Raw genomic sequence first — 40,623 nt, 5'->3', positions numbered from 1 at the left:
TCAGGCCGTTTATCAGGGGGTCGGTCGCAATCTTTCCGCATCAGCGGCGGCGACTCGAATAACTGTACACGCGACACAGCCCCCACACAAATCCACCCCCACCACCGGCCCTACACCCCAAAAACCCCGCCACCACACGGAAAACAAGCCCCCAAGCCGACCTCCTCCGGGCGAACCGGCGAAATCCGGCCTTGTGCGGTGCATCACTCACCCCTGCCCGCGAAGCAGCTACCGCTCTCAGCACCGCTGTTGCCCGGCGTCGGACCCTAAATGCAAAAAGGGCCGGCGCCACTAGGCGCCGGCCCTTTTCAAGCCACTGGCTTCAGGGGTACTGAATTACCAGGAAGACTTCGTGATGCCCGGGAGCTCACCGCGGTGAGCCATGTCGCGGAAGCGAACACGGGAGATGCCGAACTTCTGGAAGGTACCGCGCGGGCGGCCATCGATGATGTCGCGGTTACGCAGACGTACCGGTGAGGCGTTGCGGGGCAGCTTCTGCAGGCCGAGGCGAGCGGCTTCGCGAACTTCGTCGGTCGAGTTGGGGTCAACCAGAGCCTTCTTCAGTTCGAGGCGCTTTGCAGCGTAACGCTCGACGATGACTTTACGCTGTTCGTTCTTAGCGATCATTGACTTCTTAGCCATGTGTTTAGCGCTCCTCTCGGAATTCGACGTGCTTGCGGATGCGGGGGTCGTACTTCTTCAGAACCATACGGTCCGGGTCGTTACGACGGTTCTTGCGCGTCACGTAGGTGTAACCCGTGCCCGCGGTCGACTTGAGCTTGATGATCGGACGTACGTCCTTGTCCTTAGCCATTAGAGCTTCACTCCTCGTGCCAGGATGGCGGCTACGACGACGTCGATGCCACGCACGTCGATGGTCTTGATGCCACGTGCAGAGACCTGCAGGGTGACATTACGGCGCAGGGACGGAACCCAGTAGCGCTTCTTCTGGATGTTCGGGTCGAACCGACGCTTGTTGCGTCGGTGCGAGTGCGAAATGCTGTGTCCAAAGCCCGGCTCGGCTCCGGTCACCTGGCAGTGTGCTGCCATGACGACTCTCCTCAAAATAAATGAAACGGTTGCGGAGTTCCCGCGTAACCGTGCGACAGGCGGCGTCCGCGTCCAGCGCCCGCACGTAGTTCCGCGGTGTTCAGGCAGACGGGGAAAACCGGCTACATTCAACACTGCGGCGAAGTTTGCGGGCCACGGCGACCGGGCGGCGGAACCTTTCGGAAAGCCGCTGCGAAGTGCCGGGATGCTGGGCGAATACAGGAGTGCACGCAACTTGAGCCCCTAACTACCGGCCATCAGGACTGTCGACATTGCAGACAGATCCCGCCAACCGGAGCAATTGCACACGCTCCGCGCCACCTAGCGCCTACCAAGTCTACGAGCTTGACGAATTAAAGGCCAATCCGGTATTCGGAGGTGTATAAGGGCCTCCTGCCGATCGGGCCGAAAGTCACATCGGCACCCCAGCGCATTCACAGCCAATTGATAGGCCACGGGCGGACCGTGGAACCATGAATTCCTCACCCCAGCAGGCCGTGCCGGCCGCGACGATCCGGACTCCCGTAGAGCGGTTCCGTGGCCGGGCCCGGAGCCGCTTGCTGCGTGAAGATCTGCTGACTGTAGCCGCCTGCGCTTCGGTGGCCCTTGCCGTGGCGCTGTGGCTGGCCGACGGCGGCGCCGGCGGTTTCTCGACCCTCGCCGGCTCCTTCACGGCATTGGGTATCGTCGCTGGCCTCGTCGGGATGGATCTTGTGCTCCTGATGCTGCTGTTGGTGGCACGTATTCCGTTGATCGACGGCGCTGTCGGGCATGACCGCGCCCTCGAATTTCACCGGCGGCTCGGCAAACCGTCGCTTTACCTGCTGCTCGCGCACGGAATCCTGATCGCGATCGGGTATGGGCTGGCCGAAGGGCTCGATCCGGTCAGTGAGCTCGTGGCACTCTGGGTCCTGGTTCCGGACATGTGGCTCGCCATCGTATCCATCGTGTTGTTTACAGCCGTGGTGGTCACCTCTGTCGTGACGGTCCGGCGCCGGCTCCCGTACGAGTTCTGGTACGTCGTCCATCTGCTGACCTATGCGGCGGTGCTGACCGCGATCCCGCATCAGTTCAGCGTCGGCGGTCTCTTCGCCGAGGGCACCTGGCAGCGCTGGTACTGGCTGGCCATCTGCGTGATCACCGGCGCCGCCCTGGCCCACTACCGCTTATTGGAGCCGCTGGTGGCCAGTGTCCGGCACCAGCTAAGGGTGAGCCGCGTCGTCATGGAGGCTCCCGGCGTCGTCAGTGTTGAACTGACCGGCCGCCACGTCGACGAATTGGCCGGGAACGGCGGCCGGTTTTTCATCTGGAGGTTCCTGGCCCCGCGCATGTGGTGGCATCCGCACCCGTTCAGCCTCTCCGCAGAGCCCGTGCTGTTCGACTCCGCGGGCCGGGGCCGACTGCGGATTACCGTGCGCAATCTCGGCCGGGGGTCGGCACAGCTTGCGGGGCTGAAACCCGGGACCCGGGTGGCCGTCGAGGGGCCCTACGGGCTCTTCAGCACAGCGGCCCGCAGCCGGAACCGCGTCGTGCTGATTGGCGCTGGCATCGGAATCACCCCGATCCGCGCCCTGCTGGAGGGCACGCCCTTCGACCCGGGCAACGCAACGGTGATGCTCCGCGGCCACAGTGAGCCAGAACTCTACCTGGGTGACGAAATCCTGGAACTTTGCCGCCGCCGCGGCGCCACTCTCTTCCACCTCACAGGCCCCCGGTCCGCCGGCGAACAGAGCTGGCTTCCTGAGTCGGCGGTTGATTCGGGGCACCGGCTGGCCAGCTACGACCCGGACATCGCCGACGCCGACGTGTATATCTGCGGTCCCGATGCCTGGGCGCGCAGCGCGATCAGGGCGGCCCGCGCAGCCGGTGTCCGCGACGAACAACTCCACTACGAAAGGTTCGACTGGTGAGAATACGGGCAGCGGTTTCTGCAGCATTGGCATCCGCCGGGATTCTTCTGGCTGGCTGGCAGTCAGGAGCGCACGTCGCGGACACGGGAAGCGCGGCGGCGGCCGCGTCAACCGCCACGTCGTCCGGCGCGAGCGGGATCAGCGGAGGCGCCCCGGGAAGTAGCGGAGGCAGTCCCGGGGCGGCGACGACGGCCACCGGAACCTTTGCCGGCAGTGCGGTGCAGACCCGCTTCGGCACCGTTCAGGTGCAGATCACCGTGAACGCGGGGGCAATCACGGATGTCACCGCGCTGCAGTTGACCGACGACGACCGCAAATCCGTGCAAATCAGCAACCGGGCGGCGCCCCTGCTCCGTGACGAGGTGATCAAGGCACAGTCCGCCCAGGTGCAGACGATCAGCGGCGCCACCGTCACCAGCGACGCCTATCTAAGTTCACTTCAGGGAGCCCTCGATGCAGCCAACCTTTAAGCCCTTGCCCGCCGCACATCCGGCGCAAAGCGCCACCAACCCGAACGGTCCCGCCCTGAAAAGCAGGACCTTCCATTGCATGGGAACCGTGATCAGCCTCGCCCTGCCGGCCGGCGCTGCGCCGCAGGACACCGGACGCGTGCTGGACGGTGCCGCGGCCGCCGTCGAACGCGTGTTTGCCGGCCTGGACGAGATGTTCAGCCTTTACCGTCCTGATTCCGAAGCGAGCCGGCTCGCCCGGGGGGAGGTCACGCTCCGGGACGCCTCGGCGGCATTCCGCGCCCGTTTTGCGGACGCCACGGGGTGGCGGCTGCTGACGGACGGTTTCTTCACCCCCGAACGGCCCGACGGCGTGCTGGACCTCTCGGGAATCATCAAGGGCTACGCGATCGACCAGGCGGCTACGGCCCTGCAGGCGGCCGGCGTCGAGGACTGGTGCCTGAACGCCGGCGGCGATGTGCTGGTGAGCGGCTCGCCGGCACCGGGGACCGGGTCCCCGTGGCTGGCGGGCGTCGTGGATCCGCTGGATCGCGCGGCGCTCCTCTCGGGCTTCCCCCTGGGCGCCGCGGGCCGCTTCGCCGCGCTGGCGACGTCCGGAACGGCTGAACGCGGAGACCACATTTGGCGGGCCGGAGTGGGCCGTACGGAATTCCGCCGCTCCGAATTCCGCCAGGCGTCGGTGGCGGCCGCGGACATTGTCACGGCGGACGTGCTGGCAACGGCCATCGTCGCCGGCGGACGGCCGATGCTGAACTGGGCCACGGACAGCTGGGACGTCGAGGTGCTTGCCGTCCTCGGCAGCGGGGAGCTGCTCGCGACGCCGGGGTTCCGTGCTTAGAGGTGCGTGAGCCGGGGGTAGCGCGGTGCCAGACCGTCGCCTGAGGACTTCCCCGTGACCCGGCGGACCACCCACGGTCCGGCGAATTCCCGGACCCAGCGGGCGTTGGCGCGGAGTGCCTCGGCCCGGCTGAGTTCCGGAACCGGGGTCATGGGCGGAACGTCGATCGAGTGGTCGTGCTCCAGGACGGTGAGGACGCGCTTGGCCATGTTCGCGTGGCCGGCGGCGGACATGTGCATCCGGTCGGTGGCCCACATGCCCCAGTCGTAGTACTCGCTGAAACGCCAGTAGTCCACCAAGAGGGCGCCGTGATCGCCGGCGATGCCGCGGACCAGTTCGTTGTAGATGGCGGTCCGGCCGCGCGTCGTGCCAAAGATCTTCGAGCCACGGGAATCAAAGCCGGTGAACATCACAATGGTCGCGCCGGTGGCTTTGAGCTTGCGGATGCCGGCGTCATAGTCCACCAGGAGGTCGTCGATATCCACCTTGGGCCGGAGGATATCGTTGGCCCCGGCGTAGATGCTCACCAGGGTGGGGTTGAGGGCGACGGCGGCATCGACCTGTTCGGCCATGATCTGGCGGACCTTCCGGCCGCGGATGGCGAGGTTCGCATACCCGAAGCCCGGATCGGCGGCGCCGAGCTGCTCGGCCACCCGGTCCGCCCAGCCCCGGACACCATTGGGGCGGGTGGGGTCGTCGTCGCCGACGCCTTCCGTAAAGGAATCGCCAAGGGCTACATAGCGGGACGTGAAATCCATAGTCCCAGTCTGCCAGCCGTTGCCCCAAGCAAACAAAGTGGGGCGCAAACAACGTGTGAAGCCGGCGGCCGCTACTCGCGGATCCGGACCGCCGACTCGCGCAGGTACTGCTCCACCCGGGTGTAGGCGTCCCGGGTCAGGGCCTTCCAGAGGGCGATGGCCAGGCGCGGGTCGGCGCTTTCCAGCTCGGAAATGGCCTCCGCGCTGAGCACCATGAGTTCCACCGGCCCCATGGCCCGGACCGTGGTCTCCTGCCTGCTGCCGCTTCCCAGCGCCAGTTCGCCGAACGTCATGCCGGCGCTGAGGGTATTGAGCTGGACCCGTTCTGCGCTGGGTCCCGGGGAGGTGCTGCTGACCTTGCCGGAGGTGATGAAGTAGACCCCGCCGAACCGCAGCCCGACACGGCGGATGACGTCGCCGTCGTCGAACGATTTTGGGGTCATGAGGGCTTCCAGCGCCGCGGCATCCGCTTCGTCCAGCGGCGCCAGGGCCGGCGACGCGGTGACCGGCACGTGGTCCGGCAGCAACAGCCGGTTCCCGTAGCGTTCCAGCAGGCGGTTCTCGCAATATTCGACGGCGGCGTTCCGGCTCGCGAAGGACGCCACCGGCTGCTGCGCGGACTTCCCGAGGGCCTCCGACACGGACCCATGGGCCTCGATGAGCACGAGCTCCCGGCCGGCGCCGGCGAGTCCGTCCCGTGACGCTTCCAGCATGCGCAGGGCCACCTCGCTGACCTGGTCGGTGCGGCGCAGGTCCAGGACCACCAGCTCGACGTCGTCCTCAAGGCTGCTGAGTTCCCGGACCATGGACTCGGTTCCGGCGAAGAGGAGGTCGCCGTTGAGCTCGATCACGCGGGCGCGGTGGCCGTGCGAGCGGAGCACGTCGGCGGCCTCGTCATTGCGGCGGATGCCCGAGGGCGTCTCGGTGACGTCGTAAGCGGCAAGGATTGCGGACCGGCCGGTCCGGGCAGCGCGGACGAAGTGCAGTTCCATGTCCCGGGAGAGGCGCTGGGCGGTGGCGAGGCCGCGGACGCTGCTGCCGTGCTCATCCAGCGGCGGTGAATAGACCGCGAGGCCCACCTGGCCGGGCAGCACGGCGATGATCCCGCCGGCCACCCCGCTCTTTCCCGGCATGCCCACGCTGCTGATCCACGCTCCGGCGTCGTCGTACATGCCGGAGGTCATCATGACGGACAGGACGCGTTCCACCGGGCCGATGCCCAGCACCTGTTTGCCGCTGAGCGGATTCCGGCCGCCGTTGGCGAGGGTCGCGGCCATGATGGAAAGGTCGAAGCAGTTCACCAGGACGGAGCACTGGCGGAAATAGTCCTCCAGGACCGGCGTCGGGTCATCCTCAATGATGTTGAACGAGCGCAGCAGGTACGCGAGCGCCGTGTTGCGGTGACCGTGCTTGAGCTCGGATTCGAAGACCTTCTCGCTGACCGAGAGCTGACGGCCGGCGAAGGCGGAGTATGTGCTGAGGATCCGTTTGAAACCGGACTGCCCGCCGGACCCGGTGATCAGCGAGGTGGCTGTGAGGGCGCCGGCGTTGATCATCGCATTGGCGGGCCGGCCCGTTCCTTCGGCCAGGGAGATCTCGTTGAAGGAGTCCCCCGACGGTTCCACATCCACTTTGGCGTCCACGGCCTCGCTGCCGAGGTCCTCGAGGGCCAGCCCATAGGTGAAGGGCTTGGAGATGGACTGGATGGTGAATTCCTCGCGGGTGTCCCCGATCTCGTACACCGTGCCGTCCACGGTGGCGAGGGCGATGCCGAAGTTGTTGGGGTCCACATTGGCCATGGCCGGGATGGTGTTGTACGGCGAACCGTCCTTGAGCTGGGCGATTTCGGCGTGGACCCGGCGCAGGTAGCTGTAGATCGGCGATTCCATAAGGCCAACACTAAGCGACGCCGTCGCGGGGCGGTCGGTGCGGCGGACCCTAGACCGGCTTGCCGTCCCGCAGGATCCAGTGGTCCTTGTCCAGGCGGCCCACGATCTTCTCGCCGATCCGGGCGAGGTCGGCAACGTCCTCCTCGCTCAGGGCGTCGAGGAACAGCGAGCGGACAGCCTCAACGTGGGCGGGGGCGAGCTCCACGATGGTTTCCATCCCGGCGTCGGTGAGGTGCGCCGTCGTCACCCTGGCGTCCCCCGGGTGCGGGCGGCGCTCCACCCAGCCGCGGGTCTGCAGTTTGGTGACCACGTGCGAGAGCCGGGACAGGGAGGCGCTGGTGCGCGCGGCCAGTTCGCTCATCGGCAGGAAACGGCCGTCTGCCTCGGAGAGCATCGCCAGGACGTTGTAGTCGAAGAGGGAGAGCTTGCGCGCGTGGTGCAGTTGGGTGTCCAATGCCGCCGGCAGGAGGGTGTTGATGCTCACCTGGGCCAGCCAGGCCCGGCGTTCGTCGGCGTTCAGCCAGCGCGGTTCAGTCATGGATACAGTCTAGGAGCATTGAAGCTTGACGGTTCAACTTCACGGGAATCCGTGACAGGGGAATTGCCCGCCGCGGTGGTGCGCGCAGGCGCTAGGCTGGCCCTATGTATGTAGTCTCCCTGACCTACAAGGTCCCCGAAGAGATCGTTGACTTCCATCTCCCGGCCCACGTCACGTGGCTGCAGGACGCCTTCGACCAGGGGATCTTCTTGGTCGCGGGGCGGAAAATCCCGCGCACCGGGGCGCTCCTGCTCTCCACCGCTGACCGCGATGCCCTGGATGCTTCCCTGGCTAAGGATCCGTTCTATGTCAACGGCGTGGCCGAGTTCGACGTCGAGGAGTTCCACGCGAGCCGGGTGGCCCCGGGCTACGAGAACCTGCTGGACAGCTGAGCTGCCTGCAGGCCTGTTTGGCCGTTCAGCCTGCAGGGACCTTGGCGGCCAGCTTCTTCAGTCCGGCCTTCGGCGGGACCCTCACCGGTTCCGGCCATCGCGGGCTGAGTTCGTCTCCCAGCGTGACGCCGCGAAGCTTGCGCCCGAAGAGCGGCAGGACCCAGTCGTGGACCCAGCGGCGCTGCCGGCGTTCCCAGTCCCGGAGTCCGCTCTTCGACGGCGGCTCCCACTCCTTCGGCTTGATCCTGTGCGGAACCCCCAGCTGGTCCAGGACCTGGCCCGCGAGATACTTATGCCCCGCCTTGGACATGTGCAGACGGTCCGAATCCCACATCCGCGGATCGTAGAACGCGTCGAAACACCAGTAGTCCACCAGCACAGCCTCGTACCTCGCGGCTACCTCGCGCACCCGCTGGTTGTAATAGGCGTTCCGCCTCTTGAGCGGTTCCAGCAGCGCCGAGACCCTGACGTCGAAACCGGTGAAGAGCACCACCGTGGCTCCGGTGGCGGCCAGCCGGGCCACGAGGAACTCGTAGTCCTTCATCAGGGCGTGGATATCGGCCCCGATATCCAGGATGTCGTTCCCGCCCGCGTACAGGGTGACCAAGGTTGGCTCCATGGCCAGCGCGGGTTCCAGCTGTTCGGCGATGATGTGCCGCAGCCTCTTGCTCCGGATGGCGAGATTGGCGTACTCCCACCCCGGGTCCGCCTTGGCCAGTTGCTCCGCCACCCGGTCCGCCCAGCCGCGCACCCCGTTCGGCAGCCGGGCACTGTAGTCCCCCACCCCCTCGGTGAAGGAATCCCCCAGGGCCACATAGAGGCGCCGGCCATGAGCGCCCGGGGCAAGAAGGTTCTCAGCCATGCCGCCCACGCTAGCCAGCCCGGACGACGTCGGGGTTAACAAGCGGGGCACGCCAGGTGAGCAGAAGACAGGCCCCACCGGCGAGGGGCGCCGGTGAAGGTGCGGCCGGCGGACGAAAGGTGAGAAGACCACAAGGCCGCTGCCGGTGCTTTGCAAAGGAGCGCATCGCCGACTAAGGCCGCCCGCGGCCGCGGGAGGAAGGAAGGCCGCGAGGGGCCCGAACTGAGCTTGCGAAGTTTGGGAAGCGGCCGACCGCTAAGCGACGGCAAAGCAGCGGTTGCGGCCGAAAGCCCGGCAGGAACTGCGGGAGCGTTGGAACAATAGGAGCAACAACTGCGGGAGGGTCGCTTACAACTCGGCCTTCCCCTGCCGCCAGTACCCCATAAACGCCACCTGCTTCCGGTCGATCCCCACGTCCCGCACAAGGTACCGGCGCATCTCCTTGACGACCCCAGCTTCACCGGCGATCCAGGCGTAGAACGGCATGGCCCCTGCAGGCTTGTCCGGATTCCTGCTGGCGCTGATCGCCGCGGCATCCATCCGGGCGGGGGTCTCCCACAGGATGTCGCGGTCCACGTTGACGTCCTCGGGTTCGGGCCCGGCGGCCGGCTCGGGGGCTGAGCGGAGCCCCACCCAGCCGGGGAGCGTGACGGCGGCGCGGACCGCTTCCTGCAACAGTTCGCCGTGCGGACGCGACCGGCCGATCGCCGCGCCGCGCGCCAGCCAGGTGATCTCGACGTCGGCGGCTGTTGTGATGCCTTGGAAGTCGCCGGCTTCCGGGACCTCCAGGATGGCGTGGCCGCTGACGTACGGCGGCAGGCTCTCGAGAATGGCGCTGATGGCAGGAACGGCCGTCTCATCTCCGGCCAGCAGGACCCGCTGGGCCAGCCCCGGACGCCACTCGATCCCGGAGTAGGTTCCGGCCGTGACGCAGTGCGCGGCCCGGTTGTTGGGTCCGATCAGGGTCAGGGTGTCCCCCGGCTTGGCGTTGAGGGCCCAGTTGGCTGCCGGCCCGCCGTGGCCGGCGTCGTCAAAGTGCAAAACGAAGTCGACGTCGAGTTCCGGGTAGACGGCATCAAGGCGTTCCTGGCGCACGGTGTAGGTGCGCATGGAGCCCCGGGTCTGCGGATCCATGGCCAGCCATTCGCGGTACCAGCCGGTCTCCTCCATCCGGAACTCCGGCAACGGCAGCGCGGTGCCGTCCGGGGCCAGCGAGGGGATCATGAGTTTGATGCGCAGGTCCAAGGTGCTGCCGTGGACGCCGAAGTTCCGCAGCGAATAGCCGCCCAGCGTGACGCGCCGGAAGTTGGGGCCGAGCTGCTGGACCGCCGTGACCTGGACGTCGAACGCCAGGGTCATGGGTTCGGTGGCGAGCGGGGTCCGGAGAGCCGCCGGGGCGCGTTCCGTGGTGGGTTCTTTGGCAGTCATGGGACCAGCTCCAGGGTTGTGGCGTGCGTGGATTGGGAGTGGTGGCGGCCCAGCGGGATGATCAGGGGTGCGCCGGACACCGGGTCGGGGAGCACCCGGGACTCCAGACCGAACACGTCGCGGACCAGTTCCTCGGTGACCACGGTCCGGGAGGTTCCCTCCGCCACGATCTGTCCGTCTTTCATGGCGATGATGTGGTCCGCGTACCTCGCGGCGAGGTTGAGGTCGTGCAGCACGATTGCCACGGTGGTGCCGCGCTGCCGGTTGAGGTCCGTGATGAGGTCCAGGACCTCCACCTGATGGGTGAGGTCCAGGTACGTGGTGGGCTCATCCAGCAGCAGCACACCGGTTTCCTGGGCCAGGGCCATCGCGATCCACACCCGCTGCCGCTGCCCGCCGGAGAGTTCGTCGACGTTCCGCCCGGCGAGTTCCAGCGTGTCGGTGGCAGCCATGGCCTGCTGTACGGCACGCTCGTCCTCCCTCGAGCCGCCTGCCGGCCGGGACCGGAAGAATCCTTGGTGCGGGTAGCGGCCGCGGCACACGAGATCCCGGACGGTGATGCCATCCGGCGCCGTGGGATGCTGCGGAAGCAGGCCCAAGGTGCGGGCCACCTCGCGGGCCGGACGGCTGTGGATGTCCCGGCCGTCCAGGGTGACGGTGCCGGCCGCGGGCTTGAGCAGCCGGGCCAGGCCCCGGAGCAGGGTGGATTTGCCGCAGGCGTTGGCGCCGACAATCATGGTCACCTTGCCCTCGGGGATATCCGCGCTGAGGTCCTCGATCACCACCCGCTGATCGTATTTCAGCGTCAGGCCGGAGGTCTGAAGGGTTGCCATCTCAGGCGTCCTTTCGATTGGAAGTGACGAGCAGCCAGAGCAGGAACGGGGCACCAAGAGCACCCGTGATGACACCGACCGGAAGCACCGTTCCGTCCAGCACGAGCGGTGCGATGTTGGCCGCGACGTAGTCGGCGGCCAGGACGATCAGCACGCCGGTCAGGGCCGACGCCGGCAGGCTGGCCTTGCCCACGACGCGGCGCGCGATCGGCCCGGCGAGGAAGGCGACGAACGCCACAGGCCCGGCTGCCGCCGTCGCGGCTGCGGCGAGGCCGACGGCGGTGATCACGATCGCCAGCCGGGCCGCACCCACCCTGACGCCGAGGCCCGCGGCGGTGTCGTCGCCGAGTTCGAGGATGCGCAGCGGTCCGGCGAGCAGCGCGACGGCGGGAATCAGCACCAGCAGTGCGAGGCCGAGAACCCCGACCCGGTCCCAGTTCGCGGAGTTGAGCGAACCGTTGAGCCACACCAGGACGTCGGCGGCGGTGCGGATATCCGTTCTGGTCAGCAGGAAGCTGACCACGGCATGGAGAGCCGCGGCGATGCCCACGCCGGCCAGGATCAGCCGGCTGCCGGCGGCATCGCCCCGGTGTCCGCCGGAACCGAGCGATCCACTGCGGGAGATGGCGTAGATGAGGGTGGCCACGCCCAGCGCGCCCGCGAAGGCGGCGCCCGAAACCGCGGCCCCAGTGGCGCCGAACACGACGATCGCCGTCACCGCCGCCGCGCTGGCCCCGTAGCTGATGCCGATCACGTCCGGGCTGGCGAGGGGATTGCGGAGCATGGTCTGAAACAGCGCCCCGGACAGCCCGAACGCGGCGCCGATCAGGGTTCCCACGACGGCGCGCGGCAGCTTGTGCTCCATCACAATGAAGCTGGCGCCGGGGATCTTCTCCCCGCCGGTGAGGTGTGCGCCCAGGATCCGGAAGAAGTCGGGGATGGTGACGGTGTAGCTGCCCAGGAGCACGCACGCGGCGAAGAGCGCCACGACCGCCAGGGCCAGCGCGCCCGTCCGCCGGTGTTGCACTATCAGTTTTGGTCGCTCAGCCGCCGTTTTGGCGACGGTAAGTGAGAGGTCAACGGGGGTTTTGGTTTCGGCGAGTGTCATAGCCCGGCCCCCTTGCCGCGCCGGACCAGCCAGACGAACACCGGGGCACCGATGAGCGCGGTCATGATCCCGGCCGGGACTTCACCCGGAAGCAGGATGACGCGGCCGGCCACGTCGGCGGCCAGCAGCAGGGCCGGCGCGAGGACCAGCGAGAAGGGCAGGATCCAGCGGTAGTCGGGGCCCGTGAGGAAGCGGACGGCGTGCGGGATGATGAGGCCCACGAAGCCGATCGGGCCGGCGAGGGCCGTGGCTGATCCGCAGAGCAGGACGATGCCCAGGGCGGTAACGCCGCGGACCAGCCCCACCCGCTGGCCCAGCCCGCGCGCGATGTCGTCGCCAAGGGCGAGGTTATTGAGGACCCGGCCCGCGGCGAGCACAATCGCGGCTCCCAGCAGGAGGAACGGCAGGGCCGGGAGGATCACGGACCAGTCGCGGCCGGCGATCCCGCCGACCTGCCAGAACCGGAACCGTTCCAGGGTGTCCCGGCTGGACACCAGGATGACATTCATGAGCGAAAAGAGCCCCGCACTCAGGGCCGCGCCCGCGAGGGCGAGTTTCACCGGCGTCGCACCGTCCCGGCCGAGCGACGCGACCAGATAGACCAGCACGGCAGCGGCCGCGGCCCCGAGGAACGCGAACCAGATGTAGCCGCCCAGCGAGGCCACGCCGAAGACGTAGATCCCGGTGACCACTGCCAGCGCGGCGCCGGCGTTGATGCCGATAATGCCCGGGTCCGCGAGGGGATTGCGGGCAACGCCCTGCATGGCCGCGCCGGCCAGCCCCAGGGCGCCGCCGGCAAGCAAGCCCAGGACGGTGCGCGGGATGCGGGCGTGGACCACGGCGTGGTCACCGTTGGCGGGATCGAAGTGCGTCAGCGCCTGCCAGACGGTTTCCAGGGCAAGGCCCCGGGCGCCGATGGCGAGCGACGCCGCGGTCACGAGCGCAAGCACGACGACGGCGGCCAGCAGCCAGACTGCACGGGGCCCCCGGGCGGGGAAGATCCCAGCGATGTGGGTCTCCGGTGCAGGTCTGGCGGCTGCGGGGGCCGCCGTCGTCGTAAGTGGGCTCATGGAGGAGTGGCTACTTTGCTACTTTGTCCGCTGCACCGGCGAGCTGCGGCAGGAAGGTGTCCAGGGACCAGGGCAGGCTCAGCGGCGAGGACGCAGAGATGGACAACGTGAGGGTGTTGTCCGAGTCCGCCACGAGCGCGCCGGTCTTGACGGCCGGGATCTGGGCCATCAGCGGGTCGGCCTGGACGGCCTTGGCGGCGGCGGCGTCGGCGACCCAGGTCACGAAGATATCCGATTCCAGTTCGTTGGCCTTCTCGGCGGACCAGGGGATGTAGAACTCCTTGGATCCCTTGGAGTTTTCGTCCACGACGGAGGCCTGCTTCATGCCGATAGAGCTGAGGAACCGGGGGCGGTTGTCGTTGGCGGTGTAAAGGCCGATTTTCTCGGTGGCCGCGGGGTCCAGGTTGCCGTAGATGAAGGTCTTGCCGGCCAGCTGCGGGTATTTGGAGGCCTTGTCCTGGATGGTGGCCTCGGTGTCGGCGACCAGTTTGGCGGCTTCGGTTTCCTTGCCGAGGGCCTTGCCGATGATGGTGGTGGAGTCCTGCCAGGACGTTCCGTAGGCCACCTCGGGGTGGGCCACCACGGGGGCGATTTCGCTGAGCTTCTTGTAGTCCTCCGCCGTGAGGCCGGAGTAGGCGCCCAGGATGACGTCCGGATTGAGCTTGGCGATTTCGGTGAAGTTGACACCGTCGGCCTCGGAGAACTGTGCCGGGGCCTTGTCGGAACCGAAGCCGGCTCCGAGCTTCTCCAGCGCGGCGTCCTTCCACGGGGTTGATCCCTTGTCGTTGCCGCCCCATTCGTTCTTCGGGACACCGACCGGAACCACACCGAGGGCAATCGCCACGTCGTCATTGACCCAGGAAACGGTGACGACCCGCTGCGGCTGTTCCTTGATGGTTGTCTCGCCAAACGCGTGCTTGAGGGTCACCGGGAACGCGGAGCTGGCCGCCTGGCTGGGGGACTCTGCCGCGGTGGAGCTGGCCGGGCCGGTAGAGCAGGCGGTCAGCGCGAGGGCGGCAGCGGCCAGGACCGCGGTCGCCTGCCCGGTGGCGCGGAGGAAGCGGCGTCGGGGCAGAGCGCGGCTCGGGGTCGGGAGAGGCATGGGATTCCTTAGGTCAATGATGCGAACCTAAGTAAGGCTAGCCTATCCTCTGGGTAATTAAGCAACCCTTTCGTAACGTAATTGCCTCGATGGCTCGCTGCGCGGAGGTGCGGCCCGAAACTGGACACGCGTCACGGAGGTTTGCGAGGATGGGCCGGACCGGTCGAATCGGAACCGGTTCCGTGATTGAGTGATTGGTAGGGGAAGTGAGCATGCACATCGAGATGATGTCTGCTGCCACGGTCAGCGGGGTGGCCGTTCTGGCCTGCAACGCGCCCGCACAGTTGCCAGCCCTCCCCCGGCAGTCGGGCACCGCTGCGGACTAGATCCGCGGGAACACCCTGTCCCACCGGAATCGAAGGCTGGCTGCATCCTGCCCCCTTTACCGCCCTGGCGGCTGCCTCATGCCCGCCGGGCCGGACCCATCCGATTCCGAAAGATTCCGTCATGCAAAAACTCTCAGCGCAGCAGATCCGCTCGTCGTTTATCAATGCGAGCCGCTCCGAAGCCGCCAAACTCAACCTGCCGCCAAAACTGGACGCCCTGGACTGGGACAGACTGGACTTCCTCGGCTGGCGCGACGGGAAAATGCCGCTGCGCGGTTATCTGGTGCTGGCCGGCCCGAACGGTCCCATCGGAATGATGCTCCGGGCCCCCGAAGGCGGCGCCAAGAAGAACCGCGCCGTCCTTTGCGAGCTATGCCGCGACATCTACTCCAAGGACGACGTCCTATTGTGGGTGGCCAAACGTGCCGGGCAGTCCGGCCGCAACGGCAACACGGTGGGCACCCTGATCTGCGCCGACTTCGGGTGCTGCCGCAACGTTCGGGTGGAGCCTCCGGTGAACGAGATCAACCCGGACCCGGCCGCCGTAGTGCGCCGACAGATCGACGACTTGGCAGGCCGGACCGCCCAGTTCCTGGACCGCGTCAAGGGAACGTAGCGCCGCCAACAGCCTCCGGCAACGCGCGGTCAGCGCAGGACGATGTCCACCGGGTTCGCCTCGGAGCGCCAGCTGCCGGCCGAGGCGGGCCCCGGGGCGATCACCGGGGCCGTCAGGACCCCGGAACGGTTGGTGCGTTTGTCCCGCAGGATCTCAGTGACGGAGCCAAGGTGCCGGGACAGGTCGATCACGTTTTCCGGCGCGGCCAGAAGCAACTGGAAGCCGAACTCATGCAGGGCCTTGATCCCGGCGCCGGCGAATTCCTCCGAGGCCAGGACAAAGGCCTCATCCATCATGACCGTGCCGTAGGTGGTGAACCCCTGCTCGGCGATGCCCAGCTGGTAGCTCAGCGCCGCGGCCATGATGAAAGCGGTGAAGCGCTGCCGTTCGCCGCCGGACATCGAGCCGGTGTCCGCATGCATAAAGACCTCGGTCTTCGCTGCGCGGTTCTTACCGCCGCCCTTCGACGCCGCCCTGGAACCGGAGCCCGCGACCTCGCGGTGTTCCTTGCACTGGATGAAGACGTGTCCGCGGACGTCCAGCACATCGGCCCGCCAGCGCCGGTCCTCCGGGGTCTGCGAGCCGAGCCGCTTCACCAGCGTTTCGAGCGACTTGTAGCGGTTGGTCAGCTCGACGTCGTCGTCCGCCCCTGCGCCGGCGGCGCCGGATGCGGCAGTGCCCGCGGCACCGGACGCTGCAGCGACCGCCTTCCCCGGCCGGGTGTGCCGGACTTTCAGCGCGTTCTGGATGGCGTCCTTGAACTGCTTCGCGCTGGCCGGCAGCGTCTGCTTGATGTCGAGTTCCAGGAAGCTGCCTTCATGGAAGTTCACCTCGGACAGGATCCCGTTGAGGGGCAGGATGCGGCTGGTGATGGAGCGGCGCTCCTCATCGAGCAGGTGCAGCAGGGTGCTGAAGGATTCGTGCGTGCGCTGGTTGAAGAACTGCCGGAATTCAGCCTCCTGCGCGGGCAGCCCGTCGCTGACAATGGCGTGGTACCGGGCTTCGAACTCCCCGGCGGCGCCGATCGACGTGCCGTGGTCCGCGGAAATCGACGTCCCCCACTCGCGTACGAAGCCCTCGAAAATGCGGGTGAGTCGCTCCGAAGTGGCCTGCCCGCGTGATTCGGCCGTATGCAGCTCGGCGAGCAGCCGGGTCCGGACCTGGTTGGCGAGGTTGTCCAGCTCATGGATCTCCGTGATGTCGCTGACGCCGCCGACGGCGGCAAGATACGGCGCCAGGGCCGTGACGGTGGCCTCCGACGGCGGCGACTGCGCCAGGCGTGCCTGCGCGGCGTCCAGCAGCGAATCGGCCGTGGACAGCTGGGCGTCGACAGCCTTGTATTCGCTCTGCAGCACGGCCGCGGCCTCGGTGCTGGACTGATGCTTGCGCCGGGCTGTCTCGATGTTGGCGCGCAGCGGCTCGAGGTCCGCCTGCGCGGCAAGGGCGCCCTTGAGGCGCTGCTCGATCCGGGCGAGTTCGTCCGCCGCCACAACGGCCGAAACCTGCTCCCAGGGCCGGTGGTCCTCGGCCACGCGCCGCAGGGCCTCCAGCTGCCGGGTCATCCCCTGGTGCGATTCCTCCCGGCTCTGCGCGAGTTCCGCCGCCTTGGCCAGTTCCTGCTGCAGGTCCTCCACCTGGGCTGCCACGAGCTCAAGCTTGGAGGCGTTGTCGAAGCCGAGGACATAGTCCTGCCTGCCGGTGAAGCGGTCGTCCTTTTCCACCGTGTGGCGGTTCCGCTTGACCACACCGCCCAGGCTCAGACCCTTGTCCAGCCCCGCCAGCTCGTCCGGGTTTTCGACGCACGGGTACGCGAAGTCGAGGGCGATCCGTTCCCGGATCCACTCACCCGCCTGAGCGCTAGGGCCCAGGGTGAGGATGTCCAGCTTGGTAAGCAGATCGCCGTCGGCCGCGTCTTCCACGGCCAGCGCCCCGCCGGAGAGGGGCTTGGAGACATCGACGGCGCGCAGGGCGCCGCGGACGGAGTGGTCGTTGAGGTAGCGGGTGACGGCGGCAAAGTGCTCGCCCGGGACCAGCATGGTCGTAGCGAGGCTGCGCAGCGCGCGCTCCGCGGCCGGGCGCCACTGCTCCTGGCCCTCGGCAAGGTCGATCAGCTCGCCGCCGAACGGCATCTGTTCCTCGGGGACACCGGTGGCCGCCGCGATCGCGCTGCGGTTTTCAATGCTCGACGGCGGCAGCAGGGACTTGCGCGTCTTGAGCGAGACCAGCTCCTGCTGGGCCGCGGCGAGCTCGCGTTTCCTGGTCGCGTGACCGTCGAAGGCTTCGAAACGCAGCTCCTTGAGGGCCTCCGAGTCGTCCTTCAGTTCGGCCGAGCGGGCGGCGGCGTGCTCATGTGCCTGCTCCCAGCCCGCCGCGGTCCACTGAAGTTCCAAGCCGGCGTCGGAGAGCGCCTTGCGGGCCGATTCCTCCACCTGCTGGCGGAGCTTGAGCCCCACCCGGGCGTTTTCGAGCGACTGCTCGATCGCGGAGATCGCGTTGCCGCCCTGGTTGTTGTAGTCCGCCTCCAGCTGGCGCAGCTCCTTGGCCAGGCCGTCCCGGATACCCCGCTCGGCGCCCAGTTCCTTGGCCTTCGCCTGGGCCAGGTCCTTGAACCGGGCCAGCGTTTTCTCGTGCACGGTGACGGCCAGTTGCTGCTTGTACGCCTCGAATTCCTCGCCGGCCAGCTCCCGGAGCCGGTTCGCGTCGAGCAGGGACTGGGCGTAGTCCTTGTTCAGCCCGGGGACCGGTGCCAGCTGGTCGCGCTGCTGCCGGACGTCCTCGAGGCGCTGCCGGATGGACATCAGGTTGCTGAATTCCTCGACGACGTCGTCCGCCGCGGTCAGGGTGGCGGGCGCGTCCAGGACCTGGTCGCGGAAAAAATTGTTGACGCTGCCGCCGAGGCCCTTGCCGGCCTGGATGACCCGCAGCAGCGGCAGGGCCTGGTCCGAATTGATCCCGAGCAGGCGCCGGAAGCGCTCCGCGAAGGCCTTGTGCACGTCGAAGATCTGGGCGTCCGGGAAGACCGCATCCAGCGCCGATTTGGTGAACCGTTTCTCCGCGATGCCCTCAAGTGCCGTGAGGTCCAGCGGCTTGTTGTCGATCAGGTAGTACCGGCCGACGCTGGACTCGGTCCCGTTCTTGGGCAGGTCGAACAGCGCCGAGGCCGTCACCCGGGTTCCTGCGGCGTTGTCGAAGGTCAGGGCGACGGCGGACCACGTGGCGCCGGGTCGCTGGAACGCGCTGGCGGAGCCCTCGCCCACGGCCTTGTCCCCCACTTTGCCGCGCATGTACGTAAACGTGGTGCGCTTGTCCTCCACGGCGCCGCCGGCGCGCTGGGCCGCAGCCTCGTTGGACCGGGGCCGGGCGTCGAAGACCCGTAGCATCGCGTCGAACAGCGTGGACTTGCCGACGCCCGAATTGCCCGTGAGCAGGGTGCCGTTGCGATCCACGTGCATGGTGTGGGCACCGTGGAAAGTGCCCCAGTTGACTACCTGCACGAGGGCGAGGCGCATCTGGCCGGGGTTGGTGAGCTCGCCCATGGGCAGCATGGAGGCGATGCTCACTTGGTCTCCTCGGTCTCTTCAGTCGTGGTTGCGTCCGACGACGACGGCGATGCCGCCCCCGCCCCTGCGCCGCGCAGCTGATCTTCGATCAGCTCAGCGCGCGGCTCCGACAGGCCCGATGCCACTCCCTGGGCGGCATCGCCGTCGTCGTCTTCGTTTGCCAGGTCACTTTGGGCGGCATCGGCGTCACCGCCGTCGTCGTCGCTTTCTGCCTCGTCCGCGTCGGTGTTCGCCTCGTTGTCGCCGTCAAGCTCCAATAGTGGCTCGGTGCCGGACTGGTCTGTGGAGGCTGCGACCAGGGCGTCGATCTGGGCGGGGATGTCGCCGATGTTTTCGAAGGGGAGGGCCAGGGGGAGGGCGTTGGAGATCGTGTAGACCTCGTCCAGGCCGGTGGCGAGGAGGAGTTGGCGGGCCAGGAGCTTGGTGATGGCGCGGTTGACGACGTCGGAATCGCGGAGGGCGTCCTGCTGGCCGGAGGGCTGGTAGTGGGCCACCAGTTCGGCGATTTCCTCGCGTGTGATGGTCGGATCTGTCTGGGCCGTGACGTGGCGGTCCAGGAGCAGGCGCAGGCGCAGCAGCACGATGGTTTCGACCCGGCTGAGGGCGCGCTGCTGGCGCAGGATGCTGGAGCGGGTGCCGCCGCCGATGGCTTCGGGGTCCACGGGGCGCAGCACTGCCACTTTGCGGTCGTGGTCCAACTGCAGGGTCAGGAACAGTTCGGAGAGGCGGCTGCGCAGGATCAGCTGGTTGTCCAGCAGGGTGGTCCACAGCTTTTCGTCCCGGCCGCCGTCGATGTACGGGCCCTTCAGGAGTTTCACGAGAGCCTGGCGGACCTTCATCGGGAGGACGCCGGTGTCCCCCGGGAACAGTGCGGCGCCGTCGACGAACGTGTCGCGCGGGGTGAGCGTGAAGGGGTCAGCGTGGACGTGGCGGGCGGACTCGGCCGCCGGTGCCGCAGCGCCGGCCGCCTCGGCGGTGGCTTCCACGGTGTCGTGGGAAAGTTCAGTCATCTTCAGTCCTTCTTGAGCGTGACGACCGGCAGGTACGCGGTGCGCGTGGAGCCGTCGATCTGTTCGAAGTCGAGAGTGTCCCAGGCCTCGCGGTCGAAGCCGGCCCCCTCGTGCAGGGCGTGGGAGAGCAGGCCGCGGATCGAGTTGATGTGGCGTTCCCCGGCCGGGAGCCGGTCCCAGGCCTCGGCCAGGGTGGAGGCGCCGGCGAACGCGGCTCGGATGGCCTCCGGCCGGGCCTTGCCGGTGCGCGGCGAGCGCACCCGGTCCGAGTCGCTGAAAGCGATCGGGTCGGCCAGCTTGGGCGGGGCCGCGAACTCGTCCGGGTCAAAGAGCTTGACCATGGCCAAGGACTCGAAGCCGGCGTTGAACAGCACCGGGCCGCGGACCAGTCCGGGGCGTTCGCGTTCGTACGGCAGGGACCGGATGGCCTGTTCGGCTTCCCGGAGGACCTTGCGGAGCCGGACGGACTGGCGGAAGTCGTCGCTCTGGACGTAGGTGTTCAGGCTTTCGCTGAGCTTGCCGTAGATCCGCTGGATCTGGCTGTGCTGGTTGCGCAGTTCCGCCACAAGGTTCTTCAGCGTCTCGCGTTCCTCGTGGCTGAGGTCATCCGCGAACTGCCGGCTCAGCACTTCGCCGATCGCCGACCGGAAGCGCAGCTGCTGCTGCGGATCCTCCAGGAAGGCCGTGAAGGAACGGAAGGTCCTGCCCTCGGGGCTCTGCCGGAGCCGCTTGTCCGCCTCCAGCACCTGCGCCATCGTGGCGCCCTTGCTCAGGGACTCCTCGATGATCTGGTTGCGGAGCTCCCCCACGAGCTCCTCGATCCGGTCGCGCATCTTCTTGTAGTCGGCGGGCAGGCTGGCGGCGAGGTCCAGGATGTTCCCGGCTGCCTCAACGGCTTCCTCGTCGTCGAGCAGGCCGTCAAAGTCACCGGAGCTGATGTCCTCGATCAGCTGGCGCCGTTCGCCGATTTCCTCTTCGAGGGACTCCAGCCGGGCACTTTGGTCCGGGTTCGTCTCATTGGCGAGCTTCTCAACGTCGCCCAGCAGCGTGCCCAGCCGCGAGCCGTTGAGGGTGGAGCGTTCGCTGGAGAGGCTGTCCAGGAAGGCGAGGACGCGGGCCGCGGCTTCGGTGACTTCGTACACGATCTGGCCGGACTGGTTCCGGCGGGTCAGGAAGTTCTTCCGGGTCCACTCGTCGCCGAACGTCTTTCCGTTCGCGGAGCCGCCCAGCCCCGGGTCCTGGCGGCGGAGCTGCTCTAGGAAGGCGTCGACGTCGGCGTGGAACTGTTCCAGCGGCAACTGCGGCCGGGTGCGGGTGAAGGAAGCCTGCAGCACGGCGATCACCCACGGCGCCGAGCGCGTCAGTGCCCAGGCGGGTCCCTTGGTGAGGAGTTCGAGGTCCCGCAGCCGGGCGCTGATGGCGTCGGCGGAGGACAGGGCGGAGCGGGACACGCACTCTCCTTCAGCTGCCGTGGGATATGGACCGGGCAGCGGATGAGGAAAAACTGCCAGCTACAAGGTTAACGCAGGCCCCGGATTCCTTTCATCGGGTGGACGGCCGTGTGTGCAGCCGAGCTGCAGCCGCAGCCAGCACGCTGACCGCAGCCGGTGAGGTTCCCGCGACCCCGCTGTGACCTACGGCCCGGTAGCATTTCGATCCCGCATCAAGAACCGCGGCACGGGCTCGCGACTCTGGCTAGCCCACTTCCCCCGCCCTACGCTCGGGCTACTGACTCAGCCGAAGCAATGGTGCAGGGGGAAGAATGCAGTTCGACCTAAGCGCAGTGGAAACGGCAACGCTGGTGTTCATTGGAACACTCGTGTTTGCCCTGCTACTCACACTCTTTATGATGACGGCATCGTTCGCGGCCCTGGTGCTGGTGGGCATCGGCCGGCTCGCCTGGATCATCGCGGCAAACATCCTTCTGGGGCTTGTCCACGGCATCAACCACGCCTGGGACCGGCTGGTCCACCATGCGTCCACGGTGGAGCTGCCGGGCGACTTCGCCGGCGAGTTCGGGGATATGGCGGCCGAAATTATGGGCCAACCGGCCCCTAGTACCGGCACCTACCCGCGGGTAGTATTGCGGGACAGCTGAAGGGTCCTCCACCCACGGCGGATCCAGGGCTCGAGCCGGTAACCCCGGTTAGAGGAGATGCCCGATGAGCTCCGCCGTTGAAAATCCTGCCACTGACAATCCGGCCGACACCGAAGTCCCGGTTCCGCCCCAGACGCTGGGCCACGATGCCACCGCAGCGGACGCGCGGGCCGTCAGCGAAGCGGCCCGCGAGACCAGCTGGGACCGGCCCAGTTTCGCCAAGGGACTGTACCTCGGCAGTTTCGACCTCAGCCTGATCCACCCCTGGCCGGAGGCTCCGGCGGACGACGTCGAACGCGGGGAAGCGTTCATGGCCCGCCTGACCGACTACTGCCGCACCATGTCCGGACGCACCATTGAGCGGGACGCCCGCATCCCGGATGAATACCTCAAGGGACTTGCCGCACTGGGGGTGTTCGGCATGAAGATCCCCCGCGACTACGGCGGGCTGGGCCTCTCCCTCGTCTACTACGGGCGGGCGCTGGCCCTGCTGGGTTCCGTCCACCCCAGCCTCGGCGCGCTGCTCTCCGCACACCAGTCCATCGGCGTCCCCGAACCTGTCAAAGTCTTCGGCACCCCGGCGCAGAAGCAGGAATACCTGCCGCGTTGCGCTGCGGGGGCTATCACCGCGTTCCTGCTGACCGAACCCGACGTCGGTAGCGACCCCGCCCGGATGGGAGCGACCGCCGTCCCTTCCGACGACGGGGAGTCCTACGTCATTGACGGCGTGAAGCTCTGGACCACCAACGGGGTCATCGCCGAACTGGTGGTGATCATGGCGGTGGCCCCCTCCCGCACCGACGCGGACGGCACTGTTCACAAGGGCGGCATCAGCACCTTCGTCGTCGAAATGGACTCCCCCGGCATCACGGTGGAAAACCGCAATGCCTTCATGGGACTGCGGGGCATCGAGAACGGCGTCACCCGGTTCCACCAGGTCAGGGTGCCCGCGGCGAACCGGCTGGGCGCCGAGGGCCAGGGCCTGAAGATCGCCCTCACCACACTCAATACCGGCCGGCTCTCGATTCCCGGGCTCTGCGTCGGCTCCGGGCGGTGGAGCCTGAAGATCGCCCGCGAATGGTCCAACGCCCGCGTCCAGTGGGGCCGGCCGGTGGGCAGGCATGAGGCCGTGGGCAAGAAAGTTGCCTTTATCGCGGCCAGCGCCTTCGCTTTGGACGCGGTATTTGAGCTGTGCGCCGAAATGGCCGACGCCGGGCAGAAGGACGTGCGGATCGAAGCGGCCCTGGCGAAACTGTGGTGCACCGAGATCAGTTGCCGGATTGCGGACGAACTGGTGCAGATCCGCGGCGGCCGCGGCTTCGAAACCGCGGACTCCCTTGAGGCCCGCGGTGAACGTGCCGTGCCGGCCGAGCAGCAGCTCCGAGACCTGCGGATCAACCGGATCTTTGAGGGATCCTCGGAGATCATGAAACTGCTGATCGCCAGGGAGGCCGTGGACGCGCACCTCGCGGCCGCCGGTGACCTCGCCTCCGAGGAAGCCAGCTTGTCCGACAAGGCCAGGGCCGCGGCAGCCGCTTCCGGTTTCTATGCGAAGTGGCTGCCGAAGCTCGTTGCCGGGGCCGGGATGGACCCGCGTTCCTACAGCGACTTCGGCCGGCTGGCCAAGCAGCTGCGCTTTGTTGAGCGGTCCTCGCGGCGGCTGGCCCGGCAAACCTTTTACGGGATGGGCCGGTGGCAGGCGAAGCTGGAGCACAAACAGGCGTTCCTGGGCCGGATTGTGGACATCGGGGCCGAGCTGTTCGCCATGGCCGCCTGCTGCTCCCGGGCCGAAATGCTGCTCCGGACCGAGCCGGAGAAGGGAGCCTCCGCCTACGAACTTGCCGAGGCGTACTGCGAGCAGGCCCGGGTACGCGTGGACGAGTACTTCGACCAACTCTGGCGGAACACAGACGACGGCGACCACGTGCTCGCCCGCAACGTCCTGGCCGGCGACTACGAGTGGCTCGAGGCCGGGGTTCTGGACCAGTCAGAGGGCACCGGGCCCTGGATTGCCGATGCCAGTCCCCGCGCCTCGGTCAAGGAGAACCTCCACCGGAAGTACCGCTGACAAGGGCCGCACCGCCCGGCAGGTGCCGTCAACCGAATAGTAAGCATCCTTGCTACCTTCTGCTGCCCGTGGTTAGGTGGATGTGAGACCCGCACGCCGGTCTCCGCCTTGCGGTGCCCGGCCCAAACAATGGGCCCGGGTCAATCAGTGAAAGTGAGCAGTCCTCATGAGCAGCCCAGCCGGCCCCGAAGATCGCACTCCCCGCCACGCCGGTGACGGGGACGCGGCCGCACACCAGGACGCCCGGATCCACGATGCCCGGCAGGACGCTGCACCGCAGGCCGCACCCGGCACCAACGACACACGCGTGATCCCCACGGGCACCGCCGCCAGCGACGCCGCCACGCGGAGCCAGGACTCGGTCCGCACGGAACCGACCAGCCCGTCACGGAACCGACCCGCAGCCAGCCCGTCACGGAACCGACCCGCAGCCAGCCCGTCACGGAACCGACCCGCAGCCAGCCCGTCACGGCCGTGCGGCACAACGGGACCGGCCACGACAGCGTCGACGGGCGGGACACGGTGGTCGACGAGGTCCCCACCCGGGAAACCGTGGTGGCCCGCGAAAAGGAACAATTCGGCGGCATCAAGATCGGCTCGGCCTTCTTCGGCTGGCTCGCCGCCACGGGTATGGCCGTGCTGCTGACCGCGCTGGTCGCCGCCGCCGGCACCGCCGTCGGGCTCGCCACCAATACCGATGTCAACACGGCCGTGAACTCCGGCGACCAGACCGTGGGAATGGTTGGCATCATCGTGCTGCTGGTCATCCTGTTCGTGTCCTACTACTCCGGCGGTTACGTCGCCGGCCGGATGGCCCGCTTCAACGGCGCCAAGCAGGGCTTTATGGTGTGGGTCTGGGCCCTCATCGCCGCTGTGGTGGTCGCCATTCTCGGCCTGATGGCAGGCCAGCAGTACAACATCCTGGCCCAGCTCAACAGCTTCCCGCGGATCCCGGTCAACGAAGGCGAACTGAACACCACCAGCATCATCGCCGCAGTGGTGGTGGCTGCGGTGGCCCTCGTAGGTGCCGTCCTCGGTGGAACCGCCGGCATGCGCTTCCACCGCAAGGTGGACCGCGCCGGTTTCACCCCGGTGGACACTGTCGAGGAACGCTAGGCCCTTGTTCAGCCGAACCCGGCGGCGGCCTCCGCCTCAAGCCAAGTAATACCAGCGGCGGTCGACCCGCAGGAAGCGGCTCGTTTCGTGGTGGACTCCGCGTTCGCCGTCGTGCCGGAAATGGGCCTTGAACTCCACGGTCCCTTCGGTGTCCAGCGGACCGCCGCGCGTCGTGGCAATGATGTCCAGCCGACGCCACTGCATGTCTGGATCCAGATCCAGGGCAACCGGCCGGGTCTCAGGGTGCCAGGTGCGCAGGAGGTATTCGGCGTCCAGCATCACGAAGGCGCTGTACCGCGAGCGCATCAGCTGCTCTGCCGTCGAAGCCTCCGCTTCGCCCGAGTGGAAGCGGCCGCAACAGTCCCCGTACTGCTCCCCGGACAAGCACGGGCAGTTTCCCCGGAAGCGGGACCGCTCGGGCTGGTCATGGGCCCCGGTACTGGCGGCGGCTGGGGGCGTCACAATTGTCCTTTCGGGGCCGGACCACGCCGGCGTGGCTCCTTCAGACTATAGACGCACGGCCCGGCAGCGCCCGGCAACGGAACCCGTACCAGCTCGGACACGGCCCTGCGAAGAGGCCGGATGCCTGCGCGTCCACGGAAAAAGTCCGTATGGTTAAGGGGTGCTGTTACCCGCCGCTCTTGGCGGGACACGCCGCGGCAAGGCCAGCTAGGAGAGGTGACATGGAAGATCCGACAACCATCGCCCTCAACCTGACCTTCCTCGGGACGCTGGCAGTGGCGCTGGTCATGTTCTTCGGCTTGTTCCTCGCCCTGGTAGCCACGCTGGTGATTGCCGGCCTCGGCCGGCTGGTTGCCGTGACCATCATGGCCGTGGGACGCGGCGTGCTGAAGGTCGCCGGCGGAACAGCCCGGCCCTCCGGGACCGTCCAGGCCGGCGCGGTCAGGGCCACCGGAAGCACCCAGCAGGGCCGGCCGCCAGCGGCCGCGAAACCGGCGAAAGCCGCGAAGACGGCCAAGCCCGTTAAGCCCGCCAAGCCTGCGAAGAAGGAACCCGCACTGTCGCCGGACTGGGTGGCCGCCGTCGCGCAGGCCGATGCCCGCGCCGCCGCACGTGCCAAGGCGGAGGCGGCCCCGGCGGTCAAGGTCTCGGTCCGCGAACTGCCCAGCCCCACGGCCCCGGCACGGGACGTGGAGGCCGTGGCGCCCCTCGTCGAGTCGGCCACTGACAGGAACGGCCAGCTCGGCAATGTCCCGCCGGCCTTCAAGAAAGCCCCGATGCCCGCCGCGAAATCCCTGCTGGACACGGGCTCGTTGGTCTCCCATCCCGGCCGCTTGCCGCTGCCCCGAAAGCCCCAGGGCCAGCCCCAGAACCATCCGCGCAACACGCCGCAGGCTCAGGAGCGCAAAGCCGGCTGAGGCCTTACCCCCGGCAGGCAACTCGGCTACGGTGAAACCCATGGAATTCAGATACCTCGGGAACAGCGGCTTCAAGATCTCGGAAATCACGTTCGGCAACTGGCTCACGCACGGCTCGCAGGTGGAGAACGAGGTCGCCACCCAGTGCGTCCGGGCAGCGCTCGACGCCGGCATCAGCACCTTCGACACCGCGGACGTCTACGCCAACACGGCCGCGGAGACCGTGCTCGGCAAGGCGCTCCGGGACGAGCGGCGGGAGTCGCTGGAAATCTTCACCAAGGTCTTCGGCCCCACCGGTCCCAAGGGCCATAACGATCTTGGCCTCTCCCGCAAGCACATTATGGAGGCCATCAACGGCTCACTGACCCGTCTGCAGACGGACTATGTGGACCTCTACCAGGCCCACCGCTACGACTACGAGACCCCGCTCGAAGAGACGATGCAGGCCTTCGCGGACATCGTGCGGCAGGGCAAGGCCCTCTACATCGGGGTCAGCGAATGGACAGCCGGCCAGATCCGCGACGGCCACGCCCTCGCCAAGGATCTCGGCTTCCAGCTGATCTCCAACCAGCCGCAGTACTCAATGCTGTGGCGGGTCATCGAGGCCGAGGTGATTCCGACGTCCGAAGAGCTGGGCCTCTCCCAGATTGTCTGGTCACCGATTGCCCAGGGTGTGCTCAGCGGCAAGTACCACCCAGGCAAGCCGGCCCCTGAGGGCAGCCGCGCCACGGATTCCAAGGGCGGCTCGAAAATGATCGAGCGCTGGATGTCCAATGAGGTCCTCACCGGTGTCCAGCAGCTCAAACCGATCGCGGAGGAAGCCGGGCTGACCATGGCCCAGCTGAGTATCGCCTGGGTGCTGCAGAACCCGAACGTGGCCTCCGCCATCATGGGCGCATCCCGGCCGGAACAGATCGAGAAGAACGTGGCGGCCGCGGGCGTGAAGCTGGACGCCGGAATCATGGAAAAGATCGACGCCGCGATCGGCTCCCTCGCCGAGCGCGACCCGGCGCAAACCAAGTCGCCCGCCTCGCGGGAGCGGTAGGCCCGTGGCAACCGCGCCGACGCTCGCCGTCACCGGTTCCACCGGGCACCTGGGAGGGCTGGTCGCGCGGCAACTGGCCGGCGCCGGCAGCCCGCAGCGTCTGCTGGTCCGCGATATCGGCCGGGCGCCGGAACTGGCGGACGCCGTCCCCGTGACGGTGGCCTATGCCGATCCGGTGCTCGCGAAAGCCGCCCTCGACGGAGTGGAGACACTCTTGATGGTTTCCGCCGCAGAAACCGAGGACCGGCTGCAGCAGCACTGCACTTTCGTGGACGCGGCGGCCGCGGCCGGCGTGCGGCACATCGTGTACACCTCATTCTTCGGCGCGGCAGCCGATTCCACGTTCACCCTGGGCCGGGACCACTTCGCCACCGAGGAACGGATCAAAGCGTCGGGGATGGACTACACCTTCCTGCGGGACAACTTCTACCTGGACTTCCTGCCACTGCTGGCAGGCGAGGACGGGGTGATCCGTGGACCCGCCGGGAACGGCGTCATGGCGGCTGTTGCCCGCGCCGATGTCGCCCGCGCCGCCGTGACCGTGCTCCGCGACCCTGCCCTGCACGTCGGCAGAACCTACGATCTCACCGGACCCGAGGACATTTCCCTCTCGGCGGCAGCGGACCTCCTCACCGCCGGGACCGGCCGGCGCATCACGTTCCACCACGAGACCCTCGAGGAGGCCTACGCCTCGCGGGCTCCCTATGGCGCCCCGCCGTGGCAGGTAGATGCCTGGGTGAGCACCTACACTGCCATCGCCGCGGGCGAACTGGCCGGCCCGACGTCGGCCGTGCACGAACTCACCGGCCGCGAACCGCTGGGCCTGGCGCAGTTCCTGGCCGAGTCGCACACGATTTAGTCCCGCGTCCCGTCCCGGGCTGCCGGGCTGCCGGGCTGCCGGGCTGCCGGGCTGCCGGGCTGCCGGGCTGGCCCAGTATTGACGGCTTCCGGGCCCAGGCGTAGACCTGACTACAGGTGACACCGGTCCAAAACCGGGCTGGTCCGGAGCAGAATCGCAGTGCCATGCCAAAACAGATGTCCCGACACTCATCCATCCTGAAGACACCGCGCCACGGACGGAAGCTCACGCCGCACCCCGGCGAACCGAGCCACGGCCCGCTGACCGCGGAGGAACTCCAGCTCGCGGTGCGGAACCACTCCATGCCGCTGGAGGCCCTGCGGAACGACATCACCCCGCCCGGGCTGCATTATCTGCTGAACCACTTCGACATCCCGTTCGTCGATGCCGAGCAGTGGCACCTGCGGATCGGCGGCGCTGTGCAGCGGTCCCTGGAGCTGAACCTCAAGGCGATTCGCCGGGCGCCGACGATCAGCATCCCCGTGACCTTGGAGTGCGCCGGCAACGGCCGCTCCCTGCTGCGGCCCCGTCCGCTGAGCCAGCCGTGGCAGCTCGAGGCCGTGGGCACCGCCGTCTGGACCGGCGTCCCGCTCGCCTACCTGCTGACCCAGGCCGGAGTGGAGGACGACGCCGTGGAGGTGGCGTTCACCGGCGCCGACAGCGGATTCCAGGGCGGGGTCCGGCATCAGTTCGCCCGGAGCCTTCCGATAGCGGAAGCCCTGCGGCCCGACATCGTGCTGGCGTACCAGATGAACGGCAGCGACCTGCCCCCGCAGCACGGTTATCCCCTGCGGCTGGTGGTCCCCGGCTGGTACGGCATGGCGAGCGTGAAATGGCTCTCCTCGATCCAGGTGCTGACCAAACCGTTCGAGGGTTTCCAGCAGACGGTCGCGTACCGCTATCAGCAGGACGCGGACGACGCCGGCAGTCCCGTCTCCTGGATCAAAGTCCGTTCGCTGATGGTTCCGCCGGGTGTGCCGGACTTTTTCACCAGGAGCAGGATCGTGCCGCCCGGCCCGGTGATGCTGACCGGCCGGGCGTGGTCCGGGGAGGGCGCGGTGCAGCGCGTCGAGGTCGGGATCGACGGCAAGTGGGCGCCGGCGCAGCTGCAGCATCCTGCCGCGCCCTTCGCTTGGTGCGCCTGGTCCATGCCGTGGGTTGCTGACCCCGGCGAACACGAGCTTGCCTGCCGCGCCACGGACGCCACCGGTGCGGCGCAGCCGCTGGAGCAGGCCTGGAACTACCAGGGCATGGGCAACAACGTGGTGCAGCGGATCAAGGTGACGGTCGGGCAGCCGGAGGCGCCCCGGACCTAGTAGTCCACGATCGCGCCGGCGGAGATGTTGACCGTGGCGTCTGTGATGGCCCCGGCCTTGTCCGAGGCCACGAAGCAGGCGACGTTTCCGACGTCGGCCAGAGTGGCGGTGCGGTTCAGGTGGGCGGCCTTGGCAATCTCCACGATGATCTCCTCGCGTCCCTCCGCCTGCCACGGGATCGTCTCGATGATGCCGCCGGACACCATAGTGACCACTCGGATGCCGTGTTTTCCCAGTTCCAGGGCCCATTGGCGGCGCAGCCCCTCCATCGCGTCCAGGGCCACCTTGAAGCCACCAAGCCCGGGAATGGTCTGGGGTCCCGAGCCGCCGAACATCAGCACCACGCCGGAGCGTTGTTTGATCATGCGCGTCGCCGCGGCCCGGGTGGTGATGAAGTGGGTGCGCGTGGCCAAGGTGATGGGCTGGGTGAAGTCGTTGACGTCGATCTCCATCAGCGGTTGCTGGATGTCGCCAAAGGAGATGAGGTTGAAGGAGATGTCGATCCGTCTGTGCTTCTTCGCCACGCGGTCCACGAATGCGTCGACCTGTTCCTCGTCCAGGGCGTCGACGACGGCGGTTTCCGCCCTGCCGCCGTCCTCCAGGATGTCCCGGGCCACCTTTTCAAGCCGCGACTCGGTGCGCCCGGCAAGGTGGACGAAGGCGCCCTCCGCAGCGAAAGCCCGGGCCACGGCGCCGCCGATGGAACCGCCCGCACCGTAGATCAGCGCCGTTTTGCCCTGCAGCAGTCCGTTGCCGGGGACCTCATTGTTCAACATGGCCGCCTGCCTCCCGCGGTGGAGTGGTAAATTCCCTCAACTATGTTCTCGCCGGGGGTTGCTGGCAAGAGGGGCCGGTCTGTTCAGGAGGCGAGGGTTCCGCGGACAATGCTCACGCTGGAGTGCGCGGGGTTGCCGTCCACCGGCTCGTCGGAGACGTCCACGATCGGATATTCGGCCAGGTCCAGCCCGGCGGGAACCGGGAACGAGCCGGACTCGGACGTCATCACGCCCAGGCTCACCAGCCGTGTCAGATCGGGCGCGATCAGCCAGACCTCCTGGTAACCGCGGGCCTCGTTCTTGTCTACCCGCACTTCCAGCGTGCGCTGTCCGTCCTTGGCTTCGACCACCTGGGCCGAGCCGGTGGCGGAATGCTGGTCCACCGGCGCGAGCTCGGTCTGGGACAGCGGCGTGACCACCGGCTGGTTCTGCTGAACGGACCAGAAGACGCCCGCCGCCAGCAGCGCTGTGGCCGCGGCGGCTGCCAGCCATACCCCGGGACGGCGGAGCCAGCCGGAACCGCCGCTGCGGTCAGGCTTCCCGCGGGCCCCGGCTTCCCGGGACGGGAGCGGAGTCACGGACCCGGACGACGGCTGTTCCGGTGACGGCGCAAACGGCGGCGGGGAGCCGGACGCCGTCGGGGATCCCAGCGGGTCGGCGGCGACGGCGGGGGAAAGCCCCAGCGCGCTGTGAATTCCTGCCCATACCTGCGGCCCGGGCGATTCCAGTGCGGCGACGTCCGGTCCGGGCTTTGCTGCCACGACGGCGCGGCGGAGGCTGGCGTATTCCGCTGCGCAGCTGGCGCAGGAGCGGAGGTGTTCCGCGGCGTCGTTTCCGAGCTCTTCGCCGAGGGCCAGCAGGCTCAGGGACTCCGGATCAAGATGTTGCACGGTCTACCTCCAATCGGCTTCTGAGCTGGGACAGGCTGCGGCGGATGTGGCTCTTGACCGTACCAAGCGGCAGGTCCAGTTTCTGTGAAATCTGCGAATGCGTCAGGTCATCGTAGAAGGCCAGCTTGAGGATGGATCCCTGCGGCTCCCCCAGCCTTTCCAGCTCCCCGTCCAGCAGCAGGCGGTCGGCCAGCACCTCCGCGGCCGCATGCCCGGCGGGATCTTCCGGGGCCGGGGAACGCTCGACGGCGGCCAGCACCTTTCGGGTTTCCCGCACCGAGGCCGCCTGCGCGTCCGTGATCACGTTCCGGGTGATGCCCACGATCCACGCCGGCAGCCGCGCTTTCCCCGGATCGAACGCCGACCGCGAGCGCCACACCCGGATGAACACCTCCTGCGTGACGTCGTCGGCCGCGGAACTGTCGCGCAATGAGCGCAGCGCCAGCGTGTGGACCAGCGGCGAGAACTGCCGGTACGCCTCGGCCAGCGCGGTTTCGTCACCGGCGGCGAAGGACTCGTTCAGTCCGGCGTCCCAGGCGGAAGGGGCCTCGAAGGGGGCCAAGCCAGGCTCCTTCCCGCTGCTGGTGGTGCTGATGAGCGCTGTGTCCTGGATCATGCCGGCACCGCTGTGACAATCACATTGTCGCCGTAGTCCTGTTTCTCGTCCAGCCATCGGCCGCCGCAGGTCACCAGCTTCAGCCGGGGAGGGCCGTCGCGGCGGAAAATGGACGCTCCGTCGAACGCGTCCTTGGCCATAAGCTCCACGCCGGTCACCCGGAACGTCACGGGCGGGGCCCCGTCCCGCCGGACGGTCACCAGCGTTCCCGGCGCCAGCGACTTGAGCTGGGAAAAGGGCGCCGAATCCGAGGTCGTGTCGACGTGCGCCGCGACCACCGCGGTTCCGGCTGCGGCTCCGGGGGCCGGGCCGAAACGGTACCAGCCGGCCTCGTTGAACGGCTCGGGGATCTCCATGGCCCCGTTGGGACTGACCCCCACGTCCACGACGGCCATGTTGATGGTGGTGCCCTCCACGGTGAGGGCGCGCGGGGCCGGGTCCTTAGGCTCCCGGGCCGCTGGAGCTGCCGGACGGACCGGGATGGCTGCACCCGGGACCGGGGCAGCCGCAGCCCGCGGCTGGGACTGTGGAGTTTGGGACTCCGGTGGCCGGGACTGCTCGGCTCCGGATCGCGGCCCGTCAGAGCCAGGTGCCTGGGCGGCTGTTCCCTCCGCTGCTGATCTCTCCGCGGCCGGGGGCTCAGCATCCGTTCCGCGGGGCGCGGCGGAACCGGCGATCGACAGCGCAACCGTTACGACGACAGCCGCCGCGATCCGCGCCGCCGATCTCTGTCCGACAGACCAACGTGCGGCCGAGCAACGCGCAGCCGTCCGCCGCGCCGTCGACCGCCGGCCAGAAGCCGGGGGAACCCCGGTGGGCTCCGCCGCCGTCGTACGGTTCATCTCGGGCCTCCCCTTGTCGGATTGGATGTCAGGGGCCGGCCGCCCGGGGTGACCGGGCGGCCGGTACACGCGGTTGGTGCCTAGCGGGTGCGGCGGAGCGCCGGTTGCTTCCGGGTCACGGCGAACCCGCCGGCCAGGAGCAGGAGGAGCGCGGCTCCGATGCCTACCGTGGTGGCTGCCTGACCGGTTGATCCGGTCGCGGCGTCAGCTGCGCCGGATCGTCCGCCGGGAACGCCGGCCGGGGCGGAGTGCAGACCCTCAATGTTCTGCACGGCCAGTTGCAGGTTGTTGTCCGCGAGGCTGCCCCACGCGTACACCACTGTGTGGGTGCCTTCCGCGACCGTTACGTCGGCCGGGCCGATCACCGGTTCGGTGGTGCCGGCCGCGGCCACCGCAACGGAGAGGGTTCCGGGATCCAGCGTGAGGGTCTCCTCATTGGGGTTGGCCAGGCCGGAGATCACGGCGGTACCTCCGGCGAGGATGTCCACGGCCGGCGCAGCTGCCGTGTGGCGGACAGTGAGCTTGCCCTTGCCGGGATCGATTTGCGAGACGTCGTTCGTGAAGAAGTTGGCCGTCGGGTTGCCCTCTGCGTCGAGGTTGGCCACGGCCGTGTAGTTGCCGTTGGCCGCGAGGCTGACCGTGACGGGCCCGATCACAGGGGCAGAGGCGTCCGCGGCATCGGCGGCCGTGATGGCAAGGTCATAGTCGCCGGGCGGCAGGGCGAGCGGGCCGGCGAGGGTGCCGGGCGTGAAATCGTCCAGGGTGCGTTCGCCGTTGACCCAGACGTCAACGGTCAGCCCCGGCACGCCGTGGAGGACGGACAGCTGGGCGTCGGACTCGGCCGCCTGGGCAGGGCCGGCAAGGGTGAGAGCTGCCGCGATCGCCACGGCGCCTGCTGTGAAAAGGCTGGTACGCATTTACATCTCCTTCAACGGCCCGCCACGCGGGCGATTTATTGCTTACACCCCTACTACCGGCGTTGGAGGCTGTTTGGATGCACACGCATGTAAAAGTCTTTTGAAGAAGGTGCCGCCGGGCAGCGGCGACCGGGCAGGCAGGACCCGCGGGCCCGCGGAGGGTTGACGCCCGTCCCTGCGGGAACCGGCAAGCGGACACAGCGACGCGGCCGGGCTGCTCTAGTGAGCTGCCCGGCCGCGGCTGTCGTCGTTCCGGATGTCCTAGGCCGGCGGTGGCTTGTCCGGGCCGGAGGTGGCGCCTGGCTGATCGGGCCCGGCGGCTGACGAGGCGTCCGGCTGATCGGGACGGGCGGCTGCGGGCCCGCCGATACCGTAGAAGCCCGGCTGGCCCTCGGCTGGCCCGGCCGCGGCCGGACCGGGCTGGCCTGTCACACCAGGACCAGGCTGGCCGTAGAGGGGCGGCGGGCCGCCCGGGACACCCGGCATGCCGGTCCCGCCCGGCAGCGGCGCGTACCCGGGGCCGGGAGGAGTCACGGCGGGAGGCGTCGCAGCGGCTTCCCCGGGGTCCCGGGGCCCCATGTCCAGGTGGAACGGCGGGTATTCGTCACGCATCAGCGCAACGTAGGTGGTGACGCGGTAAATCCAGCGGTTCAGGCCCAGCAGGAAGTCGAAAAGGCCCCGCGAGTACACCCCGGTGAACAGCAGGATGACCCCGGCGATGAAGACCAGCAGCCCGAACAGGGACATCCCCGCGCTGACCTGCACCCATTCGCCGTCGTGGTACACCCAGGTCTGGGCGGTGCCGGTCAGGAGCGCGATGATCAGCAGGTGTGGAAGGGCCAGCAGCCAGGACTTCACGAGCACCAGGCCGTGGGAGAGCTTCTCCGGATAGTCGACGTCGAAGTCGGCCGGGTAGTCGGTGCGCGCCAGGGTGAAAGGCGGGTAGCGGTCCGTGCCGAGCGCCCCGTAGGAGTAGAAGGCCACCCGCCAGCTCCAGCGGATCACCCCGACGTTGAAGTTGAACAGCGAGCGCGGGTAGTGCCCGGTGAAGAGGATCGCGAACCACGCCACGATGGTGACCACACCGAAGGCAAACCAGAGGAAGAAGAGCACGATGAAGTGCGGGATCGCCAGGAACCACTTGAACAGCCACTTCCACCGGGACAGGTTCGGGTCCAGATAGCCGTTGAGCCGGGCCGGATATACGACGCCGGCACCCGGCGGGGTGGACGGTGCAGCACCCGGCGGGACGGCAGGCGGCGCACCGGCCCCATACGGCTGGGCGGCATATGCCTGCTGTCCCGGGACTGGCTGCCCGGCATAGGCCCGCGCCGGAGCTCCGGGGCCGGCGGGCGGTACGCCCTTGCCCAGCCCGGCGGCGCCAAACACGATCAGTGGCACACCGATCAGCAGGAACAGGATTCCGCCGATCAACAGGCCGACGAACACGGGCCACAGGAGGTCAGAGCGGGCTCCGGCTCGAAGGTCCACGGCCACCGGAGCGGTGGCGTCCGCGTTCATGATGACCACGGCCCAGGCCCCTGGCCGCAGGTCCCACTGGAGCTCCTGGGTCCCGGGCCCGGTGGCGAGCGCGGTCCAGAAAGTCTGATCCGCGGGCGGCGCCGGAACACTCGTGCCGGGCAATTCACGGTACTGCACCCGGAAAGGCGCAAATCTGACGTCAACGATTTCTGAGTGGTTGACGCCAGCCAGGTAGGCCGCCACATCGGCCTGTGGAGCGATGCCGATGAAGATGGCCTTCGCCGGATCGGCCGCCGAGCCGCGGAGCATGATGCTTCCCGGCACCACCGGGGACGTTTCAGGGAAGCTGCTTTCCGTCATGATGTCGAGCCGTGGAGAAGTGAGGGCGTAGGAATCGGCAGCAAAACGCTCCACCGGCGTGGTGAAAAACCCGTTGTCGCGCTGCTGGTAGTTGGCCCACCCGACGGCGCCGGCGCCAGCCAGCAGACCCAAGCCGAGGAGTGCGCTGAGCGTACCCAGCACGAGCATGACAATCCGGCCTGGTCGCATGAGCGCCGTCCTTTCACATGGCCCTTGTCAGGACCCTCCGGTTCAGCATGGACGCCGGTTAGCGCCCTAGCGAGGTAAGCAGGCGGCGTCCCCAGCCCTGGGCCTTTTCGATTTCGCCGTCACGCAGCGGCCCTTCGCTTCCTTTCACGTAGAACGGCATGGGTTCGGCGATGATGTCTGCACCGCCGGCCTTGAGGGCATGGGATATCTTCTTGGCTGCATCGCCGTGGATGAACATCCGGACGCGCGTATCGAACGCCGCGGCGTTCACGCCCTTGAGGGAACCGTCTCCCAGGGCAGCCAGCAACGAGGTGATTTTCGGCGTCGGGCGCCATCCGTTGATCGGGCTGCCGACCACAAGGAGGTCCCCCGCCGCGAGGGTTTCGGGTTTGAACTCGCCCACCGGAACGGAGCTCGCCTGCACGCCGTCGAGCGAGCCGGCGATCGCCTCCGCGACCGATCTGGTGTTGCCGTACGCCGAATCGTAGACAACCAGGGCTTTCATGCCGTGATCACTACCTTGAGCGCCTTCGTTTCCGCGGCGCGGGCGAACGTGTCGTAGGCCTCCAGGAACTGGTCGAAGCTGAAGTGGTGGGTGGCGAATTTTTCCGCCGGCACCTTGTTCTGGGCCACGAGCTTGAGCAGCATCGGTGTGGTGTTGGCATTGACCAGGCCCATGCTGATGTTGATGTTTTGGATCCAGAGGTTTTCCACATGCAGCTCCACGGACTTGCCGTGCACGCCCACGTTGGCCACATTGCCGCCGGGACGCACTATGTCCGTGCACATGTTGAACGTCGCCGGAATGCCGACCGCCTCAATGGCCACGTCCACTCCCTGCCCGTCGGTCAGCGCGAGCACCTGCTCCTTCCAGTCGGCGTCGCTGGAGAGGACGACGTTGGTGGCGCCGAACTCGCGGGACTTCTCCAGCCGGTTCGCGTCAAGGTCCACGGCGATGATGGTGGCGGCCCCGTAAAGCCCGGCGGTGGCGATCGCGGCGAGGCCCACCGGTCCGGCACCGACGACGGCGACCGTATCGCCAGGCTTGACCCGGCCGTACTGCACACCGATTTCGAAACCGGTGGGAAGGATGTCGGAGAGCATCACGGCCCGTTCGTCGGTGACGCCTTCAGGAAGCAGATGGAGCGAATTTTCGGCGTACGGGACGCGGACGTACTCGGCCTGGGTACCGTCGATCAGGTGGCCGAAGACCCAGCCAATGCCGGATGCCCCTTCCTCGCCCATGCAGTGCGAGTAAAGGCCGGTCTTGCAGTTCGCGCAGTGGCCACAGGACTTGATGCAGGAGATGATCACGCGGTCCCCCACCTTGAGGCTGGTGACCGAGGAGCCCACTTCGGTGATGGTCCCGACGCCTTCGTGGCCCAGGATCCGGCCCTTGGTCACGGCAGGAACGTCCCCCTTGAGAATATGGAGGTCCGTTCCGCAGATCGTGGTGGTGTCCACTTTCACGATCACGTCGCTGGGATTCTGGATCTTGGGATCGGGAACGTCCGTCCAGGACTTTTCCCCGGGACCGCCATAGACGAGGGCTTTCATGCGTTCTCCTTGACTCTGAGGATGTTCGGCGGGTCCACGATGCGCAACCGGCACGGCGTCACGGACGCGTCGATGCCGGATGACACAACGGAGCGGCGGGCGTGCTCGTGAAGTTCTTCAATGGCATCGGCGGTCACGCGGGCGTGGGCGAGGTTGATGACGATTTCGTAGCCGGGAAGTTTGGCTGCCACACGGCGGCAGACAACATAGAGGGCGCGGATATTTGCCGGCGTGACGACGCCCCGCACGTCGACCCGAGACGATTCCGCAACGGAGTCGATCCGGATGAGGACTTTCATGCGGGGATCCCCGTGGGAGGGGTGCGCGTAGTAGGCGCTACTTCGGGAGCTGTGTTGTCTGTGGGTCACGGGGCATCAGAGCTCCCGGGCTGCCCCTGGACGGGTTCAAAAAGGTGAAAATCGCTGGTGACAGTCATGTTGGCCGCGGCCCCCTGCCCTGGTCCCGCAGACACGGACCAGCGCAGAACGCCTTTTCCTTCCCCAAGGTTCGAGCGAGACCGAACAACTGCTGTAGCAAGCGGTTCATCCCCCAATGGCCGTGCAGGAACCGCCCCAAATCAAGCATGGAGGGTGCGTATATACGGGGCAAGGGGCGAAAGTCCCGTGTGCGGCCGAAAGCCCGGCTCCCCGTGGAATCCCAAGGATCCTGAGCGGCCTCGGCGGGTCAGGATCGGCGCGGCGGCGGGTCCTCATTGGCGCGGCGCGCGCCGGCCCATAGCCTGTTTCGTATGCCTGCATCACTTGCCCCCGCCGTGAATGACCTCGTGCTCGCGTCCGCGCGGATCCCCGGCGGGACGGCGCTGTATGACGTGCACGTGGTGGACGGCCTGGTTTCGCGGCTGGCTCCCGCGGGGATCCCGGGCAACACCGCCGCTGCGAGGGTGGTGGATCTGGACGGCCGGTACCTCATCCCGGGATTGTGGGATGAGCATGTCCACATGACGCAGTGGGCCCTCGCCGCCAACCGGATCGACCTCTCCCGCGCCGCCTCGGCGGGCGAGGCGGCCGACGTCGTGCGTTCCGCGCTGTCCGGCCGCGGACGCGAAGGCGACGACGCCGTGACGGCGGTGGGCGTGGGTTTCCGGGACGCGGTCTGGTCGGATGTTCCCAGCCTGGAGCTGCTCGACGGCGCCACCCGGGGCGTGCCGACGGCGCTGCTGAGCCATGATCTGCACTGCGTCTGGCTCAACAGCGCGGCGGCTTCCCGTTACGGTGTGGCGGTGGACGCGTCCGGGCTGCTGCGCGAGGAGCCGGCCTTTGAACTGACCCGTGAGCTGGGCAACCTGCCCGACGCGGTGGTGGACGGCTGGGTGCGGGAGTCCGCCGAAGCCGCGGCCGCACGCGGGATCGTGGGGATTGTCGACTTCGAAATGACGTGGAACCGGGACGTCTGGCTGCGCCGCGTGGCCGGCGGATTCGACGCCTTCAGGGTGGACGCCGGCGTCTATCCGCAGGACCTTGACCGGGCCATTGCGGCGGGGATGCGGACCGGTTTGGACGTAGCCGGCGGGGCGGGGCTGCTGCGGGTGGGTCCGCTCAAGGTGCTGATTGACGGCTCGTTGAACACCCGCACGGCATACTGCGTGGACCCGTATCCGCATGGCGGCCACGGGCTACTCACTGTGACCGCGACGGAACTGCTGGACCTGCTGGTCCGGGCCCGGGAGTCCGGATTCGTCCCCGCCGTGCACGCGATCGGCGACGCCGCCAACGAGGTTGCGCTGGATGCCTTCGCAGCCGCGGGGATCACGGGCCGGATTGAGCATGCCCAGTTTGTCCGCAGCCAGGACTTCGCGCGTTTCGGCGGACTGGGGCTGACGGCAAGTGTCCAGCCCGCCCACGCGCTGGATGACCGGGACGCCGCCGATTCCAACTGGGCCGGCCGCACGGACCGGGCGTTCCCGCTGCGGTCGCTGCTGGCTGCCGGGGCCACCCTGGCGCTGGGATCGGACGCGCCGGTGGCGGCGCTGGAGCCGTGGACCGCGATGTCGGCGGCCACCACCCGGTCACGGCCGGACGGCCGCGGGCCCTGGCACCCCGAGCAGGCCCTCACGCGGCAAGAGGCCCTGACAGCGTCAACGCGCGGGCGGGGCACAGTCCGGGCGGGCGATCCGGCGGATCTCGCGGCGCTCGACGTCGACCCGCTGGCGGTATCCGACACGGAGTTCGCGGCGATGCCGGTGGCCGCGACGATGGTGGCGGGGCGGTTCACGTACGGCGCCTTCTGAGTGGCCGGGGCTAGCTGCCCTTGACCCGCGCCCGGACCAGGTTGGCGAACGGAAGCCGGCCGTACTCCTCCACGAACCCAGCATGATATCCCGCTTCGGCTGCGCTGAGCTCCTCGGCGGGCAGCATTTTCCACGCGATGATCAGATTGCCGACGGCGGCGAGCTGCCAAATCAGCCGGCCGTCCCAGTGGCCGGGAGGTTTGCCCTTGCCGAAGTCGACGAATTCCTGGATCTGCCGGCGGAGCCCCCGGTTGCCCTTGCTGCCGGGCCCGGCCTTGCCCACGTACAGGACCTCTGCGCCGTCGACCCATTCGGCGGTGAGCGCTTCCGGCTTCAGGGTGGGGTCCTTTTTCTTGAAAATGCCGGCCGTGCTCCTGGCCAGGAACTGCGGCCGGAAGCCCTCCGGCTGGAGCACCACAAAGATCCCGGGTTTCTGCGGAATCCGGTTGATTTCAAGGTCCGCCAACTGCCGGAACCCGGTGAACCCGTCCTGCTTCAGTGACTGTCTGTTGATGGGCATGGGTTCCTTGGATCGGGGCGCGGGCGGTCCTCTAAAGCTTACGGAAGCGCCGGTTCCGCGGTTGCCTTTAATTGTCGGCGGTGACCGATAGCGTGTTTTCTATGAACGGCGAGCAGGAGCCGGCAGTGGCTCGACAATCGGATGCTGCAGAACCGGCGGCCGGGCAACCAGGGCGCGGATCCTGTCCGGCGGATTGCCTGTCCGTCCGCACCGGTTCACCGTCTAAATGTCGGAGCATCCATTGTCGGAGCATTTAATGTCGGAGCCCAAAAGTAGAGTTTGATCATGGACGGCGACCAGGGGCCCGACGCATTTCAACCGGCTGGATCACTTCATCCGGCTGGCGCCGTTGAGCCGGAAGTGGCTTCAGGAACGGCGGCAGGCGTGACGGTCGCGGAGGTGGCCCGGGCGCTGGCGGCTGTCCGGCCCGCCTCCGACAGTGCGGGACTGATCAGCCAGATCCGTGAGCTGGAAGACGCGAAATCTGCCCTGGCTGCCCGTCAGGCACGTTTGTCCGTCGCGTTCGATCTGCTGCAGCGCCGTGAACAGGCCGACGCCGGGATGCCGGCGGCCGAGCTCGGGGCC

General features: G+C 68.0%; 39 protein-coding genes and 1 pseudogene. 14 read left to right on the top strand and 26 right to left on the bottom strand.

Annotated elements, in window-relative coordinates; all coding sequences use genetic code 11:
- Window positions 1–336: 336 nt before the first annotated feature.
- The 3 genes from rpsN to rpmB are packed head-to-tail and all read right to left on the bottom strand — an operon-like array spanning window position 337 to window position 1,050.
- Complete coding sequence (gene rpsN, locus ASE96_RS05225; protein WP_026266887.1) at window positions 337–642, bottom strand: 30S ribosomal protein S14; 306 nt, start codon at window positions 640–642, stop codon at window positions 337–339.
- 4 nt (window positions 643–646) lie between these two features.
- Window positions 647–814, bottom strand: coding sequence for a 50S ribosomal protein L33 (gene rpmG / locus ASE96_RS05220; RefSeq protein ID WP_011693743.1), 168 nt, complete (start codon window positions 812–814; stop codon window positions 647–649).
- Window positions 814–1,050 (bottom strand): 50S ribosomal protein L28, encoded by a 237-nt coding sequence (gene rpmB, locus ASE96_RS05215; protein ID WP_011693744.1) that lies wholly within the window; start codon window positions 1,048–1,050, stop codon window positions 814–816. The genes rpmG and rpmB overlap by 1 nt, the downstream gene beginning before the upstream one ends.
- A gap of 473 nt (window positions 1,051–1,523) precedes the next feature.
- Between rpmB and ASE96_RS05210 the strand changes: the two genes are divergently transcribed.
- The 3 genes from ASE96_RS05210 (at window position 1,524) to ASE96_RS05200 (ending at window position 4,268) form a co-directional block, all read left to right on the top strand.
- Window positions 1,524–2,960: a ferredoxin reductase family protein gene (locus ASE96_RS05210; RefSeq protein ID WP_056427095.1), complete on the top strand. Its 1,437-nt coding sequence runs from the start codon at window positions 1,524–1,526 to the stop codon at window positions 2,958–2,960.
- Complete coding sequence (locus tag ASE96_RS05205) at window positions 2,957–3,430, top strand: FMN-binding protein (RefSeq protein WP_056427093.1); 474 nt, start codon at window positions 2,957–2,959, stop codon at window positions 3,428–3,430. The genes ASE96_RS05210 and ASE96_RS05205 overlap by 4 nt, the downstream gene beginning before the upstream one ends.
- A gap of 79 nt (window positions 3,431–3,509) precedes the next feature.
- Entirely contained in the window at window positions 3,510–4,268 is a 759-nt protein-coding gene (locus tag ASE96_RS05200) for an FAD:protein FMN transferase (RefSeq protein ID WP_056427091.1), read from the top strand.
- On the opposite strand, the gene ASE96_RS05195 is transcribed toward ASE96_RS05200, so the two are convergent.
- From ASE96_RS05195 to ASE96_RS05185, 3 genes are all read right to left on the bottom strand, one after another.
- Window positions 4,265–5,026 carry an SGNH/GDSL hydrolase family protein gene (locus ASE96_RS05195; protein WP_056427090.1) on the bottom strand — a complete coding sequence of 254 codons (762 nt, stop codon included), beginning with the start codon at window positions 5,024–5,026 and terminating at the stop codon, window positions 4,265–4,267. The genes ASE96_RS05200 and ASE96_RS05195 overlap by 4 nt on opposite strands.
- Window positions 5,027–5,097: 71 nt before the next feature.
- Entirely contained in the window at window positions 5,098–6,915 is a 1,818-nt protein-coding gene (gene glsA / locus ASE96_RS05190) for a glutaminase A (RefSeq protein WP_056427087.1), read from the bottom strand.
- A gap of 49 nt (window positions 6,916–6,964) precedes the next feature.
- Window positions 6,965–7,453, bottom strand: a complete 489-nt coding sequence (locus ASE96_RS05185) for a MarR family winged helix-turn-helix transcriptional regulator (RefSeq protein ID WP_056427083.1) — start codon at window positions 7,451–7,453, stop codon at window positions 6,965–6,967.
- Between the two features lie 104 nt (window positions 7,454–7,557).
- Here ASE96_RS05185 and ASE96_RS05180 point away from each other — a divergent pair, with 104 nt between their 5' ends.
- Entirely contained in the window at window positions 7,558–7,845 is a 288-nt protein-coding gene (locus tag ASE96_RS05180) for a YciI family protein (RefSeq protein ID WP_056427080.1), read from the top strand.
- Window positions 7,846–7,870: 25 nt separating this feature from the next.
- On the opposite strand, the gene ASE96_RS05175 is transcribed toward ASE96_RS05180, so the two are convergent.
- From ASE96_RS05175 to ASE96_RS05150, 6 genes are all read right to left on the bottom strand, one after another.
- A complete protein-coding gene (locus ASE96_RS05175; RefSeq protein ID WP_056427076.1) occupies window positions 7,871–8,707 on the bottom strand; it encodes an SGNH/GDSL hydrolase family protein in 837 nt (278 codons plus the stop codon).
- Window positions 8,708–9,055: 348 nt separating this feature from the next.
- Window positions 9,056–10,135 carry a siderophore-interacting protein gene (locus ASE96_RS05170; RefSeq protein ID WP_056427073.1) on the bottom strand — a complete coding sequence of 360 codons (1,080 nt, stop codon included), beginning with the start codon at window positions 10,133–10,135 and terminating at the stop codon, window positions 9,056–9,058.
- Window positions 10,132–10,968 carry an ABC transporter ATP-binding protein gene (locus tag ASE96_RS05165; protein ID WP_056427071.1) on the bottom strand — a complete coding sequence of 279 codons (837 nt, stop codon included), beginning with the start codon at window positions 10,966–10,968 and terminating at the stop codon, window positions 10,132–10,134. Before ASE96_RS05165 ends, ASE96_RS05170 begins: the two co-directional genes overlap by 4 nt.
- Window position 10,969: 1 nt before the next feature.
- Window positions 10,970–12,076, bottom strand: a complete 1,107-nt coding sequence (locus tag ASE96_RS05160) for a FecCD family ABC transporter permease (RefSeq protein ID WP_082492594.1) — start codon at window positions 12,074–12,076, stop codon at window positions 10,970–10,972.
- Entirely contained in the window at window positions 12,073–13,146 is a 1,074-nt protein-coding gene (locus ASE96_RS05155) for a FecCD family ABC transporter permease (RefSeq protein ID WP_056427068.1), read from the bottom strand. Before ASE96_RS05155 ends, ASE96_RS05160 begins: the two co-directional genes overlap by 4 nt.
- Window positions 13,147–13,156: 10 nt before the next feature.
- Complete coding sequence (locus ASE96_RS05150; RefSeq protein ID WP_056427066.1) at window positions 13,157–14,248, bottom strand: iron-siderophore ABC transporter substrate-binding protein; 1,092 nt, start codon at window positions 14,246–14,248, stop codon at window positions 13,157–13,159.
- A 447-nt stretch (window positions 14,249–14,695) separates the two neighbouring features.
- Between ASE96_RS05150 and ASE96_RS05145 the strand changes: the two genes are divergently transcribed.
- Window positions 14,696–15,190 carry an FBP domain-containing protein gene (locus ASE96_RS05145; RefSeq protein ID WP_056427063.1) on the top strand — a complete coding sequence of 165 codons (495 nt, stop codon included), beginning with the start codon at window positions 14,696–14,698 and terminating at the stop codon, window positions 15,188–15,190.
- Window positions 15,191–15,219: 29 nt separating this feature from the next.
- Here the strand turns inward: ASE96_RS05145 and ASE96_RS05140 are convergent, their stop codons facing one another.
- From ASE96_RS05140 to ASE96_RS05130, 3 genes are read right to left on the bottom strand one after another with little or no spacing between them, the layout of a single operon-like run.
- Complete coding sequence (locus ASE96_RS05140) at window positions 15,220–18,750, bottom strand: ATP-binding protein (protein ID WP_056427060.1); 3,531 nt, start codon at window positions 18,748–18,750, stop codon at window positions 15,220–15,222.
- A complete protein-coding gene (locus ASE96_RS05135; RefSeq protein WP_082492593.1) occupies window positions 18,747–19,760 on the bottom strand; it encodes a DUF4194 domain-containing protein in 1,014 nt (337 codons plus the stop codon). The genes ASE96_RS05140 and ASE96_RS05135 overlap by 4 nt, the downstream gene beginning before the upstream one ends.
- A 2-nt stretch (window positions 19,761–19,762) precedes the next feature.
- Window positions 19,763–21,211, bottom strand: coding sequence for a DUF3375 family protein (locus ASE96_RS05130; RefSeq protein WP_056427059.1), 1,449 nt, complete (start codon window positions 21,209–21,211; stop codon window positions 19,763–19,765).
- Between the two features lie 311 nt (window positions 21,212–21,522).
- Here ASE96_RS05130 and ASE96_RS05125 point away from each other — a divergent pair, with 311 nt between their 5' ends.
- The 3 genes from ASE96_RS05125 (at window position 21,523) to ASE96_RS05115 (ending at window position 25,042) form a co-directional block, all read left to right on the top strand.
- Entirely contained in the window at window positions 21,523–21,858 is a 336-nt protein-coding gene (locus ASE96_RS05125; protein WP_056427055.1) for a hypothetical protein, read from the top strand.
- Window positions 21,859–21,922: 64 nt separating this feature from the next.
- Window positions 21,923–23,926: an acyl-CoA dehydrogenase family protein gene (locus ASE96_RS05120; protein WP_056427052.1), complete on the top strand. Its 2,004-nt coding sequence runs from the start codon at window positions 21,923–21,925 to the stop codon at window positions 23,924–23,926.
- Between the two features lie 474 nt (window positions 23,927–24,400).
- Window positions 24,401–25,042: a hypothetical protein gene (locus tag ASE96_RS05115; RefSeq protein ID WP_442853884.1), complete on the top strand. Its 642-nt coding sequence runs from the start codon at window positions 24,401–24,403 to the stop codon at window positions 25,040–25,042.
- Window positions 25,043–25,078: 36 nt separating this feature from the next.
- On the opposite strand, the gene ASE96_RS05110 is transcribed toward ASE96_RS05115, so the two are convergent.
- Entirely contained in the window at window positions 25,079–25,504 is a 426-nt protein-coding gene (locus ASE96_RS05110) for a YchJ family protein (RefSeq protein ID WP_200912996.1), read from the bottom strand.
- A 221-nt stretch (window positions 25,505–25,725) separates the two neighbouring features.
- Here ASE96_RS05110 and ASE96_RS05105 point away from each other — a divergent pair, with 221 nt between their 5' ends.
- The 4 genes from ASE96_RS05105 (at window position 25,726) to ASE96_RS05090 (ending at window position 29,641) form a co-directional block, all read left to right on the top strand.
- Window positions 25,726–26,421, top strand: a complete 696-nt coding sequence (locus ASE96_RS05105) for a hypothetical protein (protein WP_056427047.1) — start codon at window positions 25,726–25,728, stop codon at window positions 26,419–26,421.
- A 40-nt stretch (window positions 26,422–26,461) separates the two neighbouring features.
- Window positions 26,462–27,466: an aldo/keto reductase family protein gene (locus ASE96_RS05100; protein ID WP_056427044.1), complete on the top strand. Its 1,005-nt coding sequence runs from the start codon at window positions 26,462–26,464 to the stop codon at window positions 27,464–27,466.
- Between the two features lie 4 nt (window positions 27,467–27,470).
- Window positions 27,471–28,325, top strand: a complete 855-nt coding sequence (locus ASE96_RS05095; RefSeq protein ID WP_056427041.1) for an SDR family oxidoreductase — start codon at window positions 27,471–27,473, stop codon at window positions 28,323–28,325.
- 176 nt (window positions 28,326–28,501) lie between these two features.
- Window positions 28,502–29,641 carry a sulfite oxidase gene (locus ASE96_RS05090; RefSeq protein ID WP_056427039.1) on the top strand — a complete coding sequence of 380 codons (1,140 nt, stop codon included), beginning with the start codon at window positions 28,502–28,504 and terminating at the stop codon, window positions 29,639–29,641.
- On the opposite strand, the gene ASE96_RS05085 is transcribed toward ASE96_RS05090, so the two are convergent.
- The 9 genes from ASE96_RS05085 to ASE96_RS05045 form a co-directional block, all read right to left on the bottom strand.
- Window positions 29,638–30,417, bottom strand: coding sequence for an SDR family NAD(P)-dependent oxidoreductase (locus tag ASE96_RS05085; RefSeq protein ID WP_056427036.1), 780 nt, complete (start codon window positions 30,415–30,417; stop codon window positions 29,638–29,640). The two genes, ASE96_RS05090 and ASE96_RS05085, sit on opposite strands and share 4 nt — an antisense overlap.
- 83 nt (window positions 30,418–30,500) lie before the next feature.
- The gene (locus tag ASE96_RS05080) at window positions 30,501–31,307 is read right to left on the bottom strand and encodes an anti-sigma factor domain-containing protein (protein WP_056427034.1); all 807 of its coding nucleotides are present in this window, start codon (window positions 31,305–31,307) and stop codon (window positions 30,501–30,503) included.
- Window positions 31,294–31,923 (bottom strand): RNA polymerase sigma factor, encoded by a 630-nt coding sequence (locus ASE96_RS05075; RefSeq protein WP_056427029.1) that lies wholly within the window; start codon window positions 31,921–31,923, stop codon window positions 31,294–31,296. The genes ASE96_RS05080 and ASE96_RS05075 overlap by 14 nt, the downstream gene beginning before the upstream one ends.
- Window positions 31,920–32,339 (bottom strand): class F sortase, encoded by a 420-nt coding sequence (locus ASE96_RS19490; protein ID WP_235500130.1) that lies wholly within the window; start codon window positions 32,337–32,339, stop codon window positions 31,920–31,922. The genes ASE96_RS05075 and ASE96_RS19490 overlap by 4 nt, the downstream gene beginning before the upstream one ends.
- Before the next feature lie 506 nt (window positions 32,340–32,845).
- A complete protein-coding gene (locus ASE96_RS05065; RefSeq protein ID WP_056427026.1) occupies window positions 32,846–33,682 on the bottom strand; it encodes a DUF4397 domain-containing protein in 837 nt (278 codons plus the stop codon).
- 261 nt (window positions 33,683–33,943) lie between these two features.
- A complete protein-coding gene (locus tag ASE96_RS05060; RefSeq protein WP_082492591.1) occupies window positions 33,944–35,713 on the bottom strand; it encodes a DUF4389 domain-containing protein in 1,770 nt (589 codons plus the stop codon).
- Between the two features lie 58 nt (window positions 35,714–35,771).
- The gene (locus tag ASE96_RS05055) at window positions 35,772–36,218 is read right to left on the bottom strand and encodes a flavodoxin family protein (protein WP_056427024.1); all 447 of its coding nucleotides are present in this window, start codon (window positions 36,216–36,218) and stop codon (window positions 35,772–35,774) included.
- Window positions 36,215–37,270 carry a zinc-dependent alcohol dehydrogenase family protein gene (locus tag ASE96_RS05050; protein WP_056427023.1) on the bottom strand — a complete coding sequence of 352 codons (1,056 nt, stop codon included), beginning with the start codon at window positions 37,268–37,270 and terminating at the stop codon, window positions 36,215–36,217. Before ASE96_RS05050 ends, ASE96_RS05055 begins: the two co-directional genes overlap by 4 nt.
- Window positions 37,267–37,569 (bottom strand): hypothetical protein, encoded by a 303-nt coding sequence (locus tag ASE96_RS05045; protein WP_056427016.1) that lies wholly within the window; start codon window positions 37,567–37,569, stop codon window positions 37,267–37,269. The genes ASE96_RS05050 and ASE96_RS05045 overlap by 4 nt, the downstream gene beginning before the upstream one ends.
- 449 nt (window positions 37,570–38,018) lie before the next feature.
- Between ASE96_RS05045 and ASE96_RS05040 the strand changes: the two genes are divergently transcribed.
- A complete protein-coding gene (locus ASE96_RS05040) occupies window positions 38,019–39,518 on the top strand; it encodes an amidohydrolase (RefSeq protein WP_056427014.1) in 1,500 nt (499 codons plus the stop codon).
- Between the two features lie 10 nt (window positions 39,519–39,528).
- Here ASE96_RS05040 and ASE96_RS05035 read toward each other — a convergent pair whose 3' ends face one another.
- The gene (locus ASE96_RS05035) at window positions 39,529–40,038 is read right to left on the bottom strand and encodes a hypothetical protein (protein ID WP_056427011.1); all 510 of its coding nucleotides are present in this window, start codon (window positions 40,036–40,038) and stop codon (window positions 39,529–39,531) included.
- A 285-nt stretch (window positions 40,039–40,323) separates the two neighbouring features.
- On the opposite strand from ASE96_RS05035, the pseudogene ASE96_RS05030 reads away from it, so the two are divergent.
- Window positions 40,324–40,623, top strand: a pseudogene (locus ASE96_RS05030) (HNH endonuclease); the annotation flags it as partial.

It is taken from the genome of Arthrobacter sp. Leaf69 (assembly GCF_001422645.1).
Classification (GTDB): Bacteria; Actinomycetota; Actinomycetes; order Actinomycetales; family Micrococcaceae; genus Arthrobacter.
This window is presented reverse-complemented; position numbering and strand designations above follow the sequence as displayed.

Bases quoted from the DNA above. Each gene is read 5' to 3' on its own strand.
- ASE96_RS05055 (WP_056427024.1), bottom strand. From the start codon at position 36,218: ATGAAAGCCCTGGTTGTCTACGATTCGGCGTACGGCAACACCAGATCG.
- ASE96_RS05040 (WP_056427014.1), top strand. From the start codon at position 38,019: ATGCCTGCATCACTTGCCCCCGCCGTGAATGACCTCGTGCTCGCGTCC.
- ASE96_RS05175 (WP_056427076.1), bottom strand. From the start codon at position 8,707: ATGGCTGAGAACCTTCTTGCCCCGGGCGCTCATGGCCGGCGCCTCTAT.
- ASE96_RS05150 (WP_056427066.1), bottom strand. From the start codon at position 14,248: ATGCCTCTCCCGACCCCGAGCCGCGCTCTGCCCCGACGCCGCTTCCTC.
- ASE96_RS05045 (WP_056427016.1), bottom strand. From the start codon at position 37,569: ATGAAAGTCCTCATCCGGATCGACTCCGTTGCGGAATCGTCTCGGGTC.
- rpmG (WP_011693743.1), bottom strand. From the start codon at position 814: ATGGCTAAGGACAAGGACGTACGTCCGATCATCAAGCTCAAGTCGACC.
- ASE96_RS05075 (WP_056427029.1), bottom strand. From the start codon at position 31,923: ATGATCCAGGACACAGCGCTCATCAGCACCACCAGCAGCGGGAAGGAG.
- ASE96_RS05120 (WP_056427052.1), top strand. From the start codon at position 21,923: ATGAGCTCCGCCGTTGAAAATCCTGCCACTGACAATCCGGCCGACACC.
- ASE96_RS05105 (WP_056427047.1), top strand. From the start codon at position 25,726: ATGGAAGATCCGACAACCATCGCCCTCAACCTGACCTTCCTCGGGACG.
- rpmB (WP_011693744.1), bottom strand. From the start codon at position 1,050: ATGGCAGCACACTGCCAGGTGACCGGAGCCGAGCCGGGCTTTGGACAC.
- rpsN (WP_026266887.1), bottom strand. From the start codon at position 642: ATGGCTAAGAAGTCAATGATCGCTAAGAACGAACAGCGTAAAGTCATC.
- ASE96_RS05200 (WP_056427091.1), top strand. From the start codon at position 3,510: ATGGGAACCGTGATCAGCCTCGCCCTGCCGGCCGGCGCTGCGCCGCAG.
- ASE96_RS05185 (WP_056427083.1), bottom strand. From the start codon at position 7,453: ATGACTGAACCGCGCTGGCTGAACGCCGACGAACGCCGGGCCTGGCTG.
- ASE96_RS05145 (WP_056427063.1), top strand. From the start codon at position 14,696: ATGCAAAAACTCTCAGCGCAGCAGATCCGCTCGTCGTTTATCAATGCG.
- ASE96_RS05210 (WP_056427095.1), top strand. From the start codon at position 1,524: ATGAATTCCTCACCCCAGCAGGCCGTGCCGGCCGCGACGATCCGGACT.
- glsA (WP_056427087.1), bottom strand. From the start codon at position 6,915: ATGGAATCGCCGATCTACAGCTACCTGCGCCGGGTCCACGCCGAAATC.
- ASE96_RS05050 (WP_056427023.1), bottom strand. From the start codon at position 37,270: ATGAAAGCCCTCGTCTATGGCGGTCCCGGGGAAAAGTCCTGGACGGAC.
- ASE96_RS05090 (WP_056427039.1), top strand. From the start codon at position 28,502: ATGTCCCGACACTCATCCATCCTGAAGACACCGCGCCACGGACGGAAG.
- ASE96_RS05060 (WP_082492591.1), bottom strand. From the start codon at position 35,713: ATGCGACCAGGCCGGATTGTCATGCTCGTGCTGGGTACGCTCAGCGCA.
- ASE96_RS05035 (WP_056427011.1), bottom strand. From the start codon at position 40,038: ATGCCCATCAACAGACAGTCACTGAAGCAGGACGGGTTCACCGGGTTC.
- ASE96_RS05135 (WP_082492593.1), bottom strand. From the start codon at position 19,760: ATGACTGAACTTTCCCACGACACCGTGGAAGCCACCGCCGAGGCGGCC.
- ASE96_RS05100 (WP_056427044.1), top strand. From the start codon at position 26,462: ATGGAATTCAGATACCTCGGGAACAGCGGCTTCAAGATCTCGGAAATC.
- ASE96_RS05165 (WP_056427071.1), bottom strand. From the start codon at position 10,968: ATGGCAACCCTTCAGACCTCCGGCCTGACGCTGAAATACGATCAGCGG.
- ASE96_RS05160 (WP_082492594.1), bottom strand. From the start codon at position 12,076: ATGACACTCGCCGAAACCAAAACCCCCGTTGACCTCTCACTTACCGTC.
- ASE96_RS05125 (WP_056427055.1), top strand. From the start codon at position 21,523: ATGCAGTTCGACCTAAGCGCAGTGGAAACGGCAACGCTGGTGTTCATT.
- ASE96_RS05155 (WP_056427068.1), bottom strand. From the start codon at position 13,146: ATGAGCCCACTTACGACGACGGCGGCCCCCGCAGCCGCCAGACCTGCA.
- ASE96_RS05065 (WP_056427026.1), bottom strand. From the start codon at position 33,682: ATGCGTACCAGCCTTTTCACAGCAGGCGCCGTGGCGATCGCGGCAGCT.
- ASE96_RS05085 (WP_056427036.1), bottom strand. From the start codon at position 30,417: ATGTTGAACAATGAGGTCCCCGGCAACGGACTGCTGCAGGGCAAAACG.
- ASE96_RS05195 (WP_056427090.1), bottom strand. From the start codon at position 5,026: ATGGATTTCACGTCCCGCTATGTAGCCCTTGGCGATTCCTTTACGGAA.
- ASE96_RS05170 (WP_056427073.1), bottom strand. From the start codon at position 10,135: ATGACTGCCAAAGAACCCACCACGGAACGCGCCCCGGCGGCTCTCCGG.
- ASE96_RS05180 (WP_056427080.1), top strand. From the start codon at position 7,558: ATGTATGTAGTCTCCCTGACCTACAAGGTCCCCGAAGAGATCGTTGAC.